Below are 57,157 nucleotides of genomic sequence, written 5' to 3'. Positions count from 1 at the left end.
TCCCGGTTTGATTTAGAGTTTAATTATTAAAAACAATATGGGTGGAGACGACGCGCGCCGTCAACAGTTTTTTATTAATTAATACAAACCAGGAGAATTGTTCGGCGTTTTGGATATGATAGGCTACGGCCATGGCAAGAACGGACGAACGATTCAGAAGCGCGTACAACATGTTGCTGGACTTCTGCAGCAACATGGATATTGGCGATCAGTTGCCCGCCGAGACAGTGTTGGCGGACAGGATGGACGTCAGCAGAACGATCGTGCGCAGTGCTCTTCAGAAGCTGGACAGCGACCATCTCATTCAGTGGGAAGGCCGGAACAAGACGCTGATCCGCAAGCCTGAGCCCGTGCACCGTCTGGTACCTGCCGAAAGTTCACTGACCCCGGAGGAACTGGAACACAGGTTCTTCGAATGGATCCTGCGCTTCGACGTGCCGGCCGGCACATCGCTCAACGTTGCGCAGCTGTCCCGCCAATTTGGCGTTCCGGTTCACAATCTTCAGGAGTTTCTGGCCGGACTAAGCCGCCTGGGCCTCGTGGAGCGGCGCCCCCGAGGCGGCTGGTCGCTCCTGGGGTTCACCTCGGAATTTGCGGTTGAACTGTCCGAGTTTCGAATGGTCCTCGAGCTGAATGCGGTCAGACAGTTGCTGAACCTGCCTCCCGAACATGAAATCTGGAAAAAACTCAAGGCGTTGAAACGCGAACACGAGGATCTGAAATCTGTCCTTGAAGAGCGGTATCACGACTTTTCGTTACTGGATGAAAAATTTCATTCAGCGATCAACAGTGTCGTCAGGAACCGGTTTGTGCTTGAGGCGCAGAAGCTCATCAGGTTGATCTTCAACTACCATTACATGTGGGACAAACGCGACGAACTGGAACGCAATGCCGCCGCGATCGACGAGCATCTGGAATGGATCGACGCAATGCTGGAGAGAGACAGTGCAAGGTCGGAAGCAGCCGCGCTCAAGCATCTCAGGCGATCGAAGGAAACGCTCCTGCAATCGCTGCGCGTTCACAAGTTTGCCTGACCACTCGGCGGCAGAAAGAACCGCCAAGAGGGGTGCGGGGGCAGCGGTGCATCCGGTCAGCGCGACACCTTCTGGCGGCCATAGAGCAACAGCATGGCGATGATAACGGCCCCGAAAACCACTTGCCGGAACGTATCGGCCGGCAATTCAAGGCCAAGTCCGGCGAAGTAGCGCTGAGGCTGGACGACGGAAAGCATCGACTGGAGGATGGTGATCAGGATTACGCCGGCCACCGTGCCGATATACTTGCCTCGACCGCCGAGCACGTTGGTGCCACCGAGAATGACGGCGGCAATGGTGGGCAGAAGATAAGGGTCGCCCATGGCCTGATAGGAGCGGTTTGCCCAGCCGGCCAGCAGAACCCCCGTGGCGGCGGCGCAGGCGCCGGAGATCATGAAGCCGATCAGGACCACCTTGCGGGTATCGACACCGCTCAGGAACACCGCGCGTTCCTGGTTGCCGATCGCATAGATCTGCCGGCCCAATGTCGTGCGATTGAGCATGAACATGGTCACGGCTCCAAGGACGATCCAGATCAGCAGTGGGTTGGGAATGCCGGGTACCAGATGGCCGACGGCGAGTTCCCGCATGAAAGGGGTCGCCCTGTCCTGAGGCGCGAACCCTCCGGTATGATAGACCATGAGGCCTTGCGCGACGGCGTTCATGCCAAGGGTGAAGATCATTGCGGGTGCCCGCAAATAGGCGACCCCCAGACCGTTGACGAAGCCGATCGTTACCCCGCACAGGATGCCGAACGGTACGGCAAGGACCACGCCGAACTCGGGACCGAGTATGCCGGTCGCGCCCGTCGCCATCATCCCGCCGGCGCCAATGGTCCAGGGAATGGACAGATCGATATGGCCGAGCAGGATGACCAGCATCACGCCCGTGGCGACGACACCCAGGAAGGCTGCCGTGTGAAGCTGCTGGATCAGGTATTGCGGCGAAAGGAATGCCGGCTCGGCCAGGGCTCCGATCAGAAGCAGCACGACTATGCAGGCAAAGGCGATCAATGTTGCCTGGTCGAACTGCCTGAACAGCGTGTTCAATTTCAACGCACTCATTGCCGCCGCCCTATCGATAGAGGTCCAGTTTGTTCTTGATCCGCAGCACGCGCAGGGATCCGGCGCAGACCGCGACCAGAAGTACAAGGCCAACGAACAGCGGCTGAAGAACCGGATTGATGTCGAAAACGATGAGCAGGTCCCCGACGGTCCGCATCACGAAAGCGCCGAAGATCGAACCGACGGCGCTGCCCACGCCGCCGAACAGCGATGTACCCCCGATCACCACCGCACCGATGGAATTGAGCGTATAGTCGTTGGCGATCGACATCTTGGCCGCGCCGGAATAGGTGACGGCGGTCAACAGCAGTCCGCCGATCGACGCCAGAAGACCGGACAAGGCGAAGGCGAGGACCTTCGCCCGTGCGATCGGCACGCCGGACATGTAGGCGGCCTGTTCGGCCGAACCGATGGCAAAAGCCGCCCGGCCCAGCACGGAGCGCCGGTAAGGTATCCAGATGAGAAGCACGACCAGCAACAGGAGGACCGCCGAGTGCGGCACCGCGTAGGTGGACCGGGTCATGAAATCGGCAAGCTCGAAATTCACTGATCCGCCCGGCTGCGGACGCAGCGCCAGGGCAATGCCGAAATAGACGGCGCCCATCGCCAGCGTGACGATCAGCGGCTGCAGGCGGCCGTAGACGATGATGATGCCGTTGGTCGCGCCGCACAAAGTCCCCACGAGCAGGACCGTCACGACGCCGACCGCGGTGGACAGGGGATCGCCTACCACGATGGACGAGGCCAGGCAGTTGGACAGCACGAAGATAGCACCGACCGACAGATCGAGCCCGCCGGTCAGGACCGGCAGCGTCTGCGCCATCGCGACAAGCGCGAGCAAGGCGCCCTTGTTGGACGCCGTATTGATGACATTCGACGTCAGGCCCACCGGCTGCTTCCAGCCATAAACCGCGAACATCGCCGCAAAGATGGCAACTGCGATCAGGACGCCGCGCTGCGCCGCCGAAAGACGCAGTTGCAACATGGGGCGCCGCCCGGGAGCCGTTCCGGCGGCTTCGACGGGGGCGCTCATAATGCCGCCTCCGTCGCCGGAGCGGTCCTTGGCACCTCATCGGCCGGAACCGGCAGATTCAGAGCCGCGGAAACGAGATTGGTTTCGTTGAGCTGATCGCCCTCCAGCGTACGCACTACAGCTCCTCCATACATCACCAGAACCCGATCGCAACAGCCGATCAGTTCGTCATAGTCCGTTGAATAGAAAAGGATCGCCGCGCCCTCGCTGGCCAGCTTCTGCAGAAGCTGGTAGATCTCCTGCTTCGTGCCGACATCGATGCCGCGCGTCGGATCATTCAAGAGAATGATGCGCGGCTTGGTCATCAGCCACTTGCCGATGACGATCTTTTGCTGATTGCCGCCGGAAAGGGACCCGACCGGGCCGTCGATGCCATCCGACTTAATCTTGAGAAGGTCGACCATCTTGTCGATCGCTCTCTTTTCGGCGGCGAGATCGACCACACCGAAACGGCTGACCTGCTCGACGGCGGCGAAGGACAAGTTCTCCCGCACGGTCATCGGTAGCATGAGCCCTTCATTCTTGCGGTCCTCCGGTATCAGCGCCATGCCGACTTCGTCGGATTTCGCACGCTTTGGGCTCGACAACCTGACAGGACTGCCGCCGACTTCGACCTTGCCGGATGTCCCGATCAGGGTGCCGAACAGGCCGAGCAGCAACTGGCGCTGGCCCTGTCCGTCCAGTCCGCCAAGGCCGACGATCTCGCCGGGGCGGATATCGAGATCGATACCGTTCAACTGGTTTTGCCAGGAAAAGTCGCGAACCTTGAGAACGGAAGCAAGCTCGGGCTTTTTTCGGTTTTGGGCGGAAACACGCTTTTGTATTCGCGTCCAATCATCATCTCGACGATGGCGTTGTCGGACTTGGTGCCGGCCCTGAAGGTCTCGACCTTGCGGCCGTTGCGAAACACCGTACACATGTCGGCGAGTTCGGCGATCTCGTGCATCCGGTGCGAAATGTAGATGATGGCAAGGCCGTCTTCGCGCAGTTTGTGCAGCAGTGTAAACACCTTCTCGACATCCGCCGCGGTCAGTGCCGAGGTGGCTTCATCGAGAATGAGTAACTTGGGATTCCGGGCCAGGGCCTTGGCGATCTCAACAATCTGCCGGCGTGACAATGGCAGTTCGCGCACGGTGGCCGAAGGATGGATGCCATCACCGCCGACGCGGGCGAGAAGCTCTTCGGCCAGCCGCCGTTGCGCCCTGTAATTTATCAGCCCGAAAGGTCCCGGCGGGCTGCCGATCCCGATGTTATCGGCCACCGACAGGTCGGGCAGCAGCGAGAGTTCCTGAAAGATACAGGCGATGCCAGCGTTGTTTGCCTCGGTAGGATTTGCAAATTCGATGGGCGTGCCGTCGAGCGAGATCGTACCCGTATCGGGCTGCACCACTCCGGACAATACCTTGATCAAAGTCGACTTGCCCGCCCCATTCTCCCCAAGCAGGGCATGGATCGTGCCCCGGTTCGCATCGAAATCCGCGTTCTCGAGCGCACGGACACCGCCGTAATGCTTGGTGATGCCCGACATGCGCAGCAGCGGTGCAGCAATGGAATCCACCATCTCAGACCTTCCGTGAAGGGGGCGCCGCCGGCAAGACGGCCTCCGGCAACGCCCGCTCTGCGTCAGATGTCAGTTGTTTTCCCCGGTCTGACCGGCGATTTCTTCGGCGGTAAAGCCGATATTGCAGGCGTCGAAGTTGTTGCCTGCGAAAAAACTGCCTGGCAGTTCCGGGAAGACGTCAACACCTTCCTCAAAGGGTGCATAGGAGATTGAGGTCGGTAGCGCGATGCTTTGCGGAATAAGCTCGCCCTTGAGCGCCGCGATGGCAGTCTTGATGGTGACCGAGGATTGCGCCGGACCGGTGCCGCCCGACTGGCAAGTCAGACCCTTTTCGTTGCAAAGCTGGCGGAACGCGTTCTCGGTTTCTCCGGATATCGGCGCGGTGAATTTGCCCGCGTCGAGCATGGCCGTTGCCGCTCCCTGGGACCCGCCCTGCACGTAGATGCCGTCAAAGACGCCGCCGGCCGCGATGGCGTCGGCGGTGACCTTCTGCGCATCGCCCGGAGCCCAGTTGCCGACGACGTCGGTCACCTCGACGGTCCGGCCGGACGCCTTGATAGCTTCATGGAAGCCTTCATTGCGTGCAATGTCGACCGGTTGGCCGGCAGGTCCGCGCACGTGCAGGAACTTCGCCGGATCGGCATCTGTCTTGGAAAGCAGGAATTCACCGGCGGCCCGTCCCAACCCCTTCTGGTCGACATTGATTGCAATCTGATTGGGATCGTCGATCACGTTGTCGAAGGACAGCACTACGACGTTGGCGTCATTGGCTTTACGAACCACCGAGCCGAACGCGGCAGTGTTGTTTGCGTTGATGATGATGGCGTCGAAGCCCTGGTCGATGAAGTTGTTGGCCGCCGCGATCTGTGCCGCGATATCCTCCCCGACCGAGACCACCTTGAACTCCGCAAGGTCGGCAGCAACATTTGGCTGCTCCGCATAGGCCTTGGCGACCGCAATCATCTGGACGCGCCAGTCATTGGCGATGAAGCCGTTGACGAACGCGATCTTGTACGGACCTTCGCGGGCCGGCCACTGAAAATAGTCTGCTTCCTCGGAAACAGGCGCGAAGCATGCCGGGTCCGCCCCGGGGCCGGAACCTACATTCGGTCCGGCATTGGCAAACTGCGCCGAAAGTGCGAGCACGGCGACCGCCGTGGCGGATTTCAATAGTGCTTTCATGTTCTTCCTCCCTCGTCAGCGCCAATTTGCGAATGTTTTTACGGGGCTGGCGCAACCACCCTCACGCCTCAGCGAGAGCGTACACGGGCTGTCTCCCTCAGCCCGTTTCCGACATCTCCTCGCTGAAGTTCCTGAACCCGATCATGAGATGGTTCCGAAGCCGGTACTGGAATGCGAGCCGATCGCGCACAGCCAGCGCGTCGATGACGCCTTTGTGCTCCGAGTAGGTCTCCGTGGTGAATGTTCGCCGGGTTTTGCCTTTCTGCATGATCCGCAAGACGACCGGCTTCATGACCTTGTAGACGTCGAGGATGGCAGCGTTATCGAGAATTGAGATCAGCCGGACGTGGAACGCGTAGTCCACCTCGGAGGCCTCGTCGATGTCGTGGATCTGCTCCAGGCCGTGGTTGATTTCGTACAATTCATCGACATCAGCCACTGTGATGCGATCCAGAATCTGATCGGCCGAACCAACCTCCAGCAGATCGCGAAAGGCCTGAACGTCGGAGAACGTTTTGCGCGACACTTCCATCGTGTTGAACGAAAGCAGGTCGAAAACGCGCGCCATGCGATCGTCAACGATCGTAGCGCCAACCTTCGGCCGCACGTCGACAAGCCCATATGCCTTGAGGATGCGCATTGCCTCACGGACCGTGTTCCGGCTGGCGCTGAATCGGGCGCACAACTCCCGCTCCGTGGGCAGACTGTCGCCCACCGTCAGCCTGGCGTCTGCGATGAGTTCGCGAATCTGGCGGACCACGGCGTCTACGGCCGAACCGCCCGATCTGCTGTCGGAGGGGTCTATCGTCCCCGTTTCTCCAGTTAAATCCATTTGCAACGCCTGCTACGAAGTTGCTGCCGATCAATCTATTTGTTGGACCAAAATTGATAAATGGAGCCGGGCCTGCTGTCAACCAGCCGCAACGCCGAGTCGCCAGTTGCGTTCCAAATCTTTTCATACATTTGATTAAATTAAAGGAATGGTCGGCCGCGCATCAGAAGGATAGACCGAATAGTGCACATTCGAAGCTTTTAATTTGTCCTACCACAGTGGCTCCCCTCGGCGCAGAAAACCGTCAGGCACCAGCCGGGTAGCCCTCGGCGCCAGCAGGCACAAGTAACGGCTCAGCAGGTGCCGCGCGACAAGCATGATGAGAACCGTACTGCCGCATCAGGAGTACTCCCTGGTGTTCAAGTCATTGCCTCTGACCGATGTTTCCGTGATCCACTCCATGAACGCCCGGGCGGCGGGTTTGCGTTGACTGTCGCGGGAGCAGGTGACCCAGTAGGCCGTGCCGAAGTCGCAGCCGCCATCTGGAAGAGCGGCGAAAGTACCGTCCTGGACTCGCGATTCAGTGATCGAACGCCAGCCGAGCATAACGCCCCTGCCGTCAAGGGCAGCCTGCACAGCCTGGATATAGTTGTCGAACACCTGCATCGGGCCGTGGGGTCGGCCAAGTTCCCTGGCCGCGAAATACTCCGGCCAACTCGCCCAGTGATGGGCGTGGGGCGAGCGCACATGGATGAGCGGTGCCGCGAGAAGTCCTTCCGGGTGCGCCATGGCCGCCTCGATCAGCCCGGCGCGGCCGACGGGGCAGGCCTGCTCGTCGAAGAGCTTCACCGTCTCACCATCCCGCCAATCGTCCCCGCCGTAACGCAGCGCGATATCGACGCCGGTGGCGAAGGCGGGCAGGTCCGAGGGAGGTGTCTGCAGGTTCACCAGAATATCGGGATGGCGGGCATAGAACTGCGGCAGCCGCGGCATCAGCCAGTGTGTTGCCATGCCAAGCGTGCAGGAGACGGTGATCTGCCGTCCGGCCAGCCCGGCAGAGTAGCGGATTTCCTCGATGCTGTCGGCGATAAGGCTCAGCCCGTTGCGCGTCGCGCGAGCCAGCCGCTCGCCAGCCTCCGTCGGCACCGACGGTTTGCACCGGCGGTCCATGAGCGGCACGCCGATCTGATCCTCGAGCGCCTTGATTGCCTGCGTCACCGCCGGCCGCGTCACGTTGAGTTCGCTGGCGGCAAGCTGCATCGAGCCCAGACGCTGGACGGCGTCGAAGGTGACGAGCAGCCGGAGTGGCGGGAGACGGTTCATGTTAACCTCAGACTTAACTTGAGATTAGTTTTATCAATCTTTTTCGGCGCGGTGAAATGAATATTTCTGGGGGTGAACAGGCACCCCAAGCAACAGGATGGCTCCCATGAACGTGATGACGTCCTCTCCCGAGGCCGTGACCCTTTCCGATAAGGGACTGCACGTCGCATTGACCACAGGCAGCAGCTATTTCAACTACCATTGGCTGCGCGATAACTGCCCGAGCTCGTTCGACGCGACCACAAGGGAGCGAAGCTTCGACATCTTTCATCTGGAGCAAGCCCCCCGGGCCGAGGCTGCCCGGATGGAGCGTGATGTGCTGATCATCGACTGGGCCGGCGAGGACCATGTAACCCGCATGCCGGTCTCCTGGCTCGAGGCCTATGCGCAGGGCCGGCGCCGCCCCGATCCGGCCGACCTGCCGCGCCGGGCGTGGTATGGCGATCACTATGCGGATGTCGCCCGCTTCACCCATGCCGAGCTCCTGTCGGACAAGGCCAGGGCGAAGGACTGGCTGGAGGCACTGATCGTCGAGGGGATCTCGGTCGTCACCGGGATGCCGGACAGCGACGAGGCGCTGACCCGGCTCGTGAACGTGATGGGCCAGGTGCGTCCGACCTTCTTCGGCGACTATTTCGACGTCCGCACCCACATCAATCCGACAAACACAGCCTATACCGCAGCTGCTCTGGAACTTCATACCGACACGCCGGCGGAAGAACACGCCCCTGGTGTCCAGTTCCTGCACATGCGCGCCAACACGGTCGAAGGTGGGCGCAATCTCTTCGGTGACGGCGTGGCTGCGGCCAATGACTTCCGCAACATGGATCCCGAGGGCTTCCGGCTGCTCAGCACCATCGACGTCCCGTTCTACTGCGAGCACGACACTTACGACATGCGCTCCTACCAGCGAGTGATCGAGCTGGATCAGCATGGCGAGGTCTCGGGCCTGACCATCAGCCAGCATATGCTCGACCTGATCGACCTGCCGCAGGATCTGCTCGATGCGTATTATCCGGCCTTCTGCCGTTTCGGGAAGCTGCTTCAGGATGATCGCTACATCATGCGCTTCACTCTCCAGGCGGGCGAGTGCATTGTCTTCGACAATCATCGCATCGTGCATGGCCGGGCCGCCTATTCCGCAACCAGCGGCAACCGCTACCTGCGCGGATGCTATGCCGACCGGGCCGAGATGCGTTCGAGCTATCGCGCGCTCGTCAGTGAGGGGCGGTTCAAGGCATGACTATGGTATCCAGAAGTATCCCGGCCGAACCTGCCGATATCACCGGTCTCCGGCAGGACCTGGCGGCCGCCTTCCGGCTCTGCCACCGCTTCGGCTGGAGCGAGATCCGTCGGCAATCACTTCAGCGCGGCGGTGTCGTCCTGTGGCCGGAAGTTCCTGCTGAACCCCCGGTGGCAGCATTTCGCGACGGTTCGGGCGAGCGACCTTCTCATTCTCGACGCGGACTCGCCGGAAGTGATGAAGGGGTCCGACGCGCCTGATCCGTCGGCCTGGGCGGTGCATGGCACGTTGCATCGGGAGATCCCTGAAGCGCGGGTGATCCTGCATTGCCATTCACCCTATGCCACGGCTTTGGCCTGCCTGAAGGACCCGACGCTTCTGCCAATCGACAACAACACTGCACGCTTCTTCGGACGGATCGGTTATGATCTCGAATTCGGTGGCATTTCCGACACCGCCTCCGAAGGCGAACACCTTGCACGCGCCCTGCGCGGCCATGCGGTGCTGGTCATGGGAAATCACGGCGTGACCGTGACGGGCGAGACCGTCGCGGATGCGTTCGAGGATCTCTACTTCTTCGAGAAGGCCGCGCGGACGCAGATCCTGGCCCTTTCCACGGGCTGCCCGCTCGCGGTGCTGAATGAAGCGGTGGCGCGCGATACGGCGGAGGGCTGGGTATCCTACCGCGGCATGGCGGAGCGTCATTTCGACTACCTCAAGTCGACGCTGGATGCCGAGGATGCCAGTTGGCGGGACTAAGCAGAGAAAGAGGGGCATCCCGGCGAAGGGTCGGTCGGTAAATCCGCAAAGACGCTGAACTGTTTCCCACACGGACCGCCCGCAATTCATCGCGCAGCGTATCGCTCGCGTTGCCGCGCCGGTTCACACCATGGGATTATCCACGAACTGCCGTGCTTTTCCTCACCACCAGCCTGGGTTCCAGCTGGACGCAGGTCTCCGTCGGTTCCTTGCCCTCGAGCCGGCCGAGCAACAGTCGAGCGGCCTGTTCGCCGACCGCACGGCGCGGCTGGTGGACCGTCGTCAGTGGCGGGACGAAGTGCCCTGCGACATCTATGTTGTCATATCCGACGACCGAGACATCCTGAGGTACCCGCACACCCGCTTCATTCAACTCGCAAATGAAGCCGAAGGCAGTCCGGTCGCTGGCGCAGAAGACCGCTGTCGGTCTTTCTGCTGCAGCCAGCCAGGCTCTCGCCGCCTTCGCGCCCGCGTCAAGGGTGTAGTCGCCTTCGAACGTCCAGGCCGGAGCCGGATCAAGACCAGCATCCTTCAACGTGGCTCTGAACCCTTCGAGGCGATCGCGCCCCGGCCTGTGGGTGAGCAATCCGGTGACATGTCCTATTTTCGAATGCCCGCGCTCAAGGAGGTGCGAAACCGCCAGTTTTGCGCCGAGCAGATTGTCGACCACAGACATCGGCACCGCCGGATCATCGCTCCATTCGCCGGCGGTTACGATCGGTGGCAGCAGGGGATTTGCCGCACGTATGGCCGCAATCGACAAGTGTCCATCAAGGATGACGATCCCGTCGCAATTGTTCTTGCTGAAAAACTCGCCTAGCCTGGAACGCGACATCGACGGTTTTCGCGTATCAGCAATGAGAACCTTCAGATCACGATCGGCGCAGACTGTCTCGATACCTTCCAGGATATTCGAGAAATGCGAATTTCCGATATCGGGAACCAGGGCGACGATGGTTCCCGTGTCTCTCCGGCGCAGGCTTCGTGCAGCATGATTGAGCACATAGCCAGTCTTTTCGATCGCTTTGGCAACGCTTTCGCGGGTCTTGACAGAAACCCGTTCGGGCGAGGAAAGCGCACGGCTTACAGTGGCCGTGGAAACGTTGGCTGCACGAGCAACGTCCTGGACGGTCGGGTTCGGTTTCTTGAAGTCCAATTTCGTCATGCTTCATGCATCATTTCGAAGAAGTCATATCTACCTCAAACTACAACGGGGTCGGTACGACAAGAGTTATAATTGGAATAATCTGCGAATATACGCAGCAAAGGAGCATTTCATGTCCGAAACACCTCGAATGGACTTGTCGTCCGCCAGTCCTCCCGATGAATTCACTCCGCCATGGAAGGCGCTCTGGTGGCTCGAGAAGGGCGGCTTGAACCTTGGGCCGGAATGGGAGGAAGCGCACGAAATCTGCCAGAGCGCGGAAGGCGACCGCGTGCACGACTGGATCCACGCTCTCTGTCACCTGATCGAGGGAGATCATGGCAACGCGGCCTACTGGTTTAGGCGTGCCGGCAAGGACCCGAACACCCGTGATGCCCGGAAGGTCTGGAACGACATCGCAGCTTCGCTCCAATAGCACCCGCCCGCTTCACGATCGTGGCGGCGTAGGAGGATTTTCCCTCAGTTGCCGTTCCCCGCAGCGTCGCACCGCCACTGCGGGGCGTGAGGTGATATCAGACCAAAGGAAATAAACTGCTGAAAAGCGCTCAAATGCGCGTTTAGTTGACGTAGAGCGCGCAATTGTGAGAAAATGAGACCGGAATGATAGGAGAAACCGCCATGGCGGATACCCACTACCCAAAAATGATCAAACGCCTGAACACGACGTTGCCCGACCCTCTGGCGCTCTATGTAGGCGAGATTACCGGCAAGGGATCGCTTTACGAAACGCCAAGCGAGTTTATCCGTGACCTGGTGCGCAGGCACATGGAAAAAGCGTTAGAGCAAGAGCGCGGCGATATTCGTGCGCGGCTCTCCCAATCCCTGCGTGAGAACGATTACTCTTCGCTGACAGACGACGACTTTGCTGACGCCCGCAAAGCCGCGGTCGAATAGGGGCGCTTTTGTCCAGGATTATACGCAGCGCACTTTTCAAGCGTCAGCTCATTGAATTCACGTCCAGCTATCGCCTCCGTGCCGGATCGGACATTGCCCTGAAATTTGTCGATCAGATCGAGGAAAGCATTCGCTTTATTGCCATAAAGCCCGTGGCCTGCGCGGTCTATACGCGGCTGGAAGGCAAAGAATTCCGCAAATGGGGCGTAAAGGATTTTCCCGTTTCTATATTTTTCCGGCTTGAGGGCGAGGATACGATCGTTCGCGACGCCCTTTATGCACATCGCATGAACGTCGCGGCGCGATTTCCCAAGGATGTTGAGTAATTCATTTGTTCTGTGATGCTTTCCAAGCGTCTTCGGCATGTGATCTTTTGTGAACCGGGGGAGGGGCCCCTGCAACATAGGAATTGTAACTGTTCAGCGCGGCCTGGTTCGCCAGTTTCCACTGATCGGCCAGTGATTGGCAAACAGCTGTCCGAATACGTTCTTTTGCAGCCTTGGAGATGTTGTTGGCCAGACCCTTCGCAGTTCGAACTAACGATGCGGCTATTGGTTGGTTGATCTTCCTGCCGTTGAATCATCGAGAGAATGACGCCTTCGGCGCATCCGCAAGGAGCCAGCACCTATGGTTCGAAAGGTATTCGTCTTCGGGACATTAAAAGGGGCTTCCCGCTTCACGAGCGGGGACTGTCGGAGGCGAAGCTTCTGGGACAATACCGGACCCGAGAGCGTTATCCCCTCCTCGTTGCCGGACCGTGGTTTGCACCGATGATGCTCAACGAACCTGGGATCGGGTACCAGGTCGTCGGTGAGCTGTACGAGACGAACGACATAACAATTGAAAACCTTGAACGGATTGAATCGGTAGGCGAGCCTGGCAATTTTCGCCTGTCGATCGAAGTCGAGCCCGCCGAAGGCGGATCCGCGTGTCTCGCTCTTGTCTATATGAAGGCGCGGGAACTGGCACACCCTGTTCACTCGGATCATCTTCAGGTGTACGAAGATAGGCGCTTTATTCCCTTCGAGCAGAGGCATTAGCATCGGCTTGCCATCCCCGCCGGCCCGTTGATGCATCGGGGGCCGCAAGCTGCCCCGCCAGACGTAAGAATTTCAATAGCTTGCAGTGCCAATCGGTGACCAAATCCCACGCCGATGACACCGGAAGTGGGGCCAAGCTGCCGGTAGACGAAACTCGTGCCTGCAACATCGACGCTCCTAGTCGGCGCGTCTTTCCACGTGATTATGCTGCTGGTTTGCGGTGGAGGAGACCTGGTCATGCACTTCGTCTTACCTACTGGATCTTGATGACGGTTTTGCCCTTTGACCGTCCAGTAGCGATGTAAGCCATGGCTTCGTTGGTCGCTTCGAAAGGGAAGGTCCGATCGATCACGGGGCGAATGATCCCGGCTTCGATCAGCGATGTGATCTGGCCTAACTGCGCGCCATCCGCCCGCATGAACAGGAACGAATAGCTGACACGCCGGTGTTTGGCCTTCCTTCGGATGCTGAAGCTCAACAGGCGCAAGGCCTGATGCAGGAACCAGCTCAATTCCTGTTCTCTGGCGAAATCAAGGTCCGGCGGACCGGAAATCGAAATCAGCTTGCCGCCGGGCTTCAGCACTCTCAGGGATTTCTTGAGCGTATCGCCGCCCAGGCTGTTCAACACCACATCATAGCCGGACAGGACCTTCTCGAAATCCTGCTTCTTGTAGTCGATCACGATATCGGCGCCGAGGCTCCTTACCAGCTCAACATTCGCCGTGCTCGTCGTCGTTGCGACAGTCGCGCCGAGATGCCTGGCAAGTTGGATGGCGAGAGTGCCCACGCCGCCCGAACCCGCGTGTATGAGCACCTTCTGCCCTTTAGCAAGGTCGGCACGCTCGACCAGTGCCTGCCAGGCTGTCAGCCCCACTAGAGGAATGGAAGCCGCTTCCTCCATTGTGAGGTTCTTCGGCTTGAGCGCCACGTCGACCTCATTCATGGCAATCAATTCCGCGAACGTCCCGATGCGGCCATCGCGCGGCCGGGCATAAACCTCGTCACCCACCGAGAAACGACGGACCTTCGATCCGACCCGAACCACTGTGCCGGCCACATCGTGTCCCAGGATGAAAGGCGGGCGATAGGGCAAGATGGGCTTGAACTCTCCGTCATGGATCTTGCAATCCAGAGGATTGAGCCCGGCCGCGTGGATCTCGACCAGAACATCGTCTTCCCGCACCGCCGGTTCCGGCATGTCACCGAGACGTAGCGCGCTGTTCTTCTTGTACTTATCGACGATGAACGCCTTCATGATGATCTGGTCTCCAGTTTTCCGCTAAAGCCCGCATCCGATCAGAGAGCCACTATTGCAGACAGCAGATAAGGGTAGGGCCGCGCCTGAGCACGGCACCGAAGGGATCAGTTGCGGTCTGCGGCCGCGATAGCGGGATAATCCGTATAGCCCGCGGCACCGCCGCCATAGAGCGTGGCAGGATCGATCTGCGTCAGCGGGGCGCCGGTTTGCAGTCGCTCCACCAGGTCGGGATTGGCGATGAACGGCCGGCCGAAAGCGAAGAGGTCCGACTTGCCTTCGGCGAGACGCGACGTCGCAAGGTCAAGATCGTAGCCATTGTTGGCAATATAGGTGTTGGCGAAGCGGCGGCGGAGAGAGCCGAAGTCGAATGGCGTGACATCGCGCGGTCCGCCCGTGGCGCCCTCGACGACGTGAATGTAGGCGATGCCCAGGGCATCGAGTTGATCGACGATGTAGTCGAACTGCGCCTGAGCGTCGCTGCTCGAAACGCCGTTCGCGGGCGATACGGGCGAGATCCGGATTCCAGTGCGTTCGGCGCCGACCTCCTTGACCACCGCAGCCGTAACCTCCAGCATCAGCCGCGCCCGGTTCTCGATCGATCCGCCATATGCATCCGTCCGGACGTTGGCGCCGTCCTTGGCAAACTGGTCGAGCAGATAGCCGTTGGCACCGTGGACCTCCACGCCGTCGATTCCCGCCGCGACGGCGTTTGCGGCTGCCTTGCGGAAGTCGTCCACGATGCCCGGCAGTTCTTCTAGTTCAAGAGCGCGGGGTTCCGAAACATCTACAAAGGCATTATTGATGAAGGTTTTGGTTTCGGCCTGGATCGCTGAGGGTGCGACGGGCGCTGCACCGTTCTCCTGCAGGTCGACGTGTGAGACGCGGCCGACATGCCAGAGCTGCATGAAAATCCGCCCGCCCTTGGCATGCACGGCGTTGGTGACCTTGCGCCAGCCCTCGATCTGAGCCTGGGAGTAGATGCCGGGCGTGTCCTGGTAGCCCTGTCCCTGCTGCGAGATCTGCGTGGCTTCGGAGATGATCAACCCAGCCGAGGCACGCTGGCTGTAATATTCCGCAGCGAGATCGCCTGGGACCAAGCCAGGGCCAGCGCGATTTCGCGTCAGCGGCGCCATCACGATACGATTGGAGAGGGTCAGCGAGCCGAGGGTATAGGGCTCAAAAAGCGTCTTGTTGGTCATGACTCACTCTTGTCTGTCTCCGCCGCAGCGGGAATGTTTATCGAATTGGTTTCGTTGATGCTCAGGCGACCGCGCGGTATCGCTCGGCGGGATTTGCGTTGCCATAGTTCGGAAGCATGGCCTGGCGTGCGGCCTCAAGCGCGTCCCACTGACCGGCGTCGGGTAGCGGCGGAATAGTCACCGGTTCACGGCGGTCGAAGCCGACCAGCGCTGCGTCAACGAGATCGCCCACCTCCATCACGTTGGTCAGCGTGTTGACGTCGGCACCGACGTGTTCCCAGATCTGGGTTCGCGTCGTGGCGGGAAGCACGGCCTGGACGTAGACGCCCTTCGGCGCAAGCTCGAGGCTGAGCCCCTGCGACAGAAACAGCACGAAGGCCTTGGTCGCGCCGTAGACCGTCATGCCGAACTCGGGCGCCAGGCCGACCACGGAGCCGATGTTGACGATCGCGCCTTCTCCGGCCTTTGCAAGTCGCGGGGCGATGGCGCTGGCAAGCCGCAACAGTGCGGTCGTATTGAGCGCAACCAGGCGCGCGACGTCATCGGTGCTCTGCTCAATGAAACTTCCGCCAATGGCCGTGCCGGCATTGTTGACAAGGACGCCGATACGGGCGTCATCACGCAGCCTCGTCTCTACCGTCGTAAGATCGGCAGGCTGCGTAAGATCGGCCCGGACAATGTCGATCGCCACGCCGTTCTCCTGACGCAAGCGAGCCGCCAAGGACTCCATTAGCGCCTTGTCACGGGCAACCAGCACGAGATCGTGCCCTCGGCGCGCGAAGCGCTCGGCATAAGTGGCTCCGATGCCGGTGGAGGCGCCGGTGATAAGGACTGACGGAATGTTGGCCATGGGATTGCTCTCTTTTCTGATTGAACCTATATTCATGATAGTCATCATGATTGATGCTAAATATGATGACCATCATGTAAATGTCAATGGGACCGGTGGAGAAGTTTGAAATGAAGGTCAGTCGAGAACAGATGGCGGAAAACCGTCGCCGGATTCTGGAAGTTGCCAGCCGGCTGTTTCGCGACAAGGGGTTCGACGCGGTCAGCGTGGCGGAAGTGATGAAAGCCGCCGGGCTGACCCACGGCGGCTTCTATGGTCACTTCAACTCGAAGGACGATCTGATCGCGCAGAGCCTTGCCCACGTCCTCGCCGCGGACACAGGCGGAGGCGGCGATCTTCGCGCGTATGCGGACGCCTATCTTTCGCCTCGTCATCGCGACAACGCCGCCGGTGGTTGCCCGACCGCGGGCCTTGCTGCTGCCCTCCGCCATCAGACCCCGGCCGCCCGCTCGGCCATGACCGAAGGCCTTCGATCGCAGATCGACGGTATCTGCAATGCGCTCCCGGAGTTGGATCCGGAAGACAGACGCCGCGCGGCGATCGGAAGCTGGGCAGCAATGGTGGGGGCAGTAGTCCTCGCGCGGGCAATCGATGATCCAGAGCTTTCAGATGAGGTCCTGGAACAGACACGTGCGTGGATCGATACCGGCATCAGCCGGGTCCCTGCCGGCTAGGAGGTCTGCTGCAGGAGTGCCCTCGTCGGGAGTAATGCGGTCATCGTCGGTGGTTGGTTGGCCATCTTGTAGGGGTATTGCGCTGTAGGATGCTCGTGAGCTTCCAAGACTGCCACAGCGATTGCGATCCCGCTGCGACTTGTCGGAAGTCCTGCCTGCATTGTTACAAAACGCGAGCGATCGCCTCGATCTCCACCCGAAAAGGGCCCATCAAGTCGGCGTGTACGCAGGCTCGCGCCGGCAGTGCCTCTCCGAAATAGGCAACGTAGGTGCTGTTGAAGAGGTCGAAATCGTCGACGTCGGTGAGCCAGACCATGGTCTTGACCACGTCCTTCAGGTCAAGCCCCAGTTCCTGCAGCACGTTACGCAGGTTTTCGATGGTCTGACGGGTTTCCGGAACGATCCCGCCACCGACTGGCTTGCCGCCATCGTCTACGGCAACCTGACCTGAAACAAACACCAGATCCCCAGCCCGGACCGCCTTTGAGTAGGGCGGACCATTTTCAACGAATGTGCCTGAATTCGGAAAACGCTCAATTCGGGTCATGGTGAAATCCTTGTCATGAGGAAATGGCTAGCCGCCGAGGAAAAATCGGGGCAGAGCGAGGGATAGGCTGGGCACAAAGGTCGTCAGCAGCACGACCGGCAGGTAGGCAAAGAGGATGAACACCAGAGTCGGCTTGAGCATCGACCCGAGTTGGGTCTTGCCGATAAGCGCCCCGAAATAGAGGATCGGCGCGGTCGGCGGCGTGATCAGGCCCATTCCGAGATTGACCGCCACGATGGCGGCGAACTGAACCGGGTCGACGCCCGCCTGCTGCATGACCGGCATAAGCATGGGTGCGGCCAGCAGGATGCCGCTGACATCCTCCATGAACATTCCGATCAGAACCAGGAAGACGTTGGCCATCAGAAGCAGGCCAATCGGATGCTGGGTCACACTCATGAAACCCTCGAGGATGTGCTGGGGCACGTTTTCCAGCGTAAAGAGACGCGACAGCATGGCAGCGAAGAAGACCAGGATCAGCAGGACGCCGGCAGTCTGACCGCTGCGCCACACAACTTCCCAGAATTCCTTCAGCGTCAAATCCCTGTAGATGACAAGGCTGACGGGCACCGCATAGACAACCGCTATTGCGGCGGCTTCCGTTGGTGTGGTGATGCCGCCATAAATGAAGCCCAGGATGAGGACCGGCATCAACAGGGCAAGGCTCGCGCGGCGGGTCTTTGCCAGGATGTCGGAAGCAATTGCCGTGAACTTGGCCGGAGCGGCAACAGTGACTTCCATTCGGGCGGCATAGAACCGGTTCCAGAAGCCGAACAGACCGATCAGGAGGATGCCCGGCAGCACCGGTGCCAGGAAGCAGGCGGTGATCGAGGTGCCGGTCACCCAGCCGAACAGGATCATGGATGCCGAGGGCGGGATGAGCAGTGCCAGCACGGAGGAGGCGGACACAAGGGTTGCGGCATAGGCACGGTCGTAGCCCCGGTCAACCATCTTGGGGATCATGATCGTGCCTATGGCGGCGACCGCAGAAGAAGCCATGCCGGAAATGGCGCCGAAGACTGCTGTTGTAAAGATCACGACCAGGCCGAGGCCACCCTTTGTCCGACCAAGCGCCGCATCGGCGACGTCGATCAGGCGTCCAGCAATCCCTCCATGACTCATCAGGCCGCCGGCAAGGATATAGAGCGGGATGGCGACGATGATGATGGAAGAAATCTTGCTGAACCCGGCACCAATCAGGAAGGAGGCACTGCCGATGTCACCGAGTGCAAAGAGAAACAGACATGCGGCCGCGAAGCAAAGCGGCACGGGTACGCCGACAATCAGCAGGGCTGTCAGAAGAATGGCGTCGAATACGATAACCAGGCTCATTTTGTAGCCCTCCGCGCCATGGCGGTCAGGTCCAGGGCTTCAACCAGGAAATAGAAGGTCATCAGCGCAAGACAGAGCGGCATGACGACGGTGACATAGGCCATGGGGAGGCCGAGTTCGAGCGACATCTTGTGGCGCGTCAGCGTGAACATGAAATAGTCGAAGGCCCACTTGGTCATCCACGCGCACAGTGCCGTCGTGATAAAGGCAGCTGCCGCGTTGATCCAGAGACGGCGCTGAGGGGACGTGACGATCAGGTCGACGAGGCTCGCGGATATGTGTCCGCGCTCCCATGCACCGAGTGAGCCACCGAGAAAATATAGCCAGACCGCGACGAAGCTCGCCAAATCCTCAATGCCGAAGATGGAAGTGTGAAGCACATAGCGGGTGAAGACCTGGATGAAGATCAGCGCGGTGACCGACAGGCAGCAGATGCCGAGCAGGAACCTTTGGATGAGAACCAGGGGACCGGGTTTGCGCGGCGGGTAGCCGTGCGCGAGGTTTTCCGCCGAGGGCAGTGCCAACTCGAGCGCGATGTTGTGGCTGGCCTCCGCCGAATCCAACTCCGATTTCGTCACCAGGTTTCCTCCCAGGGTGTCGTCCTTCTTGAAAAAAGACCCGGAGGCGGCCACTCACCAAGCCTCCGGGCATCCAGGGGAGCTAGTTGCTGCCGGTCGCTTCCTGAAGCTGCTTGAGTATGTCCGGTCCGATCTCCTCTGAAATTGATGGCCAAACATCCTTGCGGGTGATTGCCGCAAAGGCCTGAAGTTGGTCAGGCGTCAGTTCGATCACATTGATGCCGAGATCCTTCATCTGCTGCAGACGGGCGGCATCCGCGGCGGCGACCTCGTCGAAGCGCTTGTCGGCGATTTCTTGCGCCGCTTCCACCAGCGCGGCTTGATCGGCAGCCTGGAGACCCTCGAACTTGCCCAGGTTCATGAAGATGTAATTGGCCTCGAAATGGTCGTTGTACTGGACCCAGGTTTTTGCAATATCCTTGAAATTGTCGAGGGCCAGTTCCGGGGTGCCGCCGATGGCGCCGTCGACCACGCCGGTCTGCATGCCGGTGTAGAGTTCGGCCCACGGCACGACGGCGACGTTGAAGCCCAATCGCTCCATCAGGGCATGGTGGGTCGTGCCGCCCGGCCAGACGCGGATCTTGATGTTGTGACTCGCATCCGGATTTGTCGGGTCGTCGACCTCGTTGGCAAAGACGGCTCCGCCCATGCCGGCGCCATAGGTTGCCAGCAGCTTGAGACCCTGATCAGCGATGATCCCATCAACGATCTTGGTGACATATCCGTCGGCCGAAAGGGCATCCCTGGCCGAGGCATAATCTGTGAAGGTGTAGGGGAACCAGGTGATTGCCAGACGCCGGTCGCTGTCAGTCGAAAGCGGCTGCATCGCCAAGTCGACAGCGCCGAAGGTGACCCCGTTATAAACCTCGGTCCAGTCGCCCAGCTGGCTGGCCGGATAGACTGTGATCTCGATCCGTCCGTCGGTCTTTTCCTTGACAAGTTCTGCAAAAGTTTCTGCGGCGTTCGCGCCATCCGAACCCGGCTTGTCCAATGTCGACAAGCGAAGGGTCTCCGCCTCCGCGGCTCCTGCCATCAGCATTGCCGAAGCGAACGCCACCGTCGTGAGCCACCTACCGTGTACCGACATCTTGCTCTCCTCTGCGGTCATTTTTCTTATGTATGTCATACAATGTGGGTACAAGACCAACATGTATGATCAAACAATATCAAAAATCTGCTACTGTCAAGCGGGTAGAATGGCATTGTATGGTGCTTTTAGGCGGGATGTTTGATGCGCTTTGCGCAGATCTGGTCTAAAACCGGGAGATGTTGACTTGTTTGTATGTAATACAATATGTCTGGTGACCGGTGACAACCGGCGGGCACAACACACCATTATCAGACAGACCAAGGGTATTGCGGCGAATGTTCGATAAGTTGAGTTTCAGGAAGTCTGATGGTCCGATCTACTTGCAGATTGCCGGGATCATTGAGGAAAGAATTGCGAATGGACAACTTGCGGTCGGAGACCGGCTGCCGCCGCAGCGGGACATTGCCCAGTCGACCGGGGTTAATCTGACGACTGTTACGCGGGCCTTCGCCTCCTTGCAGGAACGCGGTTTGGTGGAAAGCCGGCCGGGCCGCGGCTCCATCGTCGCAGATCCGTCCCAGGTCGCAGTCTTCAAGTCGGCGCCGCTCGACCGGTCGGGATATATCGACCTCTCCGTCAACCGTCCGGCAACAACCGGCTACCTTCAGGCGCTCTCGGCTCTGATGACCCAGTTGCCGGCTGATCCCCGCTTTACGGCCCTGCAAGATTTTCACGCGCCGGAAGGGCCGGTCTGGGCACGGGAGGCGATGGCCGCCTGGATGTCGACGCTGATCGGGACGGTCGATCCTTCAAACCTGGTTGTCACCAATGGGGCGCAGCAGGCACTCGGCTGTGTTCTGCGAGCTATCGCCCGGCCGGGCGATGTCATTGTAACGGACATAGTGACCTATCAAGGTATTGGCGCGCTCTGTCGTTCTCTCGACCTGGTCCTGAAGCCGGTCGAAGTGGACGGCGAGGGCATGAGCCCCGCCGATTTCGCGGCCGTCTGCGAAGCGGACCGGCCGCGCGCGGTCTTCCTGATCCCGACGCTGCACAACCCGTTGACCGTCACCATGTCTGCTGAACGCAAGGCCACCCTTGCCGCCACCGCGCGGCGGCACGGCGTCCTCATCATTGAAGACGACGTCTACCGGGCCCTGAAACCTGGCGCAGCACCGACATTCGCGCAAACGAACCCGGACATCACCATCCATATCAACAGCCTGTCGAAATGTGTCGCACCCGGTCTTCGGCTTGGCGCCGTGCTGGCGCCGGAGCCGATGGTGTTCGACATTGCCGCCATGTTGAGGATCGACTGCTGGAGCATCAGCGCGCTCAATGCGCTGATTGCGGTGCGCATGATCGAAGAAGGCACACTCGACGCAATCATTGCGGGACAAGTGGCCGAGTTTCGCAATCGGCAGGAAATCGTGCAATCGATCCTCTCCGGGCACGATCTGGCAACCGATGACGTCTCGCCCCATTGCTGGCTGCGTCTGCCGGATCCCTGGCACGGCAATTCCTTCGTCAAAGCCGCCCATCGAGATGGCGTCGGCGTGCTGTCGGGCGAAGCCTTTGCGGTCACCCGGGAATGTATTCCACATGCCGTGCGCATTAATCTCGGCGCTGCCCGGACACACGAGGATTTGCGTTCAGGCCTCGACAAGCTTTGCCAGATCCTGAAGAGCGACCGTCGCCGTTACGAAGCTCTCCAGTGATCATGAGCGAGGTTCTGACTACCGAAATCGCCGTGATCGGCGGCGGCGTCTCGGGGCTGGCAAGTGCATTTCGGCTTGCCTCCGAAGGTCGGGAGATTCTGGTTATCGACCCGGATCTAGACGCCGGCGGCACCAGTTTTGGCAGTGCGGGGACCATCGCCGACTACGCCGTGATGCCGGTCGGGACGCCTGCCTTGCTGCGAAACCTGCCTTCGTTGCTCCTCTCCAGAGACAGCCCACTGTCGATCCGCAAGGCAGCGCTGTTTTCTCTGGCGCCCTGGATGGCCCGCTTCGCGTGGCATTCGCTGCCAGGCAATTGCCGCCGTAATGCAGATCGGATCGCCCGCATGTTGTCCGAAGTTCCCACCGGCTGGGCGAACCTTCTGATGGAAATCGGGGCAGAGGATCTGATGCGGAACAGGGGTTGCCTCTATCTTTACAGCACACGCTCGGCCTTCGACCGCGCAGGAGGTGAAATCGCGGTGAGAAACCATTTCCAGGTGCCTCAGGAACTCCTGTCCCAGGAAGAAACGGCAGCGCTCGAACCCGCACTGCCACCGTTTGAAGGCGGCAGTGTCTATTTTCCGAACGCTTCGCACTTGAGCGACCCTGGCGCGCTGATGGGACGGTTGAAAGCCGCCACCGAGAGCAAGGGCGTGGCATTTCTCCACGCAGCCGCACGCGCGCTCGAGCGGACTTCAGATGGCGTGATGGTGTCCTGTGGTTCCAGCAAGGTCCGGGCGAAGACTGTGGTGATTGCAGCCGGCGCACATTCGAAAGTGCTGGCCCGCCAGGCCGGAGACCGCGTGCCACTCGACACAGAACGCGGCTACCATGTCGAATTCGACATGGACACCCCACCATTGTCCCGCCCTGTCTGCCCGACCGCAAATGGCTTCTACCTCATACCCATGGCAGGACGCCTGCGCGCGGCGGGCACGGTGGAACTTGGAGGCCTGACCGCGCCGCCCTCGGCAAAACGCCTGACATTTCTTGAAGAACGGGCGCGTGCCGTTTTCCCCTCTCTCGGCGCGCCGGACCGAACCTGGCTCGGTTTTCGGCCGTCCATGCCCGACTCCGTTCCGGTTATCCGCGCCTCAAAGGGCGGCAACGATATCATCTTTGCCTTCGGGCACGGTCATCTCGGCCTCACCCTGGCGCCGGTCACCGCCCGCATGGTCAGTGATCTCATCGCAAAGCGAAAAGGCGTCGCGTAGCAATCGCTCTTGATCGTGAATTGCGCCTTGATAGTTATATGATATAATCATTATGGTCTATAGCGGTATCCGGTAAGGAGGCTGGGCCGCACAAGGAGGATGACATGACGAGGCAATCGAGATTGCCGGGCGTCGTTGCGGCGGCGCTTGTGCCGCTGGCTGCGATCGCTCCGGCCACGCAGGCCCATGCACAGGCCAGGCTCGCCTGCGAACCCGCCGCGCTTTCCGAGCTTGCATTGCCGGGCACCCGCATCGTGTCGGCGCAGTCCGCTCCAGCCGATGACCAGGCAGGCCCGCACTGCATCGTGCGCGGCGCGGTCAACGAGCGGACCGGCGCCGACGGCATGCCCTACGCGATCGGCTTCGAAATGCGGCTGCCGGACGAATGGAACGGGCGATATGTCCACCAGGCCAATGGCGGCAACGACGGCAAGGTGGTGCCTGCCTACGGCGATCTCAAAGGCAACCAGCCGGACAACGCCCTGTCACGCGGCTACGCCGTCCTCTCCACCGATGCCGGCCATGACGGAGAGGCCAATCCGGACGCGGGCCTTGCCGGCGGCAACGTATTCGGCCTCGATCACCAGGCGCGCGTCGATTACGGCTACGGCGCCAACGTCGTCCTGACCCCGATCGCCAAGAACCTGATCGAGGCCTATTACGGCGACGGCCCGGAGTATTCCTACATGGTCGGCTGCTCCAACGGCGGCCGTCACGCGCTGGTCGGCGCGACCCGTCTCGCGGACGAGTTCGACGGCTTCCTCGCCGGCGCGCCCGGCTACAACCTGCCCATGGCGGCCGTGCAGCACGCCTGGGACGTGCAGAGCTTCCGCCTTGCCAATGAGGATATCCGCAAGGCTTTCAGCCCGCAGGACATGGCCGTTGTGGCAGATGGCGTTCTTGAGGCCTGCGACAGCCTCGATGGCGCCGAAGACGGCATCGTCGGCGACCTCGTTGCATGCCAGTCCGCATTTGACCTGAACAGCCTCCAATGTGCCGCCGGCGAGAGCAACCAGTGCCTCGCGGCGGAACAGGTGGAAGCGCTGTCGCGCGCCTTCGCCGGCCCCACGAACTCTGCGGGTGAGCAACTCTACACCGACTGGTCCTACGACGCCGGCATCGCTTCGGGCGACTGGCGCTTCTGGAAGCTCGAGAGCCCGATCCCGCCATGGGACCACATGCCGCTCATCGCCGTGATGGGCGCGGGCTCGCTGGCGCACGTCTTCACCACGCCGCCGAGCGAAATCGAGGGCACGCCGGAAGCGCTGCTCGACTTCCTTATCAACTTCGACTTCGACGAGGACGGAAAGAAGATCCTGGCGACCAGCGACGCGTTTCCCGCCTCGCCGATGGACGTGATGGCGCCGACCGACTGGCGCGCGCCGAAGATCGCCGAACTCCAGCAGGCCGGCGGCAAGGCGATCGTCTTCCACGGCGCCAGCGACGGCGTGTTCTCGATAAATGCGACCATCGACTGGTACGAAAGGCTCAAGGCCAATAATGGCGGCGATGTCTCCGATTTCGCGCGCTTCTACAGCGTCCCCGGCATGGCGCATTGCGACGGCGGGCCCGCGACCGACCGCTTCGACCTGTTCCAGGAACTGGTGGACTGGGTCGAAAAGGGCGAGGCGCCGGGTGCAGTCGTCGCATCTGTGCGGGCCGACAACAAGGAGCTGCCCGAGGGTTGGAGCAAGCAGCGCACCAGGCCGCTGTGCGACTGGCCGCAGGTGGCGCGCTACGACGGCTCGGGAGACATCGAAAGCGCCGACAGTTTCACCTGCCGCTAGAAGGCGCTGGCGATCGAAGGCGTAGCGGGCGCCCGCCGAGTTCGGACTTAAGGGATTCGAAACTGCCTATCTGTGAAAAATCGCGCGCATTTTGAGGGTCCCGCACGATCGCTGCGATAGTCGGCATAGCACGGGTGCGGATGCCGGTGAGTTCCCGTCCTGACCATGCATGACAGTCATGGCTCGCTTGAGAAGGAACAAGGTTCCTTCACGGCGGTTGGGGTCTGGATATTTGCGAGATGTCAACATCCGAAGCCGATCCGACGCGTGAGAGAAAGGCAGGTGCATCCATGACCCCACCCACCGGATTCAAAGACCATCGCGCCGCCAGCGCCCAGGGCGCAGCCCCGGCCAACCCGGACAGGGCGGAGCGATCGCGTTTTTCGCTCACCGTCAATGGGCAGGAGCGGACGCTTGACGTCGATCACAGGACCACGCTGCTCGACGCGCTGCGCGAGCATCTGCATCTCACGGGGACGAAGAAGGGCTGTGACCACGGCCAGTGTGGCGCCTGCACCGTTACGGTCAACGGCCGGCGCATGAACTCGTGTCTCAGCCTCGCCGTGATGCATGAGGGCGATGAAATCAGAACCATCGAAGGGATCGGTACGCCAGATAACCTCGACCCGATGCAGGCCGCCTTCCTCCAGCATGACGCCTTCCAGTGCGGTTACTGCACGCCCGGCCAGATCTGTTCGGCCAAAGCGGTGATTGAGGAAATCCGCGAGGGCATCCCCAGTCACGTGACCGGGGATCTGACCGCGGGATTAGAAATGTCGGACGCCGAAATCCGGGAACGCATGTCAGGCAACATCTGCCGGTGCGGCGCCTATTCCAACATCCTGGCAGCAATCACCGCGGTGGCGGAGGAACGGGGATGAGAGCTTTCTCTTACGAACGCGCCGCCGATCCGGCCGCTGCCGCGGCGCGGGCCGCTGAAGTTCCAGGCGCGAAGTTCATCGCCGGCGGCACCAATCTTCTCGATCTGATGAAACTGGAAATCGAGACGCCGGTTCATCTGATCGACGTGAACGGGCTCGATCTCGACAAGATTTCCGAAACGCCACAAGGCGGGCTGCGCATAGGTGCAATGGTGCGCAACACCGATCTTGCAGCTCACGAGCGTGTACGGAACGATTACGGCGTCCTGACGCGGGCACTCGTTGCCGGTGCCTCGGGCCAGTTGCGCAACAGGGCGACCACGGCCGGAAATCTGCTGCAACGCACCCGCTGTCCGTATTTCTATGACACGGCGCAAGCCTGCAACAAGCGCAACCCCGGCGCCGGCTGTGCGGCTCTTTCCAAGGGCGCTTTCTCACGCCAGCTTGGCATCGTCGGCACCTCGGATGCATGCATCGCCACCCATCCCTCGGACATGGCCGTTGCGTTGCGGGTGCTTGATGCGGTGGTCGAGACGGTTACGCCGGCGGGTACCGAGCGCCGCATTCCGCTCGAAGAGTTCCACCGCCTGCCGGGCGAGAACCCCGATCAGGAAACGGCATTGATGCCGGGAGAAATCATTACCGCGGTAAGCTTGCCGCCTCCGACCGGCGGCCGTCAGGCTTATTACAAGGTGCGCGACCGCGCGTCCTTTGCCTTTGCGCTGGTCTCGGTTGCGCTGATCCGCCAGCCCGACGGCTCCGGACAGGTGGCGCTTGGCGGCGTCGCGCCCAAGCCGTGGCGCCGGGCGGATGCCGATGCGGAACTGCCGAACGGTGCACGCGCCACGATCGCGCGACTGCTCGACGGCGCCCGACCGACTGAGGAAAACGCCTTCAAGTTAACGCTCGCCGAGCGAACGTTGGCCGCCATGCTGGCGGAGGAGTGATACGATGGAATTCAATCAACCAGCCGGGCAAAACATCTTCGACGGCGCAACGATCGTCGGCAAGCCGCACCTGCGTGTCGACGGCCCGCTGAAGGTCACGGGAACCGCGCCTTACGCCTATGAGCGCCACGATGTCGTCGACGGCCAGCTCGTCGGCTATCCGGTCGGCTCCGGCATCGCCAAGGGGAAAATCACCTCGATGGATGCGTCTGCCGCTCGTGCAGCGCCCGGTGTCGTGGCGGTGGTCACCACGCTCGAGATCGATCCCCTGCCTCTGGGAATGTCCAACGTCGCCCGGCTGTTCGGCGGCAGCGAGGTGCAGCATTATCACCAGGCGATCGCCGTGGTGGTCGCCGACAGCTTTGAACAGGCACGGGCGGCGGCCGCCCTCGTCAAGGTGAGCTACGAAGAAGAGAAATCGGATTTCGATCTGGACGCCGGGTTCCGGCGGCTTGAAGGCACCGGCGATCCCTCGGTCGACGTGGGAGACGTCGAGGCCGCCTTCCGGAACGCCGCGGCCGTCGTGGACGAGATATATCGCACGCCATCACAGTCCCACGCGATGATGGAGCCATTTGCTTCCGTGGTCGATTGGTCGGACGGCGACCGGCTGACGGTCTGGACCTCGAACCAGATGATCAGCCGGAATCGGGCCTCGCTGGCCACAACCTTCGGCATCGACGAGGAGAAGATCCGGGTGGAGAGCCCGTATGTCGGCGGCGGTTTTGGTGGCAAGCTGTCGCTGCGAGCCGACGAAGTTCTGGCCGCGCTCGGCTCACGGGCCGCCGGGCGCCCGGTCAAGTTGGCGTTGCCGCGGCCCTTCTTGATGAACAACACGACGCACCGTTCGGCTACGGTGCAACGCATCCGGCTGGCTGCAGGGGCGGACGGGAAGCTTGCCGGCATCTGGCATGAAGCCGCATCGCACACCCTTCCCGGCGGGCAGGGCGAGGATCTCGACCGGCCAGAGCAAGACCTTCTACGCAGCAGCGAACCGCCGCATCAACCATCACCCGGTCGAGATGAACCTGCCGGAGGCTGCCGACATGCGGGCGCCGGGCGAGGCGTCGGGCCTTATGGCGCTCGAAATCGCGATGGATGAGATGGCCGAGAAGCTCGGCATGGATCCGGTCCAGTTCCGGATCGTCAACGACACGCAGGTCAATCCGAGCAAGCCCGAGATGCCCTTCTCGGAGCGGCACTTCATCGAGTGTCTTAAACGCGGAGCCGAGGAATTCGGCTGGCCGGATCGCAATAGGGCGCCCGGCGGGATGCGGGAAGGCGAGTGGCTGATCGGGCATGGCATGGCAGGCGCCATGCGCGGCGGAAACACGCTCGATTCAGGCGCGCGCGTGCGCCTCAACGCAGGTCGGCTGATCGTCGAAACCGACATGACCGACATCGGGACCGGTTCCTACACGATCATCGCACAGACCGCCGCCGAAACGATGGGACTGACAATGGACGCGGTCGAGGTAAGGCTCGGCGACAGCGCCTATCCCGCCGCCTCGGGGTCGGGCGGCCAGTTCGGCGCCGCGAGCTCCACTGCCGGCGTCTATGCCGCCTGCCTCGCCCTGCAGCGCCAGATCGCAATGCATCTCGGGGTCGAGAACCCACGGTTCGAAAACGGCCAGGTTCGGGCCGGCAACACGGTCGTTTCCCTCGCCGAAGCATCGATGGAGCAGGAACTGGTCGGCGAGGACATGATGACGTTCGGCAAATTCAAGGAAGGTCTCCAGCTCGACACTTTTGCCGCGCATTTCGTCGAGGTCGGCGTCCATGCCGCCACCGGCGAAACACGTGTTCGGCGGATGCTGGCCGTGTGTGATTGCGGCCGGATCCTCAACCCGGTCACCGCACGAAGCCAGGTAATCGGCGGCATGACCATGGGCGTCGGCGCCGCCCTGTCGGAGGAATTGGCCACCGACCTCGGGCGCGGGTTCTTCGTCAACCATGATCTCGCCGGCTACGAGGTGGCGGTTCACGCCGACATCCCGCAGCAGGAAGTGATCTTTCTCGATACGGTCGACGCGGCATCAACTCCGCTCAAGGCCAAGGGCGTTGGTGAACTCGGTATCTGCGGCGTTGCAGCGGCAGTGGCCAATGCCGTCTACAACGCAACCGGGATCAGGGTGCGCGACTGTCCGATCACCCTTGACAAGATGATCGACGAGCTGCCGGCGATCTGACCGCAGCTGTCAACACCGGTCATCGACTGGACTTCACGACAAGGAGGCATTAAATTATCACTTGGTATTACTTTTTGATAAGAGGCCGCTAATGGCAACTTCTCTCAAGATCAGCGACGAACTGAAAGGTCGCGTTCAGCAGCTCGCTCGTCAGCGCCGCCGCTCGGCGCATTGGATCATGCTCGAAGCGATCCAGCAATATGTCGCGCGCGAGGAAGCCCGCGAAGATTTCCTGCGGGAAGCGCTTACGTCCTGGGCGGACTATCAGGAAACCGGTGAGCATCTGACCGGACAGGAGGTCCGCAGCTGGTTGGACAGCTGGGGCTCGGACGACGAAGAAGCGGCACCTGAGTGCCGCAGGTAATCGTGACGCAGCGTGCAGTTCGGGGATTGGAGCGCTGCAGACGTTTCTTGGCCGGCAAGTCATCCGAAGCCGCCCGGCGGGCCGGTCGGGCTATCGCGCGACAATTCCGGCTCCTGGAAACGGCCCCCAATGCCGGTAGACCGGTTCCGGATCTGCCGGAGCTGCGCGAGTTGGTGATACCGTTCGGGGACACAGGCTATGTCGCCCTATACCGTTTTGAGCCGACCAGCGACACTGTTTATGTATTGGCGTTCCGGCACCAGAAAGAGGCCGGCTACTGACCTGACCCCAAAAGGCGTCCCTTATCTCGCACAATAGCCCCTCTTGAGCTCGAAAGCCGCGCTGAGATTCAAGAAGGCGATGGATGTGCATGGTGATCTAGACATCCCATAAAAGCCTTCACACGTTTTCGGAAGTCACGGTGAGAAAACGCACCGGTTCGGTGCTCACCTCGACGGCGATCATTTCCAGCTTGCGCAGGACGGTATCGAGCGACCGGCGCGCCTGGATTTCGGGAGCCTGATCGATGACGATCGACATGATGCCGGATCGCAAATAGCCCGCGGTCCGTTCCGTCAGTTCATGGCCGACCCAGAAGATGGAATATGACACCGGCGCGATCGGCACCGTGTGGTCCAGCGCCGTCAATGCCGGCTCGATGCACGGGCAGAAGCTGCGCATCGTCGGGTCGAAAGCCAGCATCGAATGGTGGGATGAGCGGCCAAATCAGCTTTCCTACGAAATCCAGGGCGAACCGGCCCGCGTGCTGGAACGCGGGATGGGGTATCTCGCACCGCAAGCCCTGGCCGACGACCGGATCGGCGCCGGCCATCCCGAAGGCCTGTTCGAGGCCTGGGCGAATCTGTACCGGCGATTTGCGCTCGCAATGTCTGGAGAGCCGATGAGCGGCGACTTCTGGTATCCCGATATAAGGGCCGGGGTCGAAGGCGTCCGCTGGGTGGAAAACTGCGTCAGGTCCGCCGAAGCGGGCGGTGTTTGGGTCGACTACGCCTGATGGTCCGATCAGATGGCACAAAAACTTCTTGATTTCGTCAAATCACCTCAACAAAGTGTCAGTGCGATGATGGTAATATTCCAAGAGAATTGTGAATGGCCCGCCGACCGACAATTTCCGATCTCGCCAGGGAAGCAGGAGTAAGTCCGGCAACGGTTGACCGTGTCCTGAACGGGCGAGAGCGCGTGCGCCGGGAAACCGCGCAGCGCGTCTACGCCGCCGCCAACCGCATCGGCTATCACGGCGTCCGCCTGATCGAGCAGCGCCTGCAAGTGGACTTGCCGGAATGCCGCCTAGGCTTTGTCCTACAGAAGCAGCGCCAGTCCTTCTATCAATCCTTCGGTGAGCATCTGGAGAGAGCCGTGCAGGCCCTGCCGGATGTGCGCGGCCGGTTCGTTCTGGAATACTGCCCGACCCAGACCCCCTCCGATATTGCCGACATGATGCTGCAGGTCGGCCGACAAGTGGACGTTCTGGCTGCCGTGGCGGTTAACCACCAGGTGACCTCTGCGGCGGTGAACGAGTTGAAGGCGGCCGGCGTGCCGACATTCTCGCTGCTGTCGGATTTCGCCCAGGGCGAGCGGGCGAATTATGTCGGCCTCAACAATCTGAAGATGGGCCGTGTGGCGGCATCGATGCTCGCCATGGCCGTTCATGCTCCTGGAAAGATTGCGATTTTCGTGGGCGGCCACCGCTGGCACGGCCACGACCTTCGCGAAACCGGGTTCCGGACCTACTTCCGCGAGTTCCATCCCAATTTTACCGTGCTCGACACTCTGGTGAACCTGGAAACAAGACAGCTTACGCACGAGGCGACGCTTGACCTTCTCGAGCGCCATCCGGACCTGAAAGGCATCTACGTTGCCGGTGGCGGGATGGAAGGCGCGATTTCGGCGCTTCGGGAAGTGCGTGCGCCCGGTGACGTGGCGCTTGTCGTCAATGAACTGACGCCTGAGTCCCGTGCAGCCCTTTCCGACCGCTATGCGCTCATGGCGATCGGAACCCCGCTCGACGAACTCAGCCGCGATCTTGCATCGCTGATGGTGGAGTCGGTGCGCGGCTCCTCCAGTGAGGGACTGCCGGGACAGCGCTTCCTGCAACCGCGCCTCTGCCTGCCTGAATCCCTCTAGCCTGCTGAAGAGCGCTCCTTCCGCCGTTGGCCCGATCGGAGGCCGGAACGCGGCCGGATGGGCCGGTTTGGATGGAAATGATGTAAAATCGTCAAGAGTGCTTTGATGACTTCGTCATAGATGAGGTTACTTACATCATGTTCTATTGACGGGCAGGCATACATCACCGGTAATAGTCCCCAACGAATTGACGCGTCGTTTCTCAAGAGAGTGGGACGCAGGGGAAGGTAATCCGGATATGCTGCCGATCGCACTCAATCACATGACGGTGCCTAGTCTGCGATACGATGCGCTGTTCACGCTTGCCCGGAAGCTGGGCTGCATCGGCGTGGAGCTTCGCAACGATCTCGACACGCCGCTGTTCGACGGCGATGCCCCGCAGACCGTTGCCGCGACGGCCCGGCAGCACGGACTGCGGATCGTGGGATTGTCCCAGGTCTATCCATTCAACGACTGGTCGGATGCGGTGCGCGGGGAGGTACGGACCCTGATCGAAACGGCAGTGGCCTGCGGCGCCGAAACCATCAGTCTCATCCCGCGCAATGACGGCCAGGGGCTCGGAAACGGCGAGCGCCAGGCCAATCTGCGCGTCGCCCTGCGCGAGATCAAGCCGATGCTCGACGCCGCCGACATGGTCGCCCTCATCGAGCCGCTTGGCTTCATGTCCTCCTCGTTGAGGAGCAAGGCGGAAGCCGTGGAAGTGATCGAGTCGCTGCGGGCCGCGGACCGCTACAAGCTGGTGCATGACACGTTCCATCATCATCTGGCCGGCGAGGACCGGTTCTTCCCCGAATATACCGGCATCGTGCATGTCTCGGGCGTTATCGATCCGCATCTCGATGTGGCGGACATGCGGGACGGGCACCGCATTCTGGTCGATGGCCAGGACCGTCTCGGCAATGTCCGGCAATTGAATGAACTGTTTGCCGCCGGATACTCGGGACCGGTGTCCTATGAGGCCTTTTCACCGGTCGTGCACCGCTTGGCGTCGCCGGAACAGGCGCTGGCGGAGTCGATCTCGTTCATGCGGGCCGGAATGAAACAGGCCGCGGCCTGATGGTGAGTTTTCGACTCTCCGGCGAGAGGAGATCGGGATCGCTGAATGATCAAAAAACATCATTTCAGAAATTCATGTTCTGTGATCATCGGCGTTGAATGACGCGCCGCCTGGAATTGCAAGACACGCAAGTGTTCGGGGCTGTTACCAGGTTGTGTTGTTCGGAATGGGAAGGCGTTGCCGTCCCCAATCGGCCCCGCCAGGGGCAAGAGGAGTGTTGGCGGCAATCGTGCCGCTCATACGGGAGGATAAAATGAAGAAGTTCCTTATCGCAGCCGGCGTTGCATCCATGATGACAACGACAGCGATGGCCGAGACCGTCGGCGTGTCGATGGCATTGTTCGACGACAATTTCCTGACTGTGTTGCGCAACGGCATGATCGAATACGCCGACGGTCTGGAAGGCGTCGATATCCAGGTGGAGGACGCGCAGAACGACGTCGGCAAGCAGCTCAACCAGATCCAGAACTTTATCGCGTCCGGCGTCGATGCAATCGTGGTCAACCCGGTCGACACGGATGCGACCATCGCCATGACCCAGGCCGCCGCGAATGCAGGCGTTCCGCTGGTCTATGTCAACCGGGAGCCGGTGAACGTCGACGATCTTCCGGACAACCAGTCCTTCGTGGCTTCGGACGAGCGCGAATCCGGCACCCTGGAAACCCAGGAAATCTGCCGCCTCCTCAAGGAGCAGGGCAAGGGCGAAGGTGCCAAGATCGTCGTGATGATGGGCGAACTCTCCAACCAGGCCGCGCGGATGCGCACCCAGGACGTTCATGACGTCATTGCCACGGACGAGTGCTCCTTCATGGAAATCGTCGAAGAGCAGACCGCCAACTGGTCCCGCACGGAAGGTGCCGACCTGATGACCAACTGGCTCTCCGCAGGCCTCGAGTTCGATGCTGTCGTCGCCAACAATGACGAAATGGCCATCGGTGCCATTCAGGCCATGAAGTCGGCCGGTATTTCAATGGACGAGATGCTGATCGGCGGCGTGGACGCGACCCAGGACGCGCTGGCTGCCATGCAGGCCGGTGACCTGGACGTCACCGTGTTCCAGGATGCGGCCGGCCAGGGGCAGGGGGCCGTCGATGCCGCTCTTCGCCTCGCCAAGGGCGAAGAGGTCGAGCAGAAGGTCTACGTGCCGTTCCAGCTGGTTACACCGGAAAACATCGACAAGTTCCTCAGCAAGAACTGATCTCGCTGGCTACGAAACGGTGGGGAGCGGCGCAGGCCGCTCTCCGTCACAAGCGGTGTCGACCGCATAAATCAGGAGGAGGATGAGATGGTTGAGGTGGCTACCGGGACAGCTATGGATTTGCCCAAGCCGAGGAAACGGCACTGGCCGACCGAACTCAACGCGCTGTTGGGGCTGGTCGGCATCGCCCTGATCTTCGAGGTACTGGGCTGGATTTTCCAGGGGCAGAGTTTCCTTCTCAACCCCCAGCGCCTGTCGATCATGATCCTGCAGGTGGCGACCATCGGGATCATTGCCGTGGGCGTGACGCAGGTGATCATCTCCGGCGGCATCGATCTTTCCTCCGGCTCCGTCGCGGGTGCGACGGCTATGATCGCAATGAGTTTCGCGCAGGTGTCGACTTATCCACGTGCCGTGTTCATCGAACAGGGCTGGGTGGACCTGCCGGTCATCATTCCGCTCGCCGTCGGGATTCTCTGCGGGCTGACCGCGGGTCTCATCAACGGACTTCTCATCGCCTATACCAAAATCCCTCCGTTCATCGCCACGCTCGGCATGATGGTGACGGCACGCGGTGTGGCCAAGTGGTACACGAAGGGCCAGCCGGTTTCCTTCCCCACCGACAGTTTCGCCGCAATCGGCAAGGGCATGATGCCGGTCATTATCTTCCTGGGGCTGGCGGTGCTGTTCTATCTGATCCTGCGGTTCACGGTTTACGGCAAGCATACCTATGCGATCGGCTCCAATCCGGATGCCGCGCGCATGTCGGGTATCAATGTCGAACGTCATCTGGTGCTGGTTTATTCGGTCGCGGGCGTCTTGGCGGGGATTGCCGGCATGGTGCTGGCCGCGCGCGGCCTGACGGCCCAGGCCGGAATGGGCATCATGTACGAGCTCGACGCCATCGCGATGACGGTGATCGGCGGCGTCAGTCTTGCCGGCGGCCGGGGATCGATTGTCGGAACGGCCATAGGCATGCTGATTTTCGGCGTGATCATCTCGGGCTTCACCTTTCTCAGGATCGACGCCTACTACCAGGAAATCATCAAGGGCATGATCATCGTTGCAGCCGTCGTTGCGGATGTCTGGCGGCAGAAGCGCCGTGCCTTGGAAGACTAGGACTTGGGAAGGAGAGAACTGATGGATTCCGATATCATTCTGAAGACCGAGGGCCTGACCAAGCACTATGGTGGTCTGCATGCGCTCGAGGACGCCGACTTCGAGCTCCGCGCCGGCGAACATATCGCGGTTGTCGGGGACAACGGAGCAGGAAAGTCGACCTTCGTTCGCCAGATCACCGGCGTCGAGCAGCGCACGCGCGGCAAGGTCTGGTTCGACGGGAAGGAAGTCGAATTCACCGGGCCGCTGGAAGCCCGCGAGGCCGGCATCGAAACCGTGTACCAGAACCTCGCCCTGGCCGACGAACTCGATGTTCCTTCCAACCTGTTCCTGGGCCGTGAAAAGATCCTGTTCAATCTCGGGCCTTTCTCGATCCTGAACCGCCGGGCCATGCGACAGGCGACGGAGGAGGGCCTGAAGCGCACGGGCGTCAAGATCCAGAACCTGGACGTCTCCATCCGCAACATGTCGGGTGGCCAGCGGCAGTGCGTGGCGATCGCCCGCTCGGCGACCTTCGCCAGCAAGCTGATCATCATGGATGAGCCGACCGCGGCCCTCGGCGTGCAGGAGACCGCGCAGGTTGAAAACATCATCCGCAACCTGAAGGAACAGGGCATTCCGCTGATCCTGGTCAGTCACAACCTGCGCCAGGTCTTCGATCTGGTCGACCGGATCGTCGTTTTCCGCAGAGGGCGGATCGCGGCCTCCCTGAATGCCAAGGAAGTCGATGGCAATGATGTCGTTGCCTACATCACCGGGGTGAAGGGAACAAGCAAAGAGGAAAGTGCGGCTTTCGCTTGAAGAAACCGGTCGGCTCGCGGCGGGTCCATGGATGCTTTCTGCAGCAGAGCATCTGGCCTTGTCTCCCAGGGATCCGCCTCGTCTCCTCCCAGCCGGCCATGGCGCCGGTGCGTGACACTCCCTGCCACGCACCGGTCGCCGGAACGGCGGCGGAACAGAGATGCTGACCGCCGTTCGGAAGGTGTTGCCGGTGGATCGGCCACCGGTGCAGGAACCGTAGATCAGCCTGCCTTTATGGACGCGCATCCAACGGCGGAAAACTGATTGATTCTAACATGTTGGAGCATCTCGTCTGCGTTCGTATGACCGCAGGATGCTCCTGCGCATGCCCGGACGACGGGATGCATATTCAAAGCGAAAGTCTGGAGTCGAGGAGCATCCGATGCACAAACCACTCGATGTCATCACGATCGGCCGGTCCTCGGTCGATCTCTACGGGGCGCAGGTGGGCGGCCGGCTGGAGGACATGGGATCCTTCAACAAGTATATCGGCGGCTCGCCCACCAACATGGCCTGCGGCACCGCCCGCCTTGGCCTCAGGTCCGGGCTGATCACGCGGGTGGGCAACGAGCATATGGGCCGCTTCATCCGCGAGGAGCTGGAGCGGCACGGTGTGGCGACCGACGGGGTCGTCACCGATGCGGAGCGCCTGACCGCCCTCGTCCTGCTCGGCATCCGCGACCAGGAACAGTTCCCGCTGATCTTCTATCGCGAGAACTGCGCCGACATGGCGCTGTGCGAGGAGGACATCGATCCGGACTTCATCGCCTCGGCGAAGGCGGTGGTTGCCACCGGCACCCATCTGTCCCATCCGCGCACCGAAGCGGCCGTCCTGAAGGCCCTGCATCTTGCCCGCGAAAGCGGCGGCCGGACGGCGCTCGACATCGACTACCGGCCGAACCTGTGGGGGCTTGCCGGCCATGATGCGGGCGAAAGCCGGTTCATCGCCTCCGACCAGGTGACGGCAAAGCTGCAGTCCAGCCTGCATCTCTTCGACCTGATCGTCGGCACGGAGGAGGAGTTCCACATTGCCGGCGGCACCACCGACACGGTTGAGGCGCTGAGGAACGTCCGGAAGGTCTCCGCGGCGGTGCTGGTGTGCAAGCGCGGCCCGATGGGCGCCGCCGCATTCGAGGCGGACATTCCGGACAGCCTGGACGAGGGCATCTCCGGCCCCGGGTTTCCGATCGAGGTGTTCAACGTGCTGGGCGCGGGCGACGGTTTCATGTCGGGCCTCTTGAAGGGCTGGATTACCGGTGAGGACTGGGTGACCAGCCTCACCTATGCCAATGCCTGCGGCGCCTTCGCGGTGTCGCGCCACGGCTGCACCCCGGCCTATCCGAGCTGGGAGGAGCTGCAGTTCTTCCTGAAACGCGGCATTGAGCGCAAGGACCTGCGCAACGACCCGGCGCTGGAACAGATCCACTGGTCCACCAACCGGCACCGCACCCATGGCGGTGACTGGTCGACCCTCAGGACTTTCGCCTTCGATCATCGCGTTCAATTTGAGGAGATGAGCGGCTACACGCCAGAGAAGGCTGGCGCTTTCAAGAAGCTCTGTCTTCAAGCGACTCTGGACGTCTCCGAGAAGCAGCCGGGCTACGGCATTCTCTGCGATTTGCGCCTTGGTCGCGAGGCGCTTTACGAGGCGACGGGCAATGGCTTGTGGATAGGCAATACGGTCGAATGGCCAAAATCGCGTCCGCTACAGGTGGAGCCTTTACTTGGCCCCGATTTCGGCGGCCTGGCCGAATGGCCGGTGGAGCATGTCATCAAGGTTCTGTGCTTCTGCCATCCGGACGATGAAGAAGCGATGTGGGAAGACCAGCTGTCTACAGTCGAACGACTGTTTCATGCTGGCCGCCGGCAACGCCTGGAATTCTTACTGGAGGTGATCGCATCCAAAGTCGGTCCCGTGGATGAGGATACGGCGCCAAAGATGATCCAGCGGTTCTACGATCGCGGCATCTACCCGGACTGGTGGAAACTCGAACCGTTCCAGACAGAGACGGCCTGGGAAAGGGTCTGCGCAACCATCAATCGCAACGACCCGCATACGCGCGGGATAGTCATCCTGGGTCTGGACGCTCCGGAATGGGAACTGGCGGCAAGCTTCGAGATCGCCGCCCGCTTCGATCTGGTCAAGGGCTTTGCCATAGGCCGGACAATCTTCGCCGATGCGGCACGGGCCTGGATGAAAGGCGAGATGAGCGACAAGGTCGCTGTTGCACACATGGCCGAGCGATTCAGGCGGCTCTGCGGTATCTGGGACAACGCGCGCGCAGCTGCCCGGGCGGCTGCGTAAGGAGACGAGATCATGAGCGCAACCATCCGTCTCACGGCCGCCCAGGCCATGGTCAAATGGCTTTCGGTGCAGATGACCGAGGATAATGAACGGTTCATCGAGGGCATGTGGGCGATCTTCGGCCATGGCAACGTGGCCGGCATTGGCGAAGCGCTGCACGCTGCCAGGGACACCTTCCCGACCTGGCGCGGCCAGAACGAACAAACCATGGCCCATGCGGCCATCGCCTATGCGAAAACGATGAAGCGCCGCAGGGCCCATGCGGTCACCTCGTCCATCGGACCGGGGTCGACCAATATGGTGACGGCGGCGGCGCTGGCGCATGTCAACCGGCTGCCGCTGCTGATGGTCTGCGGCGATGTCTTTGCCAGCCGCCGCCCGGATCCGGTCCTGCAGCAGGTCGAGGATTTCGACGACGGCACCGTCTCGGCCAATGATGCCTTCCGGCCGGTGGTGCGCTATTTCGATCGGATCACCCGGCCCGAACATCTGCTCACATGTCTGCCGCGGGCGTTGTCCGTCATGACTGATCCGGCCAATTGCGGCCCGGTATGCCTTGCCTTCTGCCAGGACACTCAGGCCGAGGCCTTCGATTATCCGGAGAGCTTTTTTGCGCCGAAGGTCTGGCGCATCCGCCGACCGGAACCGGACACCCGCGAAGTACAGGATGTGGTCGAGGCGATCAGCGTAGCAAAACATCCGCTGATCGTCGCGGGCGGCGGTGTGCTCTATTCCGGGGCCGAGGACGCGCTGGCGGCGTTTGCGTCGAAGCACAACATTCCCTTTGTCGAGACCCAGGCGGGCAAGGGCGGGCTATCTTTCGAAAATACCCGCAATTTCGGTTCGCCCGGCGTGACCGGCTCGGCCTGTGCCAATGCGCTCTGCGCGGATGCGGACCTGATCATCGGGGTGGGCACGCGGTTCCAGGACTTCACCACCGGCTCCTGGACCGTCTTCGCCAATCCGGACCGCCGTCTCGTCTCGATCAACCTTCATCCCTATGACGCCGGCAAGCACAATGCAGTCCCCGTCGTGGGCGATGCCAGGGTGACCCTGGAAATGGTTTCCGAAGGCCTCGGCGCAATCCGCTTCAACTGGCACAGCCCGGCAGCGCGGACAAGCTGGCACGAGACCGTGAGGTCGGTGACGGCTTCTCCCAACCGCGACGGATTGCCGAGCGATGCCCAGGTGATCGGCGCGGTCCAGCGGGTCTCTCAGGGCAACACCGTCGCCATGTGTGCCGCCGGCACCATGCCGGGGGCACTGCAGGTGCTGTGGCTCGCGGCCAGGGGCGGCTATCACATGGAATACGGCTATTCCTGCATGGGCTATGAGGTGGCTGGCGCCCTCGGCATCAAGCTTGCCGCTCCAGAAAAGGAGGTCATCTGCTTCGTCGGCGACGGCTCCTACATGATGGCCAATTCGGAACTCGCCACCGCCGTCATGCGCAAGGTGCCGTTCACCGTCGTTCTCACGGACAACCGCGGCTACGGCTGCATCAACCGGCTGCAGATCGAATGCGGCGGGGCGGAATTCAACAACATGTACAAGGATTCCAACGTGGAGGTGCAGCCGGAGATCGATTTCGTCGCCCATGCGCGCGCCATTGGCGCCCATGCGGTGAAGGCCGCCGGCATCGCCGACCTGGAGGCGCAGATCATCGAGGCCCGCGGCCGCGACATCCCTTCGGTCATTGTCATCGACACGGAGGCCGTTTCCAGTACAGGCGCGGGCGGCCACTGGTGGGATGTCGCCGTGCCCCAGGCCGGCGGACCGGAGCGGCTGGAACAGGCGCGCGAACGCTACAACGCCAATGCCGCCAAACAACGCGCTTTTGACTGACCCTTCAAGGACGACCGAGATGATCCTCTACGGCACCAATCCGATAGCCTGGGCGAACGACGATGATCAGACGATCGGCGCCCATATTCCGACCGAGCAGATCCTGCGCGAAGCGTCGGCGATCGGTTTCGACGGAATGGAAAACGGCCACCGCTGGCCCGACGATCCGCAAGAGCTAGGAGACTTGCTGGGAAGTCATGGACTGAAGTTCATTTCCGGCTGGTATTCGCTGAACCTCCTCACGCAGAGCGTGGACGCGGAAAAGAAGGCTATCCAGAAGCACCTGGACAAGCTCAAGCACAATGGCTGCACGGTCTGCATCGCCTGCGAATGTTCCAACACGGTGCACGGCAATGGCGACATCCCGCTTGCGAGCCGGCCGGTCCTCGACGGGGGCGGATGGGACCGGTTCTCCAGGGCACTGACCGAGGTTGCCGAGTTCACGGCGGAGCAGGGCATTGCGCTGGTCTACCACCATCACATGGGCACGATCATTCAGAGCGAGGAAGAGATCGACCGGCTGATGGAAACGACCGGTCCGGCGGTGAAGCTGCTGCTCGATACCGGCCACTGCTGGTATGGCGGCGGCGACCCGGAAGTGGTTGCGCGCAAGCATATGGCCCGGGTAGGGCATATCCACGCCAAGAACGTCCGCCCGGCAGTCACCACACGGGTCTGGCATGACCGGATGTCCTTCCTCGACGGTGTGCGCGCCGGCAGCTTCACCGTGCCCGGCGATATCGAAGGCGCGGTCGACTTCGTGCCCGTGCTGAAGATCGCCGCCGAACATGGCTATTCCGGCTGGCTCGTCATCGAGGCCGAGCAGGATCCGGAGCGCTACAACCCGCTCGAGTATCAAAGCCTTGGCCTGAAATCCCTGAAAGAGATGGCCCGGCGCGCCGGGCTGGACACCACACTCGCCCCGGCATGAGTCACGACGACATTCAAGACCGACCCGGCCGGCAATCAACTGGTGGTCTATCGGGCCACCGCTTTCCAAGTTCCGGAGGACAAAGATGAAAATCGCCCTCGACCCCTATATGCACCGCCACTTGAGCCTTGAGGACCTGCCCGCAAAGGTGAGGGAACTCGGCTACGACTGGATCGAGCTTTCCCCACGCGGAGATTTCCTCGAATGGTTCAAGGCGCCCCGCGTCTTCCCCGAGCGCATCAAGAGTTTCAGGAAGGCGCTCTCCGACGCGAATGTGGGCATTGCCACCTTGCTGCCGATGTACCGTTGGGCCTCAAACGACGAGGAAGAGCGCAAGGCGGCCGTCCGGCACTGGAAGCGAGCCATCGAGATCGCGGTCGAGATGGGCGTCGACACGATGAATTCCGAATTCGGCCGCGGTCCGCACCCGGACAAGGGCACCTGCTATTGCTGCCACACCGGGTCGATGATCGAGGCCTGCGAGGATGCCTGGTGGCGGTCCATGGAAGAACTGGTGCCGATCCTCGAAAAGGAAGGCATCAATCTTCACATCGAACCGCACCCGGAAGACTGGGTCGAGACCCTGCAGCCATCGGTGGACCTGATCCGCACGGTGAATTCCCCCGTGTGAAATTCCTCTATTGCACGCCGCACACCTTCTATTTCGGCGACGACACGGTTGCGATGCTGAAGGAATGCGCTGATGTCCTGGCGCATGTCCATATTGCCGACACGTTCAATCACAAGGGAAGTTCGGGTCTTCGCTACATCGTCAACCCTCCTGGCTCGACCGCGCGCGTGCACCAGCATTTGAACATCGGCCAGGGCGAGGTTCCGTGGGACGACTTCTACCGCACGCTCGCGGAAATCGGCTTCGACGGGATCATGACCGCATGCGTGTTCGCGTGGGAAGAAAAGGCCGACGAGTCCGGCAAGTTCATGCGCAGCGAAATGCAGCGCTACGTCGACAAGTACTTCAAACAGTAACGACTGCCAGCTTTTTTGCTGCATCAGGAGAATACGAGATGTCACTCAGGATCGGTGTCATCGGCACCGGAATGATCGGCCAGGACCATATCCGCCGCATTACGCACGTGCTGCCCAATTGCGAAGTCACCGCCGTTACCGATGTGGACCGCGCCCGGGCGGAATCGGCCGCGGCAATGACGCCAAATGCGGCAGTCTATGACGCCGCCGCCCCGCTGATCGCTGCCGACAATGTCGATGCGGTTCTCATCGCGTCCTGGGGCCCCGCCCATGAAGAGGCCATCCTGCCGGCGCTGGACGCGGGCAAGCCGATCTTCTGCGAAAAGCCGCTGGCCACCACACAGGACGCCTGTCTGCGCATTATAGATGCGGAGGTCGCAACCGGCCGGCGCCTGATCCAGGTCGGTTTCATGCGCCGTTACGATGCGGCCTACAAGGCCCTCAAGGCGACCGTCGACAGTGGTGAGATCGGTGCTCCGCTGCTGTTCCACAGCGTCCACCGCAACGCCTCGGTGCCCAAGGGGCTTTACACCTCCGACATGGCCGTCAGCGACACGATGGTGCATGACATCGACGTTTCGCGCTGGCTGCTGGACGACGAGGTTGCGCGGGTGCGGGTGACGGCTGCCAAACCGAATTCGCTTGGCGAAGATCTGCGGGACCCGATCTTCGCGGTCATGGAAATGCGCGGCGGGGCGCTGGCAACGGTCGAGGTGTCGGTCAATATCGGCTATGGCTATGACATTCGCGGCGAAATCTCCGCCGAAAAGGGCGCGGCGTCGCTTGGCGAAAGCAATCCGATTCTCGTCAAGACCTCGGAAAAATTCTCCGGACGCGTGCCGGCGGATTGGCGCGAGCGTTTCATTGCCGCTTATGATGCGGAGATCGCCGAATGGGTGATCGCCGCCTCGAAGGGAGGCGCCACCGGGCCAAGCGCGTGGGACGGCTATGCCATCACCGCGGTTTCCGACGCAGCCCTGAAAGCGGCGAATACAGGGGAGGCGGCCGACGTCACTCTTGTCGATCGACCCGCCCTTTACGGCAACTGACGACGCTTGATGCAGTCCTGACGAAGAGACCAGGCCATGTTTGATCTGAACTATCCCTTCTTCCGCCCGCTATGGGTCCGCGTGACGGTGGTTCTTGTCTGCCTGGCCTGGGCAGTTCTCGAATTTGCCACCGATGCACCGTTTTGGGGCACGCTGTTTGCCGGATTGGGCATTTATTGCGGCTGGCGGTTTTTCCTGTCCTCCGAAGATCGCAGCTCGAACTGAAACGGGCAGAAGGAGACGCATGGATGACCGATGTTCTTCTGGCCTCACAACATGTGAACCGGAACCCGAAGCTGCTTTCTCAACGCATAGAGATCTTTGTTCACAAAGCCACGTGAAACGCAGACGTCGAAAAACGGAGTGCGCTGTTGTCTCAGACGCTCTCCGGCACGTGCAGGTCGAACGGCAGGAACATCTGGCCGGGTGTTTCCGCCGGACCGTGGGCGATGGCGCTCACCATCAGATCGATGGCGGCCCTGCAGATCTGCTCCAGCGGTGTGGCCACCACGGCTGTGATCAGATGATCCTGCAGTGCAAGCTGGGTGTCCGGCGTCAGTTCGTTGACGATCACCGAGATCTCGTCTTCGCTCCTCTGCAACTCCCGCAGCGCCGCGATGGCGCCTTCCATGCCGCCGCCGGCGACATAGAACCCGCGCATGTCCTTGTGCCGGCCCAGAAGCTCGAGCGTCGCCTCGTAGGTGACCTCGCGGGTGTCCAGGTTGACCAGCGTTTCGACAACCTGGAACTCGGGGGCATGTTCGCGGAAATAGCTGCGGAAGCCGGTCTCGCGCAATTCGTGGCCGTGCCAGCGGTGCCCGCCCACGAAAACTGCGACCTTGCCAGGGCTGCGGGCTGTGCGTGAAATCAGCCAGGCGGTGGTACGCCCCACCTTGACATTGTTGGTGCCCACATAGCTTTCCCGCACGCCTTGAGCGAAATCCGACAGAAGTGAATAGACGGGAATGCCGCAGGATTTCAGCGACTGCACCGCAGCGGTCACCATGTGATGATCGATGCTGGTCATGGCAATTGCCTGAGCGGTTTCGGCGAGAGACTCCAGATCGGCGACGATGTCCTTGGGGGATTGCGAGGTCACGTAGCGGACCTGCGCACGGGCCGCAACGCCCGGTGTTGCGGCCACGGCACGCTCGATCTCCGCTGCAAAGGCCTGATAAAAAGACTGATCCCTCTTGTGGAGGAGAAAGCCGAGCCGCACCTCGGGCAGGCTGCCGCTCATGCGCTGCAGGATGACATTGGACGCGTGGTAACCGATCTCGGTTGCCGCTTCATACACCCGCCTTGCCGTTTCCTCGCGCACCGGATGCCGGCCATTGAGCACCCGGTCGACCGTGGCAACGCTCACTCCCGCGGTGCTGGCGACATCGCTGATCGTCGGACGGCGTCCCATGATAGTTTCCTTGCAAGACAGAGTGCGCATTTATGATAGGATATGATAGAAAATATAGCAAGAATGTTGTAAGTCCCATCATGCGACGTCTATGATCCTTCGGACAAGGGAGGACCCGGCGATGTCGAAGCCAAAGCGTGATTACAGTCTGCTGGGAGAAGACGCGCGCCGGGCCGTGGAAAGCGGGCTGGCAAACGCCGACTGGTACCAGACGGACGTGCCGCGCAAAGAACTCAAGGCGTTGATGAAGCGCAGCGATGCACCAGCAATCCGGGATACCATCATCTGGCTCGGTGCCATGGCGGTGCTCGCCGCGATCGCAGTATGGCTCTATCCGTCGTGGTGGTCAGTGCCGTTCTTCCTGGCTTATGGCGTGCTCTACGGATCGGCTTCCGATTCCCGCTGGCACGAATGCGGGCACGGCACGGCTTTCCGCACCCGGTGGATGAACGACGCCGTCTATCAGATCGCCAGCTTCATGATCATGCGCAACCCGGTGACCTGGCGCTGGAGCCACGCGCGTCACCACACCGACACGATCATCGTCGGGCGGGATCCGGAGATCGCGGTGATGCGCCCGCCGGACCTTGTCCGCCTGGTTCTCAATTTCTTCGGCCTCTATGACGCCTGGTATGCCGTCAGCGACATGGTGCGCAAAGCGCTTGGGCACCTGAGCGCGGAAGAAAAATCCTTCATTCCCGAAATGGAGCAGAAAAAGGCGATCACGACCGCGCGCGTTTGGATGCTGATCTATGCCGCGACGATCGGACTGGCTGTCGCGGCAAATTCGTGGCTGCCGATCCTGCTGGTGGGTACCCCGCGGCTCTACGGTGCCTGGCACCACGTGATGACCGGACTGTTGCAGCATGGCGGTCTGGCGGACAACGTTACCGACCACCGGCTCAACAGCCGTACGGTGCTGATGAACCCGGTCAGCCGGTTCATCTACTGGAACATGAACTACCATGTGGAGCACCACATGTTCCCCATGGTCCCCTATCACGCGCTGCCCGCCCTTCACGAGTTGATCAGGCACGACTTGCCCGAGGCGACGCCGTCCATCCTGGCGGGATACCGGGAAATGCTGCCGGCCTTTCTCCGCCAGCTGCGCTACGAGGATTATTTCCTGACGCGCGAATTGCCGCCCACGGCCAGGGCCTATCGGGGTGGCCTGTCCGGTACGCACGACACCGCAGTGGCCGCCGCCGGCTGACCGGCAACAAACCAAGTGGAGACAGTCACGTGAGCGAATGGATCGAAGCCTGCAGTGTTGATGACGTGGAAGAAGAGGACCTGATCCGGTTCGATCATGGCGGCAGGACCTACGCCATCTATCGCAGCCCGGACGACGAATTCTACGCGACGGACGGACTGTGCACCCACGAACAGGTCCACCTGGCCGATGGCCTGGTGATGGACCACATCATCGAATGCCCCAAGCACAACGGCCGGTTCGACTATCGCACCGGCGAGGCCAAGGGCGCGCCGGTCTGCGTCAATCTGCGGACCTACCCCACCCGTGTCGAGAACGGCACGGTCTTCATCTCGGTCGAGTGATGTCCACATCCGCAATTGTCATAGCCGGTGCGGGGGAGTGCGGAACGCGCGCCGCGTTCGCCTTGCGCGAACACGGTTATCAAGGCGCGGTCATCCTGATCGGGGAGGAACCCCATTTTCCGTACGAGCGGCCGCCCTTGTCGAAATCGCCAGGGGCCGGCCCGAAGACGGTCGCCGATCGCGAAAAGTTTCAGGCAGCCGGAATCGAATTCCTTTCCGGCGTGTGCGTGCGGACGATCGACCGGGCAGCGCGAGAGATCGGTCTCGGTGACGGCCGCACCATCCCCTATCACAAGCTGCTGCTGGCAACCGGTGCCGCCCCGAAGCTTTTCCCGGGCATGGAAGGGGCCCGGACGTTCCGGGCCCTCGGAGATGCCCAAGCGGTTCACGGCCAGCTGGCTCCGGGCAGACATCTTGTCGTCGTGGGCGGAGGCTTCATCGGACTGGAACTCGCGGCGGCGGCACGCATCGCAGGGGCCGACGTCACCGTTGTCGAAGCCGCCGATCGCCTGATGCCGCGCATCGTGCCGGCGGAAATCGCCGCCATTGCCGAGGCGGAACACAGGGACAAAGGCGTCTCCCTGTTTCTCGGCACCGGCGTTGTCTCCGCGACGGAACGGCAGGTCACTCTGTCCGACGGCCGGATGGTCGAAGGCGATCTGGTCGTCGCGGGCGTGGGCGTTGCGCCCAATACGGCCCTGGCCGAGGCTGCGGGCCTTGCTGTCGACAACGGCATCGTCGTCGACGGGTGTTTTGCAACCTCGGACCCCGACATCTTTGCCGCCGGCGATTGCTGCAGCTTCCCCTATCGCGGCCGCAACGTGCGTCTGGAAAGCTGGCGGGCGGCCCGCGACCAGGCCGATCATGCCGCCGCGGCCATTCTGGGCGCAGAAGAGCTCTATGCCGCCGTGCCGTGGTTCTGGTCGGATCAATACGGGCTGACCCTGCAGGTCGCCGGACTGCCGGCGCCCGTGGCCCGAACGACCCGCCGCGCGTGCGGCAATGGCGCCTTTATTCTGTTCGAACAGGACGCGGACGGCGTGCTTGTCGCCGCCTCCGGGATCGGCACGGGCAACGCCGTCGCCAAGGATATCCGGCTGGCCGAAATGCTGATCGGCAAGGGCGTGCCGGTCGAGGCCGACGCGCTGGCCGATCCGGCGGTCAATCTCAAGAAATTGCTGAGAGGACAGGAATGAAACGCGTTCAACGAATGACCGTCGCCGATATGCGCGCGCTGCGCGGCAAGCGCCAGCTTGCCATGCTTCGGGTCGAGACGCTTGAAGAGGCCGAGGCCGCCGAACGGGCCGGGGTCGACATGGCTTCCGTACCGCCGGAACTGATCAGCAATCCGGCCTTCCGCGATGCGGCGCCGAGCGTGTTCGCCATTCCGGGGGCGGATTTCGTCGAGATCGGAACGACCGAGGATTTCATCCGGTGGGCCTTTGCCATGGTCAAGGCCAGTGCCGATGCGGTCTATTGCTCCGCCAGTTTGAAGACGGTCAAGGCCCTGAGCGATGAAGGCATTCCGGTTTGCGGGCATTCGGGCCTGATCCCGTCCAAACGCACCTGGACCGGCGGTTTCAGGGCGGTCGGCAAGACACTTGAAACAGCCCAGCTCGTCTACCGGCAGATCGAGAACCTCGAGGCGGCCGGAGCGTTCGCCGCCGAAATCGAAGTCGTGCCCGAGCCGATCGCCCTTGAGATCATGGAGCGTACGTCGCTGATCCTGATTTCGATGGGAGCCGGCAATGGCGGCCATGCGCAGTATCTGTTCTCCGAAGACGTTCTCGGATCGAACCGAGGCCACATTCCCCGGCATGCGAAGACCTATCGCAATTTCGCGGCCGAATACGCACGGCTGCAGGAAGAGCGCGTCGCAGCCTACGCCGAATATGTCCACGACGTGCAAACCGGCGCCTATCCCGGGGAGGGGCACAAGCTGAGCGTGGACGACCATGTCACCGGCACTTTCCGGCAGTGGCTCAGTGCGAAATGACACCACGTGCCAGAGTTTGAAAGAGAACGACATTCGGGTTGCCGCCCGAGTGCGGGTTGATCCAAGTGCGAGAACGAAAAATGAGTGAGAACACCCTTGTCTTGTGCCTTTCGTGCATGGACCGGCCCGGCATTGTGGCCGCAGTGACGACCGAACTGGCCGAACTCGGCGCCAACATCGCGGAAAGCAATCAGTTCTGGGACCGGCAGACCGGCCAGTTCTTCATGCGGATCGCCTTCACCTCCCCCGCGGATGCCGGCCGCGACGCGGTCGAGAGGGCCCTCAGGCCGGCCATCGCGCGGTTCGAAATGAAGACCACGATAGCGGATTTGTCGCGCAAGCCGCGCATCGTCATCATGGTATCGAAGTTCGATCACGCCATGCTTCATCTGCTTTACCAGATCCGCGTCGGCTGGCTGGGCGCCGAAGTGGCGGCGATCGTCTCCAACCATGACGACTCCCGCGGCATTGCCGAGTACGAAAACATCGCCTTCCACCATCTGCCGGTTGGCAGGGACAATAAGACCGAGCAGGAGGAAAAGCTCCTGCAGATCGTTCAGGAAACCGGCGCGGACCTGGTGGTGCTGGCGCGCTACATGCAGATCCTGTCCAACAGGATGTCGACCCGGCTGTTCGGAAAGGTGATCAACATCCACCATTCGTTCCTGCCCTCTTTCAAGGGAGCCAAGCCTTATCACCAGGCCCATGCCAGAGGAGTGAAGCTGATCGGGGCGACGGCCCATTACGTGACGCCCGACCTCGATGAGGGACCGATCATCGGCCAGGAGACCGAACCGGTGACCCATGCGATGAGCGCCGACGATCTCGTTGCCGTCGGCCGGGATATCGAAAGCCGCGTGCTGGCAAAGGCGGTCAAGTACCATGTCGAAAGCCGGGTCATGCTGAACGGCAGCAAGACCGTGGTGTTCGCCTGAGCCTGCGGGCGTCAATTGTCGCGGAAGACGCAAAGGACGGCTAAGCTCATCCTCGTCCGGTCTTCACCTGCACGCTGGGGAAGTGGGCCTTGATGGGCTTTGCATAGCGGCGGCCGTTGACCTTGTCGTGCCGGGGAAACTCCGGCGTCTCGATATCGACGACAAGATTGTACCGTCCATCGCCCGGCAGCGCCCAATTCCGACCGTAGTGATAAAGGCCCGGGTGCCAGAGGAACGGCATCTTTTCGCTGCCAACTTCATTGCCCTTTCCGTCAGTGACGGTAAGGGTCACATCCAGGTTGGGGATGAAACGCCGGTCGGTGGCATCAATCACCGTCACCTCGAAGTGACAGTTTTCGTCTTGCGGCGGTTCCTCCCAGACGAGCTCCTGGTTCCGCAATCGATACATGCCCTCGGCTTTCTCCTGCGCGAAACCTACGATCACATCGCCGCACTCCTGTGTAGCGCCGTTGGCAGCAACCTTGTTCGCCATGTACTCGAGCGACCGGAAGTAGGCGGTCCCCTCCTGTTTGGCAAGGTCAAGCTGGGTTCTGTCTGCCTCTTCGGAAGGAGAGGCCGGTGGCTTCTGACCATTCATGTCGTCTGCTCCGTTCTGTGTCGAGAAACGTCGCAACTGTCCGTCGCGGGACAGGCTGCCACTTCGGGTGCCCAAAGCGTCGTTGGCAACGGAACCGCTGGACCGCGAGAAAGTTCCAGGTTGTCAAAGGCTCGACCGGAGTTTCAGTCACAGCACCCGCCACCAGATGGTTGAGCGCTTCGACCGAGGTCAAGACCGCTGGCCTCGCCATCCGGAAATCATCCGTCTATGCTTGTTTGTCCTCTCGTAGAAAGATGCCGGAATGACTCCAAAGAACAGCAGCGGCCGGGCACAACGCGCAGACAGCAATCGAACCGAACCAGTAGACGTTGCGCCTCCGATCGTCGGAATAGGCGCCTCCGCCGGAGGCGTTTCCGCGCTTCAGGAGCTCGTGGCAAATATACCGCGGGATTCCGGCCTCGCCTGGGTTCTCATTCAGCACATGGCGCCGGACCGCCACAGTGATCTGGCAGGGATCCTCGGACGCAAGACCGACCTTCCTGTCCGCGAGGTCGTCGAGAACACTCCGATCGCCGCAAATCACATCTACCTGATATCCCCCGGACGGGTGATGACGGTGAACAAAGGCGTCCTGCTTCCCGTTTCCGATGGGGATCCATTGGCACGGCGCACCAGCATTGATGCCTTCCTGATCTCGCTCGCCGCGGACCAGGGCGACCACGCAGGCTGTGCGCTCCTCTCCGGAGCGGGGACCGACGGGACGATCGGCCTCAAGGCAGTCAAGGAAGCAGGCGGCCTCACACTGACTCAGACGCTTCAGAGCGCCGAATACGACAGCATGCTGCTGAGTGCGCTGCGCACCGGCCTTGTGGATCGCGAAGTCGACATCTGCGACATGCCGGGACTGTTCACGGATTTTCTGGTCCACCGCAGACCGATCGCCCGCGAAGTCGAAGTTGGGGACGGAGAACGGCTTCAGATCTGCGACATTCTTCGAAAGGCGGTCGGCCATGACTTCAGCGGTTATAAATCGAATACCATGGACCGCCGTATCCGGCGTCGCATGCAGATGCGCGGCCTGTCGTCGCTGTCGGACTACGTCGAGCATCTCATGGAAGACGGCCGGGAGCCGTCACGGCTGTTTCGGGATCTGCTGATCGGCGTCACTCAGTTCTTCCGCGACGGCGAGGCCTTCGTGGCACTTTCCGAACGGGTTCTGGCGGAAATTCTAGAAGGCAAGACCGAGGACGACGAAGTGCGCATCTGGGTGCCGGGTTGCGCGACGGGTGAAGAAGTCTACAGCATTGCCATGCTGCTTCTGGAAAAGGCCGACCAGTTGGAAAGTGTCCCCGATATCAAGATCTTCGGCAGCGATATCGACGAAAATGCACTGCATGTGGGCCGTCTCGGGCGCTATCCGCAGAGCATTGCCGCCGATGTAACCAAGGAGAGGCTCGAGCGATTCTTCCAAAGGGAGGACGGTACATTCGTCGTCCGCCCCCACGTTCGCGAGATCTGCCTTTTCGCGCAGCATAACCTGCTCCGGGATCCGCCCTTCTCTCGCATTGACCTGATCTCATGCCGAAACGTCCTGATCTACATGGATTCTGCGCTGCAGAAACGACTGATCCCCGTGTTCCACTACGCGCTCCGGCCGAACGGAATCCTGTTCATGGGTCCGGCCGAGAACGCCGGTCCGAACCAGAAACTGTTCACGGAAGTTGAGCGCAAGCACCGGATCTACCGCCGCATTGGTGAGAGTTCCCGGCTGCCCGACTTCCCGATAGCCGCTGGCGACGGAAAGGAACGGGGGCGCCAGAAGCACAAGGAAAGAGGAAACGAAAGCCGTGCGCGCAACGAGACGCAGCATGCTGCACAGCGCCTGCTTGAGCGCTACAGCCCCGCCCATGTCATCGTCGACTCGGATTTCGAGATCCTCGAGGCGTCCAGCGGGACAGGAGCGTTCCTGGAACTGCCGCGCGGCCGCCCCAACTCCAATCTGGCGGCCATGGTGCGAAGCGAACTGGCCATTGACATCAAAAGTGCGGTTTCGCAGGTGCTGACTACCGGAAAGAAGCTCGTGCGATCCGACCTGACCGTGGAGACAGGGCAGAATAGAAAGCATCTCACGCTCAGTGTGGAACCACTTCCGGCCGATGAAACAGGACGGCCGCTCTGCCTGGTTCTTTTCCAGACCGGCAGCCCCGTGGTTCCTGACACCGTCACAAACGAACGCCGACGGGGTGGTGATGATGAGCTGATCCGCATCCTCGAACAGGAACTGCAGACCACGAAAGAGCGTCTCCAGGGCACACTGGAGGAACTCGAAACGTCGAACGAGGAGTTGCGCGCGTCGAACGAGGAGCTTTCCTCGGTCAACGAGGAACTCCAGTCCTCGAACGAGGAGCTCGAGACCTCCAAGGAGGAGCTGCAATCGATCAATGAGGAACTGCGAACGGTGAACAGCGAGCTGGGGACGCGGGTGGACGAACTGAGCAGCGCCAACAGCGACCTCAAGAACCTGTTCAGCAACACCCGCATCGCGATGCTGTTTCTGGACAAGGATTTCCGTATTCGCAATTTCACGCCGCCTGCCAAGCCGCTGTTCCGGCTGCGCGACCACGACGTCGGCCGCCCGCTCGACGAACTGGCCGGGCGCATCGACTTCGAGTTCCTGAGGACGGAGGTTGCTCAAGTGATCGGGACCGGAGATCAGATCGAGCACGAGGTCGAGGCGACGAACGGGGAACGTCAGACCTTGATCATGCGAATGCTGCCTTACCGGGACGAGCAAGACCACATCAGGGGAGCCGTTCTGACTTTCGTCGACATCACCGAGCGCAAGCGGATCGAGGAAGAACTTGCCTCCATGGTTTCCGAACTCAATCACCGTGTGAAGAATTCGCTCGCCAGCGTGCAGGCAATCGTGCGCCAGACTGCGGATCGTGTCTCCACAAAGCAGGAATTGCTCGAGACACTGATGGGAAAGCTTCAGGCGATGTCGACGACACACGGGATACTGTCAAGCGCCGAGTGGAAAGGGGCCGGCTTCGAGGAACTGGCAAGCGCGGTGCTGGCGCCGTTCGCCGAACCGACTTCAACCCGACTGAAGCTTGAAGGTCCAAGCGTTGAACTGAAACCGCAGGTGGCCGTCTCGCTGGGGCTCATTCTGCAGGAGCTCGCCACCAACGCGGCCAAATACGGCGCCTGGGCAAATGAGAACGGTTGCGTTTCGCTGCATTGGGCAACCGTCGATCATGACGCGAGTTCTTTCAGGATCGACTGGCGTGAAACTGATGGACCCGAGGTCGAACCGCCCGAGACAACCGGCTTTGGCCTCGAATTCATCACCCGAAGCACGGAGTACGAACTGCACGGTGCCTGCAAACCGGAATTTCTCCGCGACGGTTTCCGCTGCGTCCTCGAACTTCCCGCGAACTCGGTCCTGCGGGCACGGCCTGATCGTGAACCATGAAGGCGCGTCAGTTCGGCAGAACGCCAATCAGCCCGAGCGCTCGTTGCAGATCTTCGAGCGCCACCGGCTTTTGAAGCACCTCCCGATCGCCAAACCGAGGAGGGATTTCGGAGGAGCTGTAGCCGGTCGTCAACACGAAGGGGACACCTTGCTGATCGAGCAATTCCGCCACCGGCCAAACCCGCTCGTCTCCAAGGTTGATGTCGAGCAAGGCTCCGTCCAGTTCGTGCTGCCGTGCCACTTCAAGGCCGCTGGCGACATCCGCAACCGGCCCGACAACGCGGCACCCGCAGTCGCCGACCAGGCTTTCCATGTCCATTGCGATCAGCAGGCTGTCCTCGACTACCAGGACCCGCCGTTCGCCGTCGTCCGCAGAACGTTTCATCGCATTTCCAATTGTATTCAATCCGTCACCGGTCAGCCTCGCGCGAATATCAGCAGCCTGCTTGATCCACAGCACTCCGACGGCTTGGCGCTCGAGCGTGGCAAGGCGCCACCTGTATGCTCAACGCGTGTCGCTCCGAGCAATCGCGCAAGAAACCGGCAGAGAGGTTTCCACCATATCTGTCGCGCGGCACACCATTCGTCCACCTTATTTGCTAAAAAAGGACCCGGTCCAAGGACCGGGCCAGGTTTTTCGCATTGTCAAGCATAAGTGTAAGCAGTGAACCACGTGGCTCTGATCGGCAGCATGTAAAAATTAGCGCTACCCATCACCTTCGTGCGTCCGCAGCAAAGATTGCCGCCAAAAGGCTACGATGTTCCTCAACCGGGCAATTTCTGTTCGCCCAGCCCGGCCCCACTCATGCCGCTGCGGACAGGTCAATTCAGGATTGCGGCAACCGCGCCCACCAGGTCGAGGACTTCCTTGGTGCTGCGGTCGACACGATAGACGTAATCGCCGAGCCGGTAATAGGTCTGACCGGGCTCCAATCCGTAGATGACCGGGTTCCGGATCAGGACATAGTCGCCGACGAGGCGGTCGCCGGGTCGGTAGATTTTCTTGGCCTGGCCCGGAGGCAGGCACCCGGTATTTTTTTGGCGAGACCGGGAGGACAGCCTTTCGGCCCTCCTGCCAGCACGGCGACGGGGGAGAGGGACAGCAGCGACGCCGCCATTGCGATCAGGATCAATTTACGCATCATACGCCTCCTTTGGCACCTAGCATGTAACGCAACGACTGCGCGGCGCCAGGTCGGCGAAGCCTGCCGGCCAGCGGCGAGTGAGCCATTTGCCCGAGACCGGCGAACCACAAGAGACTCGAGTGCCCTTATAGTCGCTCGGCAACAGGAACGGTATCGCTTGCGTCGTAGGGCAATTGCGCAAAAAAGTGACCCGGTTAAGGCAACCGGGTCAGTTTTCCGCACTATCTAAGGGACCGCAACTGGTCTGGCGCCGATGCTTCGGCTCGCATCAAAGCCCGACCACTTGCTCTGGCATTCGGCTCGCCCGCGCGGGCGGTTCCGCGCGCAATGAGGGCCTGGCACAGAGTTGTTTGCGGGTCCGGATCGACCTCTGCGAAAGGTCCTGTTGCGCCGGCCGGGGTCAGGCCTGCTGATGCGGACCGCCCGGCTGCGAGACCCCGCGGAATGCGATTTCACCGGCTCTGCCATCGCTCATGGTAATATCTCCCAAGGAGACAATCCCCACGAGATGCTTGTCGCGGTTCACGACAGGCATCCTGCGGATCTTGAGCATTGCAAGATTGTCGCTGACCTCCTGGATGTCCTCATCGTCATAGCAATAGAGCACTTCCTGGCTCATCACGCTGCGGGCTGGCGTGTCCGGACCTTTGCCTTCGGCAACTGCGCGAATGGCAATATCCCGGTCCGTCACGACGCCGACCAGCCTGTCATTTTCGCCGATCGGCATGACGCCGCAGTCGCATTCCACCATCTTGCGGGCAACGTCACGGATGGTGTCGTCAGGCGCACATACCTCGACATTGCTGGACATGCATTGCTGTACCTTCATCGGGATCCTCCATCGGCTTGATTGAACAACGTCCGCCCTCAATCGGTACAGACGCTGCGTGCAAGGTTGATTTGCGTCCCGCCGCCGTATCCGGCGGCCAAGGGGGACTGGAAAAGAGCGGGACCTGACTGCAAAATCGGGAAGACGTCTGACGGTCGCCCGGAGTCGGTCCGCTTTCGGTCCCCCACGATGACCGAACGGAGCAGTTAGCGCGATGTTCCCTGGTTGCCGATCAATTCCTGCCGCAAGGAAGACGGAGCGACGAATTGCCGGGCTCAGACCCCACGCTGGCAATCCGCCGGCCGCGTAGGGCAGATTGCCGCGTGCGGTATCGCGCAAGAACAGTTGTCTTCGCCCGACCAAAGCGTCTGTGGCTGGACGTTCCGGCCCAACGGATTCCACATGCTGCGCTGACAGGTTTCCGGTTCAAAGCTCGCGCAGAGCGGCGGGGACATCCGCAAGTCGTCCGCGCGCGTTCAGAGCCATCGCGTGCCGCCACAGCGCCCGGGCGCGGATTTCCGGCGTGTCCCGCAATGCGATCCGCCGTCCCGTCACGTCCTCGACAGAAGCACCCCAGCCTGCATCCGTCAGGTCGCGCCATTCGACATTGAGATGAACTTCGGAGTGGTGGAACAGATAGCGCAGGGCGCGCGCCGGCAAGGTGGCCCCCAACTCCACGTCGTCCTCCCCCACGGTCAGATCCTTCGGAAACGGCCCTTCCTTCCCCTCGCGGACCCACGCAATCGCTTCGCCCAGCAATCGTGCCTGATAGCCGACGCGGGCGATCACGTGGCGCCGGGATTGTCCTGGCAGCGCCGAGGGGGCGTCGAGCTCGGCATCCGACAGGTCGTTGAGAAGACGCGCGAAATAGGCGGTGCCGCGCCGGGCCCAGTCGAGCGAGCGGGCCGGCGCACCGGCGGCGTCATAGCGCGCTCCGCTGCCCTGACGCAGTTTCAACGCGGCGCGGGCTTCTTCAAGGGTGTCGCTCACGGTCCCTCCACTTCGACCTGGGTCCGGGCGAAATTCAGCCGCTCCATGATCGGGGCGTCGGAGAAGCGGAACAGGTCGAACTGGGTTTCGGCCTGCAGCGACCAGGAAATCCACGATGGAATGACGAACATGTCGCCGATATCGAGCTTGTGCGTCACACCGTCGATAACGACCGCGCCGCCGCCCTGGAAAACCTGAAACACCGACGAGCCGACTTCCCGGCGCACCGGCGTTTGCGTGCCGGGCCGCAGCCGGTGGAATTCGCAGCGGATCGTCGGCATCACGTCTCCGCCGGTGGTCGGGTTGACGTAGCGAATGGCTGCGTGGCCATGTTCGACCGTTGCCGGCTGCCCTTCCTCCTCCAGGAGAAGCTGTTCGGTGAGTGCCCGGTCGGTATGTTCCCAGCGATGGGCCCCGATCGGCGAACTGACCGTATCCCGCAGCCCCGACAACGGGCGCAGGCCCGGATGGCACCAGAGCCGCTCGCTGCGCGAAAAGCGCGGCGTTGCATAGTCGGTGACGCGGTCCGATCCGAATTCGAAGAAACCGACATCGTTCTGCTGCGCAAAGGGGATGTCGAGCCCGTCGATCCAGGCCATGGGCTTGTCGGTGTCGTTGTGATGACCGTGGAAATGCCAGCCGGGCGTCAGGAGGAGATCGCCCCGGCTCATGCGGACCGGATCGCCGTTGACCACCGTCCATACTCCTTCGCCCTCGACCACGAAGCGGAAGGCGTTCTGGGAATGGCGGTGCTCCGGCGCGGTTTCCCGGGGCCCCAGATACTGGATGGCCGCCCAGAGCGTCGGGCTGACATAGGCGTTGCCGCCCAGGCCCGGATTGGCAAGGCCGATCGCCCGGCGCTCTCCGCCTCGTCCGACCGGTACGAGTGCGCCGGATTTCTCCGCCAGCGGCAGCAGCTTGGCCCATTTCCATATATGCGGCACAGCCTTGGGTCTGGGGTGGCGGGGCATCAAGTCGCCGAGCTGGGTCCAGAGCGGCAGGAGATGCTGCTCCTCGAACCCCTGGTAAAGCGCGCGCAGCTCCGGAGTGTCTTCGGGCTGCATTTCGTTTACCGGGGCTTTTTCGGTTTCATCGAGCATGACGTGTTCTCCTGGTGGGAGTTCAAGAAGGATCAGGCGGCGTCCGGCTGGTGCGGCGGCGCAGCGTCCCTGAACGCGGGTATGG

The 57,157-nt window shown here is 61.5% G+C and carries 52 protein-coding genes and 5 pseudogenes (1 of these 57 cut by a window edge); 33 read left to right on the top strand and 24 right to left on the bottom strand.

The annotated features are described in order from the left end of the window. Nucleotides 1-131 precede the first annotated feature (131 nt). Nucleotides 132-1,034 carry a GntR family transcriptional regulator gene (locus ON753_RS02295; protein ID WP_264417467.1) on the top strand — a complete coding sequence of 301 codons (903 nt, stop codon included), beginning with the start codon at nt 132-134 and terminating at the stop codon, nt 1,032-1,034. Nucleotides 1,035-1,090: 56 nt separating this feature from the next. Here ON753_RS02295 and ON753_RS02290 read toward each other — a convergent pair whose 3' ends face one another. The 6 genes and pseudogenes from ON753_RS02290 to ON753_RS02260 all read right to left on the bottom strand — a co-directional run bounded on the left by ON753_RS02290 (nt 1,091) and on the right by ON753_RS02260 (nt 7,969). Next, on the bottom strand, nt 1,091-2,098 hold the full coding sequence (locus ON753_RS02290; protein WP_264417466.1) for an ABC transporter permease: 1,008 nt from the start codon (nt 2,096-2,098) through the stop codon (nt 1,091-1,093). Nucleotides 2,099-2,108: 10 nt separating this feature from the next. Beyond that, nucleotides 2,109-3,083 (bottom strand): ABC transporter permease, encoded by a 975-nt coding sequence (locus tag ON753_RS02285; RefSeq protein WP_265960953.1) that lies wholly within the window; start codon nt 3,081-3,083, stop codon nt 2,109-2,111. A 44-nt stretch (nt 3,084-3,127) separates the two neighbouring features. Further along, a pseudogene (locus ON753_RS26655) lies at nt 3,128-4,692 on the bottom strand (sugar ABC transporter ATP-binding protein). A gap of 69 nt (nt 4,693-4,761) precedes the next feature. Continuing rightward, entirely contained in the window at nt 4,762-5,874 is a 1,113-nt protein-coding gene (locus tag ON753_RS02270) for a substrate-binding domain-containing protein (RefSeq protein ID WP_265960925.1), read from the bottom strand. 97 nt (nt 5,875-5,971) lie between these two features. Beyond that, on the bottom strand, nt 5,972-6,706 hold the full coding sequence (locus tag ON753_RS02265; protein ID WP_265960924.1) for a FadR/GntR family transcriptional regulator: 735 nt from the start codon (nt 6,704-6,706) through the stop codon (nt 5,972-5,974). A gap of 339 nt (nt 6,707-7,045) precedes the next feature. Next, nucleotides 7,046-7,969, bottom strand: a complete 924-nt coding sequence (locus tag ON753_RS02260; RefSeq protein ID WP_265960923.1) for a LysR substrate-binding domain-containing protein — start codon at nt 7,967-7,969, stop codon at nt 7,046-7,048. A gap of 106 nt (nt 7,970-8,075) precedes the next feature. Between ON753_RS02260 and ON753_RS02255 the strand changes: the two genes are divergently transcribed. Next, entirely contained in the window at nt 8,076-9,212 is a 1,137-nt protein-coding gene (locus ON753_RS02255) for a TauD/TfdA family dioxygenase (protein WP_265960922.1), read from the top strand. A gap of 132 nt (nt 9,213-9,344) precedes the next feature. Then, entirely contained in the window at nt 9,345-9,971 is a 627-nt protein-coding gene (locus tag ON753_RS02250; RefSeq protein WP_265960921.1) for a class II aldolase/adducin family protein, read from the top strand. A 136-nt stretch (nt 9,972-10,107) separates the two neighbouring features. Here the strand turns inward: ON753_RS02250 and ON753_RS02245 are convergent, their stop codons facing one another. Further along, on the bottom strand, nt 10,108-11,136 hold the full coding sequence (locus ON753_RS02245) for a LacI family DNA-binding transcriptional regulator (protein WP_265960920.1): 1,029 nt from the start codon (nt 11,134-11,136) through the stop codon (nt 10,108-10,110). A gap of 112 nt (nt 11,137-11,248) precedes the next feature. On the opposite strand from ON753_RS02245, the gene ON753_RS02240 reads away from it, so the two are divergent. Both ON753_RS02240 and ON753_RS02235 read left to right on the top strand, forming a co-directional pair. Further along, nucleotides 11,249-11,551, top strand: coding sequence for a hypothetical protein (locus tag ON753_RS02240; RefSeq protein ID WP_265960919.1), 303 nt, complete (start codon nt 11,249-11,251; stop codon nt 11,549-11,551). Nucleotides 11,552-11,754: 203 nt separating this feature from the next. Then, entirely contained in the window at nt 11,755-12,030 is a 276-nt protein-coding gene (locus ON753_RS02235) for a ribbon-helix-helix domain-containing protein (protein WP_265960918.1), read from the top strand. Here ON753_RS02235 and ON753_RS02230 read toward each other — a convergent pair. Together ON753_RS02230 and ON753_RS02225 are read right to left on the bottom strand one after the other, a co-directional pair. After that, nucleotides 11,973-12,395, bottom strand: a complete 423-nt coding sequence (locus ON753_RS02230; RefSeq protein ID WP_265960917.1) for a hypothetical protein — start codon at nt 12,393-12,395, stop codon at nt 11,973-11,975. The genes ON753_RS02235 and ON753_RS02230 overlap by 58 nt on opposite strands. Next, on the bottom strand, nt 12,358-12,594 hold the full coding sequence (locus ON753_RS02225) for a type II toxin-antitoxin system CcdA family antitoxin (protein ID WP_265960952.1): 237 nt from the start codon (nt 12,592-12,594) through the stop codon (nt 12,358-12,360). Before ON753_RS02225 ends, ON753_RS02230 begins: the two co-directional genes overlap by 38 nt. A gap of 26 nt (nt 12,595-12,620) precedes the next feature. On the opposite strand from ON753_RS02225, the gene ON753_RS02220 reads away from it, so the two are divergent. Further along, on the top strand, nt 12,621-13,070 hold the full coding sequence (locus ON753_RS02220; protein ID WP_265960916.1) for a gamma-glutamylcyclotransferase family protein: 450 nt from the start codon (nt 12,621-12,623) through the stop codon (nt 13,068-13,070). A gap of 253 nt (nt 13,071-13,323) precedes the next feature. Here ON753_RS02220 and ON753_RS02215 read toward each other — a convergent pair whose 3' ends face one another. The 3 genes from ON753_RS02215 to ON753_RS02205 all read right to left on the bottom strand — a co-directional run bounded on the left by ON753_RS02215 (nt 13,324) and on the right by ON753_RS02205 (nt 16,377). Next, a complete protein-coding gene (locus tag ON753_RS02215; protein WP_265960915.1) occupies nt 13,324-14,325 on the bottom strand; it encodes an NADP-dependent oxidoreductase in 1,002 nt (333 codons plus the stop codon). A gap of 107 nt (nt 14,326-14,432) precedes the next feature. Continuing rightward, nucleotides 14,433-15,527 (bottom strand): alkene reductase, encoded by a 1,095-nt coding sequence (locus tag ON753_RS02210; protein ID WP_265960914.1) that lies wholly within the window; start codon nt 15,525-15,527, stop codon nt 14,433-14,435. Nucleotides 15,528-15,588: 61 nt separating this feature from the next. Next, nucleotides 15,589-16,377, bottom strand: a complete 789-nt coding sequence (locus tag ON753_RS02205) for an SDR family NAD(P)-dependent oxidoreductase (RefSeq protein WP_265960913.1) — start codon at nt 16,375-16,377, stop codon at nt 15,589-15,591. A gap of 110 nt (nt 16,378-16,487) precedes the next feature. Here ON753_RS02205 and ON753_RS02200 point away from each other — a divergent pair, with 110 nt between their 5' ends. After that, the gene (locus ON753_RS02200; RefSeq protein WP_265960951.1) at nt 16,488-17,051 is read left to right on the top strand and encodes a TetR/AcrR family transcriptional regulator; all 564 of its coding nucleotides are present in this window, start codon (nt 16,488-16,490) and stop codon (nt 17,049-17,051) included. Between the two features lie 163 nt (nt 17,052-17,214). Here the strand turns inward: ON753_RS02200 and ON753_RS02195 are convergent, their stop codons facing one another. The 4 genes from ON753_RS02195 to dctP all read right to left on the bottom strand — a co-directional run bounded on the left by ON753_RS02195 (nt 17,215) and on the right by dctP (nt 20,595). Beyond that, the gene (locus tag ON753_RS02195) at nt 17,215-17,598 is read right to left on the bottom strand and encodes a RidA family protein (protein WP_265960912.1); all 384 of its coding nucleotides are present in this window, start codon (nt 17,596-17,598) and stop codon (nt 17,215-17,217) included. Nucleotides 17,599-17,625: 27 nt separating this feature from the next. Continuing rightward, nucleotides 17,626-18,930: a TRAP transporter large permease gene (locus ON753_RS02190; protein ID WP_265960911.1), complete on the bottom strand. Its 1,305-nt coding sequence runs from the start codon at nt 18,928-18,930 to the stop codon at nt 17,626-17,628. After that, nucleotides 18,927-19,508, bottom strand: coding sequence for a TRAP transporter small permease (locus ON753_RS02185; RefSeq protein ID WP_265960910.1), 582 nt, complete (start codon nt 19,506-19,508; stop codon nt 18,927-18,929). Before ON753_RS02185 ends, ON753_RS02190 begins: the two co-directional genes overlap by 4 nt. A gap of 82 nt (nt 19,509-19,590) precedes the next feature. Then, on the bottom strand, nt 19,591-20,595 hold the full coding sequence (gene dctP / locus ON753_RS02180; protein ID WP_265960909.1) for a TRAP transporter substrate-binding protein DctP: 1,005 nt from the start codon (nt 20,593-20,595) through the stop codon (nt 19,591-19,593). A 278-nt stretch (nt 20,596-20,873) separates the two neighbouring features. Here dctP and ON753_RS02175 point away from each other — a divergent pair, with 278 nt between their 5' ends. The 8 genes and pseudogenes from ON753_RS02175 (at nt 20,874) to ON753_RS02140 (ending at nt 29,922) form a co-directional block, all read left to right on the top strand. Continuing rightward, nucleotides 20,874-22,256, top strand: coding sequence for an aminotransferase-like domain-containing protein (locus tag ON753_RS02175; RefSeq protein WP_265960908.1), 1,383 nt, complete (start codon nt 20,874-20,876; stop codon nt 22,254-22,256). A 2-nt stretch (nt 22,257-22,258) separates the two neighbouring features. Beyond that, nucleotides 22,259-23,473 (top strand): NAD(P)/FAD-dependent oxidoreductase, encoded by a 1,215-nt coding sequence (locus ON753_RS02170; RefSeq protein ID WP_265960907.1) that lies wholly within the window; start codon nt 22,259-22,261, stop codon nt 23,471-23,473. Between the two features lie 104 nt (nt 23,474-23,577). Next, entirely contained in the window at nt 23,578-25,260 is a 1,683-nt protein-coding gene (locus ON753_RS02165) for a tannase/feruloyl esterase family alpha/beta hydrolase (RefSeq protein ID WP_265960906.1), read from the top strand. A gap of 290 nt (nt 25,261-25,550) precedes the next feature. Beyond that, the gene (gene paoA, locus ON753_RS02160; RefSeq protein WP_265960905.1) at nt 25,551-26,141 is read left to right on the top strand and encodes an aldehyde dehydrogenase iron-sulfur subunit PaoA; all 591 of its coding nucleotides are present in this window, start codon (nt 25,551-25,553) and stop codon (nt 26,139-26,141) included. Further along, a complete protein-coding gene (locus tag ON753_RS02155; protein WP_265960904.1) occupies nt 26,138-27,088 on the top strand; it encodes an FAD binding domain-containing protein in 951 nt (316 codons plus the stop codon). The genes paoA and ON753_RS02155 overlap by 4 nt, the downstream gene beginning before the upstream one ends. A 4-nt stretch (nt 27,089-27,092) precedes the next feature. After that, nucleotides 27,093-29,277: pseudogene (paoC, locus tag ON753_RS02150) on the top strand (aldehyde oxidoreductase molybdenum-binding subunit PaoC). 91 nt (nt 29,278-29,368) lie between these two features. Further along, complete coding sequence (locus ON753_RS02145; protein ID WP_265960903.1) at nt 29,369-29,641, top strand: CopG family ribbon-helix-helix protein; 273 nt, start codon at nt 29,369-29,371, stop codon at nt 29,639-29,641. Continuing rightward, nucleotides 29,629-29,922, top strand: coding sequence for a type II toxin-antitoxin system RelE/ParE family toxin (locus tag ON753_RS02140; protein ID WP_470424744.1), 294 nt, complete (start codon nt 29,629-29,631; stop codon nt 29,920-29,922). Before ON753_RS02145 ends, ON753_RS02140 begins: the two co-directional genes overlap by 13 nt. Before the next feature lie 118 nt (nt 29,923-30,040). Here ON753_RS02140 and ON753_RS02135 read toward each other — a convergent pair. Continuing rightward, nucleotides 30,041-30,238, bottom strand: a pseudogene (locus ON753_RS02135) (LacI family transcriptional regulator); the annotation flags it as partial. Nucleotide 30,239: 1 nt separating this feature from the next. Between ON753_RS02135 and ON753_RS02130 the strand changes: the two are divergent. From ON753_RS02130 to ON753_RS02075, 12 genes and pseudogenes are all read left to right on the top strand, one after another. Beyond that, nucleotides 30,240-30,656 (top strand): annotated as a pseudogene (locus tag ON753_RS02130) (Gfo/Idh/MocA family oxidoreductase); the annotation flags it as partial. Between the two features lie 95 nt (nt 30,657-30,751). After that, nucleotides 30,752-31,786 carry a LacI family DNA-binding transcriptional regulator gene (locus ON753_RS02125; RefSeq protein ID WP_265960902.1) on the top strand — a complete coding sequence of 345 codons (1,035 nt, stop codon included), beginning with the start codon at nt 30,752-30,754 and terminating at the stop codon, nt 31,784-31,786. 238 nt (nt 31,787-32,024) lie between these two features. After that, nucleotides 32,025-32,843, top strand: a complete 819-nt coding sequence (locus ON753_RS02120) for a TIM barrel protein (RefSeq protein ID WP_265960901.1) — start codon at nt 32,025-32,027, stop codon at nt 32,841-32,843. Nucleotides 32,844-33,096: 253 nt separating this feature from the next. After that, entirely contained in the window at nt 33,097-34,041 is a 945-nt protein-coding gene (locus ON753_RS02115; protein ID WP_265960900.1) for a sugar ABC transporter substrate-binding protein, read from the top strand. Between the two features lie 87 nt (nt 34,042-34,128). Beyond that, nucleotides 34,129-35,160 carry an ABC transporter permease gene (locus ON753_RS02110; protein WP_377047292.1) on the top strand — a complete coding sequence of 344 codons (1,032 nt, stop codon included), beginning with the start codon at nt 34,129-34,131 and terminating at the stop codon, nt 35,158-35,160. A gap of 21 nt (nt 35,161-35,181) precedes the next feature. Continuing rightward, nucleotides 35,182-35,961: an ATP-binding cassette domain-containing protein gene (locus ON753_RS02105; protein WP_265960899.1), complete on the top strand. Its 780-nt coding sequence runs from the start codon at nt 35,182-35,184 to the stop codon at nt 35,959-35,961. A gap of 382 nt (nt 35,962-36,343) precedes the next feature. Next, nucleotides 36,344-38,266, top strand: a complete 1,923-nt coding sequence (locus ON753_RS02100; protein ID WP_265960898.1) for a bifunctional 5-dehydro-2-deoxygluconokinase/5-dehydro-2-deoxyphosphogluconate aldolase — start codon at nt 36,344-36,346, stop codon at nt 38,264-38,266. Nucleotides 38,267-38,278: 12 nt separating this feature from the next. Continuing rightward, on the top strand, nt 38,279-40,108 hold the full coding sequence (gene iolD / locus ON753_RS02095; RefSeq protein WP_265960897.1) for a 3D-(3,5/4)-trihydroxycyclohexane-1,2-dione acylhydrolase (decyclizing): 1,830 nt from the start codon (nt 38,279-38,281) through the stop codon (nt 40,106-40,108). A 19-nt stretch (nt 40,109-40,127) separates the two neighbouring features. After that, nucleotides 40,128-41,039 (top strand): myo-inosose-2 dehydratase, encoded by a 912-nt coding sequence (gene iolE / locus ON753_RS02090; protein WP_265960895.1) that lies wholly within the window; start codon nt 40,128-40,130, stop codon nt 41,037-41,039. Between the two features lie 85 nt (nt 41,040-41,124). Then, a pseudogene (locus tag ON753_RS02085) lies at nt 41,125-42,026 on the top strand (sugar phosphate isomerase/epimerase family protein). A gap of 38 nt (nt 42,027-42,064) precedes the next feature. Beyond that, entirely contained in the window at nt 42,065-43,075 is a 1,011-nt protein-coding gene (locus tag ON753_RS02080) for a Gfo/Idh/MocA family oxidoreductase (RefSeq protein WP_265960894.1), read from the top strand. A gap of 36 nt (nt 43,076-43,111) precedes the next feature. Further along, nucleotides 43,112-43,300, top strand: coding sequence for a DUF3329 domain-containing protein (locus tag ON753_RS02075; protein WP_265960893.1), 189 nt, complete (start codon nt 43,112-43,114; stop codon nt 43,298-43,300). Between the two features lie 151 nt (nt 43,301-43,451). Here the strand turns inward: ON753_RS02075 and ON753_RS02070 are convergent, their stop codons facing one another. Further along, on the bottom strand, nt 43,452-44,486 hold the full coding sequence (locus ON753_RS02070; RefSeq protein WP_265960892.1) for a LacI family DNA-binding transcriptional regulator: 1,035 nt from the start codon (nt 44,484-44,486) through the stop codon (nt 43,452-43,454). Nucleotides 44,487-44,607: 121 nt separating this feature from the next. Here ON753_RS02070 and ON753_RS02065 point away from each other — a divergent pair, with 121 nt between their 5' ends. The 5 genes from ON753_RS02065 to purU all read left to right on the top strand — a co-directional run bounded on the left by ON753_RS02065 (nt 44,608) and on the right by purU (nt 48,974). Further along, nucleotides 44,608-45,699 carry a fatty acid desaturase family protein gene (locus tag ON753_RS02065; RefSeq protein ID WP_265960891.1) on the top strand — a complete coding sequence of 364 codons (1,092 nt, stop codon included), beginning with the start codon at nt 44,608-44,610 and terminating at the stop codon, nt 45,697-45,699. Between the two features lie 29 nt (nt 45,700-45,728). Further along, nucleotides 45,729-46,043, top strand: a complete 315-nt coding sequence (locus ON753_RS02060; protein WP_265960890.1) for a MocE family 2Fe-2S type ferredoxin — start codon at nt 45,729-45,731, stop codon at nt 46,041-46,043. Further along, nucleotides 46,043-47,239, top strand: a complete 1,197-nt coding sequence (locus ON753_RS02055) for an NAD(P)/FAD-dependent oxidoreductase (RefSeq protein ID WP_265960889.1) — start codon at nt 46,043-46,045, stop codon at nt 47,237-47,239. The genes ON753_RS02060 and ON753_RS02055 overlap by 1 nt, the downstream gene beginning before the upstream one ends. Continuing rightward, nucleotides 47,236-48,039, top strand: a complete 804-nt coding sequence (locus tag ON753_RS02050) for a 3-methyl-2-oxobutanoate hydroxymethyltransferase (protein WP_265960888.1) — start codon at nt 47,236-47,238, stop codon at nt 48,037-48,039. Before ON753_RS02055 ends, ON753_RS02050 begins: the two co-directional genes overlap by 4 nt. An 80-nt stretch (nt 48,040-48,119) precedes the next feature. Next, entirely contained in the window at nt 48,120-48,974 is an 855-nt protein-coding gene (gene purU, locus ON753_RS02045) for a formyltetrahydrofolate deformylase (RefSeq protein ID WP_265960887.1), read from the top strand. Between the two features lie 46 nt (nt 48,975-49,020). On the opposite strand, the gene ON753_RS02040 is transcribed toward purU, so the two are convergent. Next, nucleotides 49,021-49,572 (bottom strand): iron transporter, encoded by a 552-nt coding sequence (locus ON753_RS02040; RefSeq protein WP_265960886.1) that lies wholly within the window; start codon nt 49,570-49,572, stop codon nt 49,021-49,023. Between the two features lie 262 nt (nt 49,573-49,834). On the opposite strand from ON753_RS02040, the gene ON753_RS02035 reads away from it, so the two are divergent. Next, nucleotides 49,835-53,008, top strand: coding sequence for a CheR family methyltransferase (locus ON753_RS02035; protein ID WP_265960885.1), 3,174 nt, complete (start codon nt 49,835-49,837; stop codon nt 53,006-53,008). A gap of 7 nt (nt 53,009-53,015) precedes the next feature. Here the strand turns inward: ON753_RS02035 and ON753_RS02030 are convergent, their stop codons facing one another. From ON753_RS02030 to maiA, 5 genes are all read right to left on the bottom strand, one after another. Further along, nucleotides 53,016-53,393 carry a response regulator gene (locus tag ON753_RS02030; protein ID WP_265960884.1) on the bottom strand — a complete coding sequence of 126 codons (378 nt, stop codon included), beginning with the start codon at nt 53,391-53,393 and terminating at the stop codon, nt 53,016-53,018. A gap of 1,160 nt (nt 53,394-54,553) precedes the next feature. After that, on the bottom strand, nt 54,554-54,982 hold the full coding sequence (locus ON753_RS02025) for a CBS domain-containing protein (protein WP_265960883.1): 429 nt from the start codon (nt 54,980-54,982) through the stop codon (nt 54,554-54,556). Nucleotides 54,983-55,408: 426 nt separating this feature from the next. Beyond that, entirely contained in the window at nt 55,409-55,972 is a 564-nt protein-coding gene (locus ON753_RS02020) for a maleylpyruvate isomerase N-terminal domain-containing protein (RefSeq protein WP_265960882.1), read from the bottom strand. Then, entirely contained in the window at nt 55,969-57,072 is a 1,104-nt protein-coding gene (locus tag ON753_RS02015) for a cupin domain-containing protein (RefSeq protein WP_265960881.1), read from the bottom strand. The genes ON753_RS02020 and ON753_RS02015 overlap by 4 nt, the downstream gene beginning before the upstream one ends. 32 nt (nt 57,073-57,104) lie before the next feature. Beyond that, nucleotides 57,105-57,157 carry the final stretch of a maleylacetoacetate isomerase gene (maiA, locus tag ON753_RS02010; RefSeq protein ID WP_265960880.1) on the bottom strand. Its footprint extends 595 nt past the window's final position, so the window shows 53 of its 648 coding nt (coding positions 596-648); its start codon lies off the right edge, out of view; the stop codon is at nt 57,105-57,107.

It is taken from the genome of Roseibium salinum (assembly GCF_026240905.1).
Classification (GTDB): Bacteria; Pseudomonadota; Alphaproteobacteria; order Rhizobiales; family Stappiaceae; genus Roseibium; species Roseibium salinum.
Note: the sequence above shows the minus strand (reverse complement) of the source record. Positions and strands in the feature narration are given on the sequence as shown.

Bases quoted from the DNA above. Each gene is read 5' to 3' on its own strand.
- ON753_RS02295 (WP_264417467.1), top strand. From the start codon at position 132: ATGGCAAGAACGGACGAACGATTCAGAAGCGCGTACAACATGTTGCTG.
- ON753_RS02290 (WP_264417466.1), bottom strand. From the start codon at position 2,098: ATGAGTGCGTTGAAATTGAACACGCTGTTCAGGCAGTTCGACCAGGCA.
- ON753_RS02285 (WP_265960953.1), bottom strand. From the start codon at position 3,083: ATGTTGCAACTGCGTCTTTCGGCGGCGCAGCGCGGCGTCCTGATCGCA.
- ON753_RS02270 (WP_265960925.1), bottom strand. From the start codon at position 5,874: ATGAAAGCACTATTGAAATCCGCCACGGCGGTCGCCGTGCTCGCACTT.
- ON753_RS02265 (WP_265960924.1), bottom strand. From the start codon at position 6,706: ATGGATTTAACTGGAGAAACGGGGACGATAGACCCCTCCGACAGCAGA.
- ON753_RS02260 (WP_265960923.1), bottom strand. From the start codon at position 7,969: ATGAACCGTCTCCCGCCACTCCGGCTGCTCGTCACCTTCGACGCCGTC.
- ON753_RS02255 (WP_265960922.1), top strand. From the start codon at position 8,076: ATGAACGTGATGACGTCCTCTCCCGAGGCCGTGACCCTTTCCGATAAG.
- ON753_RS02245 (WP_265960920.1), bottom strand. From the start codon at position 11,136: ATGACGAAATTGGACTTCAAGAAACCGAACCCGACCGTCCAGGACGTT.
- ON753_RS02240 (WP_265960919.1), top strand. From the start codon at position 11,249: ATGTCCGAAACACCTCGAATGGACTTGTCGTCCGCCAGTCCTCCCGAT.
- ON753_RS02235 (WP_265960918.1), top strand. From the start codon at position 11,755: ATGGCGGATACCCACTACCCAAAAATGATCAAACGCCTGAACACGACG.
- ON753_RS02230 (WP_265960917.1), bottom strand. From the start codon at position 12,395: ATGCCGAAGACGCTTGGAAAGCATCACAGAACAAATGAATTACTCAAC.
- ON753_RS02220 (WP_265960916.1), top strand. From the start codon at position 12,621: ATGACGCCTTCGGCGCATCCGCAAGGAGCCAGCACCTATGGTTCGAAA.
- ON753_RS02215 (WP_265960915.1), bottom strand. From the start codon at position 14,325: ATGAAGGCGTTCATCGTCGATAAGTACAAGAAGAACAGCGCGCTACGT.
- ON753_RS02210 (WP_265960914.1), bottom strand. From the start codon at position 15,527: ATGACCAACAAGACGCTTTTTGAGCCCTATACCCTCGGCTCGCTGACC.
- ON753_RS02205 (WP_265960913.1), bottom strand. From the start codon at position 16,377: ATGGCCAACATTCCGTCAGTCCTTATCACCGGCGCCTCCACCGGCATC.
- ON753_RS02200 (WP_265960951.1), top strand. From the start codon at position 16,488: ATGAAGGTCAGTCGAGAACAGATGGCGGAAAACCGTCGCCGGATTCTG.
- ON753_RS02195 (WP_265960912.1), bottom strand. From the start codon at position 17,598: ATGACCCGAATTGAGCGTTTTCCGAATTCAGGCACATTCGTTGAAAAT.
- ON753_RS02190 (WP_265960911.1), bottom strand. From the start codon at position 18,930: ATGAGCCTGGTTATCGTATTCGACGCCATTCTTCTGACAGCCCTGCTG.
- dctP (WP_265960909.1), bottom strand. From the start codon at position 20,595: ATGTCGGTACACGGTAGGTGGCTCACGACGGTGGCGTTCGCTTCGGCA.
- ON753_RS02175 (WP_265960908.1), top strand. From the start codon at position 20,874: ATGTTCGATAAGTTGAGTTTCAGGAAGTCTGATGGTCCGATCTACTTG.
- ON753_RS02170 (WP_265960907.1), top strand. From the start codon at position 22,259: ATGAGCGAGGTTCTGACTACCGAAATCGCCGTGATCGGCGGCGGCGTC.
- ON753_RS02165 (WP_265960906.1), top strand. From the start codon at position 23,578: ATGACGAGGCAATCGAGATTGCCGGGCGTCGTTGCGGCGGCGCTTGTG.
- paoA (WP_265960905.1), top strand. From the start codon at position 25,551: ATGACCCCACCCACCGGATTCAAAGACCATCGCGCCGCCAGCGCCCAG.
- ON753_RS02155 (WP_265960904.1), top strand. From the start codon at position 26,138: ATGAGAGCTTTCTCTTACGAACGCGCCGCCGATCCGGCCGCTGCCGCG.
- ON753_RS02145 (WP_265960903.1), top strand. From the start codon at position 29,369: ATGGCAACTTCTCTCAAGATCAGCGACGAACTGAAAGGTCGCGTTCAG.
- ON753_RS02125 (WP_265960902.1), top strand. From the start codon at position 30,752: ATGGCCCGCCGACCGACAATTTCCGATCTCGCCAGGGAAGCAGGAGTA.
- ON753_RS02120 (WP_265960901.1), top strand. From the start codon at position 32,025: ATGCTGCCGATCGCACTCAATCACATGACGGTGCCTAGTCTGCGATAC.
- ON753_RS02115 (WP_265960900.1), top strand. From the start codon at position 33,097: ATGAAGAAGTTCCTTATCGCAGCCGGCGTTGCATCCATGATGACAACG.
- ON753_RS02110 (WP_377047292.1), top strand. From the start codon at position 34,129: ATGGTTGAGGTGGCTACCGGGACAGCTATGGATTTGCCCAAGCCGAGG.
- ON753_RS02105 (WP_265960899.1), top strand. From the start codon at position 35,182: ATGGATTCCGATATCATTCTGAAGACCGAGGGCCTGACCAAGCACTAT.
- ON753_RS02100 (WP_265960898.1), top strand. From the start codon at position 36,344: ATGCACAAACCACTCGATGTCATCACGATCGGCCGGTCCTCGGTCGAT.
- iolD (WP_265960897.1), top strand. From the start codon at position 38,279: ATGAGCGCAACCATCCGTCTCACGGCCGCCCAGGCCATGGTCAAATGG.
- iolE (WP_265960895.1), top strand. From the start codon at position 40,128: ATGATCCTCTACGGCACCAATCCGATAGCCTGGGCGAACGACGATGAT.
- ON753_RS02080 (WP_265960894.1), top strand. From the start codon at position 42,065: ATGTCACTCAGGATCGGTGTCATCGGCACCGGAATGATCGGCCAGGAC.
- ON753_RS02075 (WP_265960893.1), top strand. From the start codon at position 43,112: ATGTTTGATCTGAACTATCCCTTCTTCCGCCCGCTATGGGTCCGCGTG.
- ON753_RS02070 (WP_265960892.1), bottom strand. From the start codon at position 44,486: ATGGGACGCCGTCCGACGATCAGCGATGTCGCCAGCACCGCGGGAGTG.
- ON753_RS02065 (WP_265960891.1), top strand. From the start codon at position 44,608: ATGTCGAAGCCAAAGCGTGATTACAGTCTGCTGGGAGAAGACGCGCGC.
- ON753_RS02055 (WP_265960889.1), top strand. From the start codon at position 46,043: ATGTCCACATCCGCAATTGTCATAGCCGGTGCGGGGGAGTGCGGAACG.
- ON753_RS02050 (WP_265960888.1), top strand. From the start codon at position 47,236: ATGAAACGCGTTCAACGAATGACCGTCGCCGATATGCGCGCGCTGCGC.
- purU (WP_265960887.1), top strand. From the start codon at position 48,120: ATGAGTGAGAACACCCTTGTCTTGTGCCTTTCGTGCATGGACCGGCCC.
- ON753_RS02040 (WP_265960886.1), bottom strand. From the start codon at position 49,572: ATGAATGGTCAGAAGCCACCGGCCTCTCCTTCCGAAGAGGCAGACAGA.
- ON753_RS02035 (WP_265960885.1), top strand. From the start codon at position 49,835: ATGACTCCAAAGAACAGCAGCGGCCGGGCACAACGCGCAGACAGCAAT.
- ON753_RS02030 (WP_265960884.1), bottom strand. From the start codon at position 53,393: ATGAAACGTTCTGCGGACGACGGCGAACGGCGGGTCCTGGTAGTCGAG.
- ON753_RS02025 (WP_265960883.1), bottom strand. From the start codon at position 54,982: ATGAAGGTACAGCAATGCATGTCCAGCAATGTCGAGGTATGTGCGCCT.
- ON753_RS02015 (WP_265960881.1), bottom strand. From the start codon at position 57,072: ATGCTCGATGAAACCGAAAAAGCCCCGGTAAACGAAATGCAGCCCGAA.